This window comes from Lysobacter oryzae DSM 21044 (assembly GCF_059568595.1).
Genome location: NZ_JCANTQ010000008.1, coordinates 733,907 through 774,497, shown reverse-complemented (window position 1 = coordinate 774,497; position 40,591 = coordinate 733,907). Strand labels below are relative to the sequence as shown.

The 40,591-nt window shown below is 67.9% G+C and carries 47 protein-coding genes and 1 other RNA gene (1 of these 48 only partly in view); 35 read left to right on the top strand and 13 right to left on the bottom strand.

The features are described 5' to 3' along the window. Positions 1-117 precede the first annotated feature (117 nt). Together rfbA and BP05_RS03835 are read left to right on the top strand one after the other, a co-directional pair. Positions 118-1,005 (top strand): glucose-1-phosphate thymidylyltransferase RfbA, encoded by an 888-nt coding sequence (rfbA, locus tag BP05_RS03840; RefSeq protein ID WP_496360574.1) that lies wholly within the window; start codon positions 118-120, stop codon positions 1,003-1,005. Between the two features lie 190 nt (positions 1,006-1,195). Continuing rightward, on the top strand, positions 1,196-1,669 hold the full coding sequence (locus BP05_RS03835; RefSeq protein ID WP_496360572.1) for a hypothetical protein: 474 nt from the start codon (positions 1,196-1,198) through the stop codon (positions 1,667-1,669). A 142-nt stretch (positions 1,670-1,811) separates the two neighbouring features. Here the strand turns inward: BP05_RS03835 and BP05_RS03830 are convergent, their stop codons facing one another. Next, a complete protein-coding gene (locus BP05_RS03830) occupies positions 1,812-2,102 on the bottom strand; it encodes a hypothetical protein (RefSeq protein WP_496360570.1) in 291 nt (96 codons plus the stop codon). 907 nt (positions 2,103-3,009) lie between these two features. After that, positions 3,010-4,248, bottom strand: a complete 1,239-nt coding sequence (locus BP05_RS03825; protein WP_496360568.1) for a metal-dependent hydrolase family protein — start codon at positions 4,246-4,248, stop codon at positions 3,010-3,012. A 329-nt stretch (positions 4,249-4,577) separates the two neighbouring features. Between BP05_RS03825 and BP05_RS03820 the strand changes: the two genes are divergently transcribed. The 3 genes from BP05_RS03820 (at position 4,578) to BP05_RS03810 (ending at position 7,010) form a co-directional block, all read left to right on the top strand. After that, on the top strand, positions 4,578-5,390 hold the full coding sequence (locus tag BP05_RS03820; protein ID WP_496360566.1) for a phosphatase PAP2 family protein: 813 nt from the start codon (positions 4,578-4,580) through the stop codon (positions 5,388-5,390). A 484-nt stretch (positions 5,391-5,874) separates the two neighbouring features. After that, positions 5,875-6,453, top strand: coding sequence for a methyltransferase family protein (locus BP05_RS03815; RefSeq protein ID WP_496360564.1), 579 nt, complete (start codon positions 5,875-5,877; stop codon positions 6,451-6,453). Between the two features lie 155 nt (positions 6,454-6,608). Beyond that, on the top strand, positions 6,609-7,010 hold the full coding sequence (locus BP05_RS03810; protein WP_496360563.1) for an REP-associated tyrosine transposase: 402 nt from the start codon (positions 6,609-6,611) through the stop codon (positions 7,008-7,010). Between the two features lie 320 nt (positions 7,011-7,330). On the opposite strand, the gene BP05_RS03805 is transcribed toward BP05_RS03810, so the two are convergent. The 5 genes from BP05_RS03805 to BP05_RS03785 all read right to left on the bottom strand — a co-directional run bounded on the left by BP05_RS03805 (position 7,331) and on the right by BP05_RS03785 (position 10,021). After that, complete coding sequence (locus BP05_RS03805; RefSeq protein ID WP_496360562.1) at positions 7,331-7,723, bottom strand: hypothetical protein; 393 nt, start codon at positions 7,721-7,723, stop codon at positions 7,331-7,333. A 49-nt stretch (positions 7,724-7,772) separates the two neighbouring features. After that, the gene (locus BP05_RS03800; RefSeq protein WP_496360561.1) at positions 7,773-8,222 is read right to left on the bottom strand and encodes a protein tyrosine phosphatase family protein; all 450 of its coding nucleotides are present in this window, start codon (positions 8,220-8,222) and stop codon (positions 7,773-7,775) included. A 91-nt stretch (positions 8,223-8,313) separates the two neighbouring features. Continuing rightward, the gene (locus BP05_RS03795; RefSeq protein WP_496360559.1) at positions 8,314-8,730 is read right to left on the bottom strand and encodes a DUF6691 family protein; all 417 of its coding nucleotides are present in this window, start codon (positions 8,728-8,730) and stop codon (positions 8,314-8,316) included. Further along, positions 8,727-9,149, bottom strand: coding sequence for a YeeE/YedE family protein (locus BP05_RS03790; RefSeq protein ID WP_496360557.1), 423 nt, complete (start codon positions 9,147-9,149; stop codon positions 8,727-8,729). The genes BP05_RS03795 and BP05_RS03790 overlap by 4 nt, the downstream gene beginning before the upstream one ends. Beyond that, positions 9,149-10,021 (bottom strand): MBL fold metallo-hydrolase, encoded by an 873-nt coding sequence (locus tag BP05_RS03785; RefSeq protein ID WP_496360556.1) that lies wholly within the window; start codon positions 10,019-10,021, stop codon positions 9,149-9,151. Before BP05_RS03785 ends, BP05_RS03790 begins: the two co-directional genes overlap by 1 nt. A gap of 87 nt (positions 10,022-10,108) precedes the next feature. On the opposite strand from BP05_RS03785, the gene BP05_RS03780 reads away from it, so the two are divergent. From BP05_RS03780 to galU, 5 genes are all read left to right on the top strand, one after another. After that, a complete protein-coding gene (locus tag BP05_RS03780) occupies positions 10,109-10,456 on the top strand; it encodes a metalloregulator ArsR/SmtB family transcription factor (RefSeq protein ID WP_496360554.1) in 348 nt (115 codons plus the stop codon). Next, positions 10,453-11,238 carry a sulfite exporter TauE/SafE family protein gene (locus tag BP05_RS03775; RefSeq protein ID WP_496360552.1) on the top strand — a complete coding sequence of 262 codons (786 nt, stop codon included), beginning with the start codon at positions 10,453-10,455 and terminating at the stop codon, positions 11,236-11,238. The genes BP05_RS03780 and BP05_RS03775 overlap by 4 nt, the downstream gene beginning before the upstream one ends. A gap of 38 nt (positions 11,239-11,276) precedes the next feature. Then, positions 11,277-11,717, top strand: coding sequence for a protein tyrosine phosphatase family protein (locus tag BP05_RS03770; RefSeq protein ID WP_496360550.1), 441 nt, complete (start codon positions 11,277-11,279; stop codon positions 11,715-11,717). Between the two features lie 283 nt (positions 11,718-12,000). Beyond that, positions 12,001-12,429 (top strand): hypothetical protein, encoded by a 429-nt coding sequence (locus BP05_RS03765; protein WP_496360548.1) that lies wholly within the window; start codon positions 12,001-12,003, stop codon positions 12,427-12,429. Positions 12,430-12,619: 190 nt separating this feature from the next. Next, the gene (gene galU / locus BP05_RS03760; RefSeq protein ID WP_496360546.1) at positions 12,620-13,525 is read left to right on the top strand and encodes a UTP--glucose-1-phosphate uridylyltransferase GalU; all 906 of its coding nucleotides are present in this window, start codon (positions 12,620-12,622) and stop codon (positions 13,523-13,525) included. 51 nt (positions 13,526-13,576) lie between these two features. Here galU and BP05_RS03755 read toward each other — a convergent pair whose 3' ends face one another. Next, positions 13,577-13,714: a hypothetical protein gene (locus BP05_RS03755; RefSeq protein ID WP_496360544.1), complete on the bottom strand. Its 138-nt coding sequence runs from the start codon at positions 13,712-13,714 to the stop codon at positions 13,577-13,579. Positions 13,715-14,007: 293 nt separating this feature from the next. On the opposite strand from BP05_RS03755, the gene BP05_RS03750 reads away from it, so the two are divergent. Then, positions 14,008-15,414, top strand: a complete 1,407-nt coding sequence (locus BP05_RS03750; RefSeq protein ID WP_496360542.1) for a mannose-1-phosphate guanylyltransferase/mannose-6-phosphate isomerase — start codon at positions 14,008-14,010, stop codon at positions 15,412-15,414. A 59-nt stretch (positions 15,415-15,473) separates the two neighbouring features. Next, positions 15,474-15,893, top strand: a complete 420-nt coding sequence (locus tag BP05_RS03745; protein ID WP_496360541.1) for a VanZ family protein — start codon at positions 15,474-15,476, stop codon at positions 15,891-15,893. On the opposite strand, the gene BP05_RS03740 is transcribed toward BP05_RS03745, so the two are convergent. Continuing rightward, complete coding sequence (locus tag BP05_RS03740) at positions 15,815-17,404, bottom strand: MASE1 domain-containing protein (RefSeq protein ID WP_496360539.1); 1,590 nt, start codon at positions 17,402-17,404, stop codon at positions 15,815-15,817. The two genes, BP05_RS03745 and BP05_RS03740, sit on opposite strands and share 79 nt — an antisense overlap. Between BP05_RS03740 and BP05_RS03735 the strand changes: the two genes are divergently transcribed. The 6 genes from BP05_RS03735 (at position 17,403) to BP05_RS03710 (ending at position 23,016) form a co-directional block, all read left to right on the top strand. Further along, positions 17,403-18,038 (top strand): response regulator, encoded by a 636-nt coding sequence (locus tag BP05_RS03735; protein ID WP_496360537.1) that lies wholly within the window; start codon positions 17,403-17,405, stop codon positions 18,036-18,038. The genes BP05_RS03740 and BP05_RS03735 overlap by 2 nt on opposite strands. Positions 18,039-18,138: 100 nt before the next feature. Continuing rightward, a complete protein-coding gene (locus tag BP05_RS03730) occupies positions 18,139-19,935 on the top strand; it encodes a DUF885 domain-containing protein (RefSeq protein WP_496360535.1) in 1,797 nt (598 codons plus the stop codon). 182 nt (positions 19,936-20,117) lie between these two features. Next, positions 20,118-20,537 carry a 30S ribosomal protein S6 gene (gene rpsF / locus BP05_RS03725; RefSeq protein ID WP_496360533.1) on the top strand — a complete coding sequence of 140 codons (420 nt, stop codon included), beginning with the start codon at positions 20,118-20,120 and terminating at the stop codon, positions 20,535-20,537. An 11-nt stretch (positions 20,538-20,548) separates the two neighbouring features. After that, complete coding sequence (rpsR, locus tag BP05_RS03720) at positions 20,549-20,779, top strand: 30S ribosomal protein S18 (protein ID WP_031372470.1); 231 nt, start codon at positions 20,549-20,551, stop codon at positions 20,777-20,779. Positions 20,780-20,885: 106 nt separating this feature from the next. Beyond that, on the top strand, positions 20,886-21,338 hold the full coding sequence (rplI, locus tag BP05_RS03715; RefSeq protein ID WP_496360530.1) for a 50S ribosomal protein L9: 453 nt from the start codon (positions 20,886-20,888) through the stop codon (positions 21,336-21,338). Positions 21,339-21,603: 265 nt separating this feature from the next. Then, a complete protein-coding gene (locus BP05_RS03710; RefSeq protein ID WP_496360528.1) occupies positions 21,604-23,016 on the top strand; it encodes a replicative DNA helicase in 1,413 nt (470 codons plus the stop codon). Between the two features lie 44 nt (positions 23,017-23,060). Here BP05_RS03710 and BP05_RS03705 read toward each other — a convergent pair whose 3' ends face one another. Further along, positions 23,061-23,900, bottom strand: a complete 840-nt coding sequence (locus tag BP05_RS03705) for a hypothetical protein (RefSeq protein ID WP_496360526.1) — start codon at positions 23,898-23,900, stop codon at positions 23,061-23,063. A gap of 172 nt (positions 23,901-24,072) precedes the next feature. Between BP05_RS03705 and alr the strand changes: the two genes are divergently transcribed. The 5 genes from alr (at position 24,073) to BP05_RS03680 (ending at position 30,498) form a co-directional block, all read left to right on the top strand. Beyond that, entirely contained in the window at positions 24,073-25,197 is a 1,125-nt protein-coding gene (alr, locus tag BP05_RS03700) for an alanine racemase (RefSeq protein WP_496360524.1), read from the top strand. Positions 25,198-25,290: 93 nt separating this feature from the next. Next, entirely contained in the window at positions 25,291-26,808 is a 1,518-nt protein-coding gene (locus BP05_RS03695) for a WS/DGAT/MGAT family O-acyltransferase (RefSeq protein ID WP_496360522.1), read from the top strand. Positions 26,809-26,949: 141 nt separating this feature from the next. Next, positions 26,950-27,660 carry a YiaD family glycine zipper/OmpA-like lipoprotein gene (locus tag BP05_RS03690; protein WP_496360520.1) on the top strand — a complete coding sequence of 237 codons (711 nt, stop codon included), beginning with the start codon at positions 26,950-26,952 and terminating at the stop codon, positions 27,658-27,660. A gap of 156 nt (positions 27,661-27,816) precedes the next feature. Continuing rightward, positions 27,817-28,170, top strand: a transfer-messenger RNA (tmRNA) gene (ssrA, locus tag BP05_RS03685). A gap of 84 nt (positions 28,171-28,254) precedes the next feature. Further along, positions 28,255-30,498, top strand: a complete 2,244-nt coding sequence (locus BP05_RS03680; RefSeq protein ID WP_496360518.1) for a CHASE domain-containing protein — start codon at positions 28,255-28,257, stop codon at positions 30,496-30,498. Between the two features lie 25 nt (positions 30,499-30,523). Here the strand turns inward: BP05_RS03680 and smpB are convergent, their stop codons facing one another. Further along, a complete protein-coding gene (gene smpB, locus BP05_RS03675) occupies positions 30,524-31,051 on the bottom strand; it encodes an SsrA-binding protein SmpB (protein WP_496360516.1) in 528 nt (175 codons plus the stop codon). 49 nt (positions 31,052-31,100) lie between these two features. Here smpB and BP05_RS03670 point away from each other — a divergent pair, with 49 nt between their 5' ends. Both BP05_RS03670 and BP05_RS03665 read left to right on the top strand, forming a co-directional pair. Beyond that, complete coding sequence (locus BP05_RS03670; protein WP_496360514.1) at positions 31,101-31,550, top strand: type II toxin-antitoxin system RatA family toxin; 450 nt, start codon at positions 31,101-31,103, stop codon at positions 31,548-31,550. After that, a complete protein-coding gene (locus BP05_RS03665; protein ID WP_496360512.1) occupies positions 31,547-31,819 on the top strand; it encodes an RnfH family protein in 273 nt (90 codons plus the stop codon). Before BP05_RS03670 ends, BP05_RS03665 begins: the two co-directional genes overlap by 4 nt. A 60-nt stretch (positions 31,820-31,879) precedes the next feature. Here the strand turns inward: BP05_RS03665 and BP05_RS03660 are convergent, their stop codons facing one another. Next, positions 31,880-32,275 carry an outer membrane protein assembly factor BamE gene (locus BP05_RS03660; RefSeq protein ID WP_496360510.1) on the bottom strand — a complete coding sequence of 132 codons (396 nt, stop codon included), beginning with the start codon at positions 32,273-32,275 and terminating at the stop codon, positions 31,880-31,882. Positions 32,276-32,442: 167 nt separating this feature from the next. Between BP05_RS03660 and fur the strand changes: the two genes are divergently transcribed. From fur to BP05_RS03640, 4 genes are all read left to right on the top strand, one after another. Further along, entirely contained in the window at positions 32,443-32,844 is a 402-nt protein-coding gene (gene fur / locus BP05_RS03655) for a ferric iron uptake transcriptional regulator (RefSeq protein ID WP_496360508.1), read from the top strand. A 109-nt stretch (positions 32,845-32,953) separates the two neighbouring features. Then, positions 32,954-33,376 carry a SpoIIAA family protein gene (locus tag BP05_RS03650; RefSeq protein WP_496360506.1) on the top strand — a complete coding sequence of 141 codons (423 nt, stop codon included), beginning with the start codon at positions 32,954-32,956 and terminating at the stop codon, positions 33,374-33,376. A gap of 29 nt (positions 33,377-33,405) precedes the next feature. Continuing rightward, positions 33,406-33,747, top strand: coding sequence for a zinc ribbon domain-containing protein YjdM (locus BP05_RS03645; RefSeq protein ID WP_496360504.1), 342 nt, complete (start codon positions 33,406-33,408; stop codon positions 33,745-33,747). Positions 33,748-34,100: 353 nt separating this feature from the next. Then, the gene (locus tag BP05_RS03640) at positions 34,101-35,420 is read left to right on the top strand and encodes a DEAD/DEAH box helicase (protein ID WP_496360502.1); all 1,320 of its coding nucleotides are present in this window, start codon (positions 34,101-34,103) and stop codon (positions 35,418-35,420) included. A 195-nt stretch (positions 35,421-35,615) separates the two neighbouring features. Here the strand turns inward: BP05_RS03640 and BP05_RS03635 are convergent, their stop codons facing one another. Then, entirely contained in the window at positions 35,616-35,816 is a 201-nt protein-coding gene (locus BP05_RS03635) for a KGG domain-containing protein (protein ID WP_496360500.1), read from the bottom strand. 329 nt (positions 35,817-36,145) lie between these two features. Between BP05_RS03635 and BP05_RS03630 the strand changes: the two genes are divergently transcribed. The 6 genes from BP05_RS03630 to BP05_RS03605 form a co-directional block, all read left to right on the top strand. Continuing rightward, positions 36,146-36,568 (top strand): YciI family protein, encoded by a 423-nt coding sequence (locus BP05_RS03630; protein WP_496360498.1) that lies wholly within the window; start codon positions 36,146-36,148, stop codon positions 36,566-36,568. A gap of 11 nt (positions 36,569-36,579) precedes the next feature. After that, the gene (locus tag BP05_RS03625) at positions 36,580-36,993 is read left to right on the top strand and encodes a VOC family protein (RefSeq protein WP_496360496.1); all 414 of its coding nucleotides are present in this window, start codon (positions 36,580-36,582) and stop codon (positions 36,991-36,993) included. Between the two features lie 113 nt (positions 36,994-37,106). After that, positions 37,107-38,396 carry an RNA polymerase sigma factor gene (locus BP05_RS03620; protein WP_496360494.1) on the top strand — a complete coding sequence of 430 codons (1,290 nt, stop codon included), beginning with the start codon at positions 37,107-37,109 and terminating at the stop codon, positions 38,394-38,396. A gap of 36 nt (positions 38,397-38,432) precedes the next feature. Further along, on the top strand, positions 38,433-39,176 hold the full coding sequence (locus BP05_RS03615; RefSeq protein WP_496360492.1) for a sulfurtransferase: 744 nt from the start codon (positions 38,433-38,435) through the stop codon (positions 39,174-39,176). A gap of 103 nt (positions 39,177-39,279) precedes the next feature. After that, positions 39,280-40,119 (top strand): class I SAM-dependent methyltransferase, encoded by an 840-nt coding sequence (locus tag BP05_RS03610; protein ID WP_496360490.1) that lies wholly within the window; start codon positions 39,280-39,282, stop codon positions 40,117-40,119. A gap of 259 nt (positions 40,120-40,378) precedes the next feature. Beyond that, positions 40,379-40,591 carry the 5' portion of a helix-turn-helix transcriptional regulator gene (locus BP05_RS03605; protein ID WP_496360651.1) on the top strand. The gene runs 210 nt beyond the window's last position, so only the first 213 of its 423 coding nucleotides appear in the window; the start codon lies at positions 40,379-40,381; its stop codon lies beyond the right edge, outside the window.

The following is a 40,591-nucleotide window of genomic DNA, read 5'->3' as shown; positions in this document are numbered from 1 at the left end:
GACAACCAGCCGTGGGTGCAGCGCGTGCTGGACGGCAGCTATCGGCTCGAGCGCATCGGGGCCGCAGCCTGATTCCGTACCGGCACAACGAAGTGCGCATTTTCCGAAGTGGATTTCATGACCCAGCGTAAAGGCATCATCCTCGCCGGCGGCTCCGGCACGAGGCTCTACCCGATCACCCAGGCCATCAGCAAGCAGTTGCTGCCCGTCTTCGACAAGCCGATGATCTATTACCCGCTCAGCGTGCTCATGCTGGCGGGCATCCGCGAAGTGCTCATCATCAACACGCCGCACGAACAGGCGCTGTTCAAGAACCTGCTTGGCGATGGTTCGCAGTGGGGCATGAAGATCGAATACGCCGTGCAGCCCAGTCCCGACGGCCTGGCGCAGGCGTACCTGATCGGCCGCGAGTTCGTGGCCGGCCAGCCCAGCTGTCTGGTGCTGGGCGACAACATCTTCTACGGCCACGGCCTGACCGAGTTGCTGCGGCGGGCGGCGGCGCGCGACCGCGGCGCCACCGTGTTCGGCTACTGGGTCAAGGATCCGGAGCGCTACGGCGTCGCCGAATTCGACGCCAACGGCAAGGTGGTCGGCCTGGAGGAGAAGCCGGCGAAGCCGAAGTCGAGCTACGCCGTGACCGGCCTGTACTTCTATGACGGCCGTGCCAGCGATTACGCCGCGGCGCTCAAACCGTCCGCGCGCGGCGAACTCGAGATCACCGATCTCAACCGCTGCTACCTAGAGGACGGGTCGCTGCAACTGGAGCGGATGGGGCGCGGCTTTGCCTGGCTCGACACCGGCACGCACGAATCGCTGGTCGAGGCATCCATGTACGTGGAAACCATCGAGAAGCGGCAGGGCCTGCGCGTGTGCTGCCCCGAGGAGATCGCGTACTTCAACAAGTGGATCGACGCGGCGCAGCTGGGCGACCTGGCCAGGCCGCTGGCCAAGAACGGCTACGGCCAGTACCTGATGAGCGTGCTGGAACACGAACAAGTAGCTTGATAGGGGTACGCACCGACCCAGGCTGGGCTTCATCCCGGCGGGCCGATATGGCAAAGTCCCACCCGCTCCGATCGCCGCTGTCGCGATCGCATTACCGCCACACGGACGAGGCGGAGCACCCACTGCCGGCCCAACGGACGCAACGATGCCCGGGCCGGTTCCAACGGACTGACACACGGAGTGCAATGCAATGGCGCAAAACCTCATCAGCGTTTCCTGGACGGACGAGCAGCTCGCCCAGCTCGACACGGCGCTGGCCACCCTCGAAGGCGTGTACGCCAACCTGATCTCGCTCGAGTCGAGCGAGGTCCGCTCGCTGTTCAAGATGGGCGACAAGTCGGAGACGTTCTGCCGCGACACGCTCGACGTGCTGGCGCAGAACCACAAGATCGTGCCGGAGAGCCTCGGCCTGGCCGAGGCGCAGGCCGACCTGCGGGCGCTGGACGTGCTGCGTCCGCGCCTGCGCCGGCTGCAGCAGCTGGTCAAGCGCGGCGAGGACACCGAGGTCCTGCTCGGTAGCGACGTCTTCAGCGCCGCGCTGGAGGGCTACGCCCTGCTCAAGGTGAGCGGCAAGAACCACGGCCTGGAAGACCTGCGCAAGGGCCTGGGCTCGCGCTTCAAGGGCCGCCGCGCGGCGGCGGAGAAGGAGGCCGTGCCGGCCTGATCGGCCGCGGTCGATCGACATGGCAGCCCGGCGGTGCGTGCACGGCACGCCCGCCGGGCTTTTTGTTTGTGGGGGAGGGGAGGCGCCGCTTGAGTGATGGGCACTCGGCGCCGAGTGGAATTCACTCGCGATCGAGTGATTTCTACTCGCCGCCGGGTGATTGCCACTCGCGGTCGAGTGAATTCCAGACGCGGTCGAGTGAATTCCAGACGCGGTCGAGTGAATTCCAGACGCGGTCGAGTGGATTTCGGTGGACGTCGGGTGATTGCCAGTCGGCGGTGAGTGGATCCCACTCGTGGCCGAGTGATCTCCAGGCGGCGTCGAGTGAATGCCACTGCCGGTCGAGTGAATTCCAGTCGTGCGCGGGCGATTTCCACGCGTCGGCGAGTGATTTCCAGTCGGGACCGAGTGATTGCCGGTCGAGGCCGCCCACGCCCCGTAGGATGGGGTGAGCGTAGCGAACCCCATCGCGGGATCTTCGCCGTGGGCGATGGGCATCGCTTTGCTCAGCCCATCCTACGGATGTCGATGGTCTGGCTCGTAGGATGGGGTGAGCGTAGCGAACCCCATCGGGGGATCTTCGCCGCGGGCGATGGGCATCGCTTCGCTCAGCCCATCCTACGGGGGGCGATGGCGGGGGGATTACGTCCGCGGCGACCGAGAATTTTTCTTGCTTGCGCGGTGCCCAGGATCGTCAAGAATCGACGCGCCGCAGCAGACTGCTGCCTGGATCTTGCGCTCGCGCTGCCCTGACGTGGCTGCGGCCGCGTCGGCTGCCGTTCGCTGGGAGCACGCCGGATGGATGCTTGCGCCAGCGGGCACGCGGCGGGCGTGCAACGTGGCTCGGGCGCCGCGGCATGCGGTTGGTGGTGAGCGGAAATCGGAACGTGTCCTGCCCATGGCAGGCGCCGCGGTGCCGGGGCGGAGGTCGGGCGCGCTGGTCGCACCCCGGCCGCCGACGCCCCGGTTCCGGGGGCCGCGGGCGCGGCGCGGCGCTGGAGTGGCGTCGCGTCGCGCTTGCTGGCCACCAAGGTGCGCGGCATGCGCGGCAGAGCAAGGCGATTTGCCTTGGGCCCGTAGGATGGGGTGAGCGCAGCGAACCCCATCGCGTGATCCTCGCCGCGGTTGATGGGCATCGCTGCGCTCAGCCCATCCTACGGAGGTGATCGGCATTGCTGCGCCCAGCCCCACGTAGGATGGGGTGAGCGAAGCGAACCCCATCGCGGGATCTTCGTCGTGGTTCATGGGCATCGCTGCGCTCAGCCCATCCTACGGAGCTGCATGCGGACGTGCGACCCGGTACGAGCAAGTGGCGCGACGCGGAACCGCCGCGCCCATGGCTAAGGCGCCGGTTCGGCGCGCATGGCCTGCACGATGGCGCCTTCCTTCATGACGAAAACCACGCGCTCGAGCGCATGCAGGTCGTCCAGTGGATTGCCGGGCACCGCGATTACGTCGGCACGCTTGCCCGGCGCCAGTGAGCCAATCTCGCCTTCAAGACCCATCAGCGTCGCGTTGGAGATCGTGGCGGCGCGCAGCACTTCCTTGTTGGACAGGCCTGCCTCGCCCATCAACACCAGCTCGCCCGCATTCTTCCCGTGCGCGCCGCGTTCGCTGGCGTCCGATCCGGCGCCGATGCGGATGCCGAGCTCGCGGGCCAGGCGCAGGTTCGCGCACATTCCGTCGTAGGCCTTCTGCATGCGCTCGCGCCGGTCCGGTGCCGTGGTCTTCGTAAGCTCGTTGTGCCATGGGCTCAGGGTGGGCACGAGCCAGGTCTTGTGGGCGCCCATGCTCTTGAGCGCGGCACGGTCCGCGAAGAAGCCGTGTTCGATGCTGTCGACGCCGGCGTTGACGGCATTCTGGATGCCTTGCGGCGTGGTTGCGTGCGCGGCAACGCGGCGGTTAGCTTTCCTCGCGCTGTCGACGATCACGCGGAGCTCGTCGGGGTCGAGCGTTGGATACTCCCAATCGGCGTAGACCTTGATCAGGTCCGCGCCATGGCCGAGTTGTTCGCGCACCGCGCGGCGTGCTTCGTCGACGCCACTGATTGTCTGCGCGCCGCGCGGGAAATCGCGGTCGGACGCCACGTCGAACGGCGGGTACTGCCCGGTGGCGGCGATGCCGCGCGTGGCGACCTGCATGCGCGGGCCTTCGACCAGGCCGGCGGCAATGGCGTCGCGCAAATCCGCGTCGGCGAAACCGGAGCCCTCGTTCTCGACGTCGCGTACCGTCGTGAAGCCCGCCAGCAACGTCTTGCGGGCGTTCGCCGCGCCTTCCAGTGCGCGACGCGCCTGCGAGAGCTTGAGCAGCATTTCCGCGTAGCCATCCTCGGTCGTCGCCATCAGGTGCGTATGCGCATCGATGAGGCCGGGCATCAGCGTCACATCGCCGAGGTCGCGCAGTGCGAACCCCGCAGGCGTGGCATCGGCGATACCGACGATGCTGCTGCCTTCGACGAGCACGACGTGGCCGGGAAACAACACGCCGTGCTCGACGTCGAGGATGCGGGCCGCCTTCAGCGCGATGCGCGATGCCGGGGGCGCCGGATCGGCGGCGTGCGTGGCGGACAGTGTCAGCAAGCACAGGACTAACGAAAATGACCGCAAGCGCAGGCGTTGCATCCCAGGTCTCCATCACGGCAATGCTGAGGTAGACAACGCCAAACCCGATCGAGGCAGGACTTGGAACGGGCCTCCGGGGGGCAAGTTCACGGTGGTGACTGCCGAAAATGCGCGGCGTGCCCTGACCATTCCTTCGGGCGCCGTCCCGGCCCGGCTCCAGGCGGCGGGCCTGCGCGGCCGCCGCCGGATGGGCTGAGCGCGGCGCTGTCCAACGCCGCCGCCCACCCGAACGTCGCCAGCTGATCCCGCCTCCGCGCTTGTCACGGTGGCATCGGGCCGGACGCCGCATGCTCGGCTCTTCCGCCGCCGCATCCACGAGGCACCTGATGCACTACCTGCTCGAGGAAGGCGCGGAACTGTCCGCGGTGGTGCTGGGGCTGTTCGCGGCCCTGTCGGTGCTGAGCCGCTGGCACGATCACTGGGCGGCGGGGTTTCGCCGCCGCCGGCTGGGCCTGCTGCTGCTGATCGCGGCGGCCGTGGTGCTGGTCGAAGTCTCCGAGGAGGTGCTCGGCCACGAGAGCACCGCGATCGACCGCTCGATCCTGCTCGCGATCCATGCCGCGGTGCCGGCCGGCCTGGTGCCGCTGTTCAACCTCGCCACCCAGGGCGGTTCTTCGCGCTGGATCGTGCCGGGCGTGGCGATCGCTGTGATGGTGCTGCTGTGGCGGCGCCATCTCTTCGAGGCGCTGCAGTTGGCCACGACCACGGCGGTGGCAGGCCTGGTCATCTACGTGGCGAAGCTGGAGATCGGCCGCGCGCGCCCGGACCTGTGGAGCACGCAGTGGTTCTGGGGCTCGAGCTTTCCCAGCGGCCACACGCTGATCACCGCGGCCGTCGCCACCGCGGCCTGCCTGGCCGTCGCGCGGTTGCGTCCGCGGATCCGCACGCCCGCGGTGGTGTTGGCGACGATCTGGGTCGCGGTCGTCGCGCTGTCGCGCCTGGTGCTCGGCGTGCACTGGCCGACCGACGTGCTCGCGGCCGCGTGCGCCGGGTTGCTGGTCGCCACCGGCGTCAACGGCGCGCTCACCGCGATCGGCCACGGCGCCGGCTGGCTGCCCCGCGTGCAGATGGTCCCTGCATCGGATCGGCCGCCCGATTGAGGTGCAGGCGCAGGTGGGTTTGCGCATTCGTAGGATGGGCTGAGCGCAGCGATGCCCATCGCTTTGGCGAACGGAATGATGGGGTTCGCTGCGCTCACCCCATCCTACGGCGTGGTGGTTGGCGCATTCGTGGGATGGGCTGGGCGCGGCGCTGCCCATCGCGATTTGGCGAGCGGAATGATGGGGTTCCCCGCGTCGTGATGGTCGGCCATTCGTAGGATGGGCTGAGCGCAGCGATGCCCATCGCGCTTTGGCGAACGGAATGATGGGGTTCGCCGCGCTCACCCCATCCTACGTCGTGGTGGTCGGCCCATTCGTCGGATGGGCTGGGCGCGGCGGCGCTCGGGGTGTCGCCGATCTGCCTACCGCGGTCGCCCGACTCGCGAGCTTGACCGCATGGAGATGCCTGCCGGAACATCCGCTGCCTCGCGCCCCGTTTTGATCGCGGCGTCTGGTGACGGAACACAACGCCTGGAGAGCCCCGTTGATAGATCCCATCGACATCGGCTTCAAGCTCGCCTGGGGGATGTTTGCGTTCTTCTGGGTGTGGAGCGCACGCGACGCCAAGCCCTCGAGCCGCACCGAGCCGGCGCTGCGGCAGTTGCTGGTCTATTGGGCGCCCTTGCTGGTGGCGTTTGTCCTGCTTGGCCCGGGCGATTGGTTCGACGGCAGCTTCCTCAGGGAGCGATTCGTGCCGAAGGAGCCGTGGGTGAGGTGGCTGGGGCTCGCCGTGGCGGTCGCCGGCGTAATCCTGGCGTGCTGGTCGCGGAACGTCCTCGGCCGCAACTGGAGCAGCGTCGTGCAGCTCAAGCAGGAGCACGACCTCATCGAGTACGGTCCTTACCGTTACATCCGGCACCCGATCTACACCGGCCTGCTGTTGGCGTTTGCCGGCACGGCGCTGAAGGTCGGCGACTGGCGCGGCCTGGTGGCGGTTGGGATCGTGCTCGTGTCGTTCTGGCGCAAGCTCCGCCTGGAGGAGCGCTGGCTGACCGAGCAGTTCGGTCCCGCGTATGTCGCGTACATGCGACGCACCAAGGCGTTGTTGCCGGGGGTCGTGTAGGCCCGAGGGTCCGGCGGTTGATGGGGTTCGCTGCGCTCACCCCATCCTACGGCACGCCATTTCGCCCCACAGTGCGTAGGATGGGCTGAGCGCAGCGATGCCCATCGCTTCTGGGTTCGCACGATCCACCCATCGCCATTCGCCAGAGGTCAAGGATGACCGCATACCGACGCACCCGCGCCGCCGGCGCCAGCTGGTTTTTCACCGTCAATCTCGCCGATCGCTCTTCAGCCCTGCTGATCGAACGCATCGATGTACTGCGCGCAGCGCTGCGCTACGTCCGTGGCCGCCATCCCTTCGCCATCGATGCGATGGTGGTATTGCCGGAACATCTGCATGCGGTATGGACGCTGCCTCCGGGCGACGGCGATTTCTCCCTGCGCTGGCTTCTGCTCAAGGCATATTTCTCGCGACAGATTCCGCTTGGGGAATATCGTCGGCCCAGCCGCATCACGAGGGGGGAGCGCGGCCTTTGGCAGCGTCGCTATTGGGAGCACCTCATTCGCGACGAGGATGACCTGCGGCGCCACGTCGATTACGTGCACTTAATCCGCTGAAGCATGGACACGTGTCCAGCGTTCGCGATTGGCCATATTCGACGTTTCACCGATTCGTGGCGGAGGGTCGGCTCGCCGGCGATTGGGGTGGGTGTGCGGCAGCGGTTGGGCGCTTTGGCGAGCGGGGCTGATGGGGTTCGCTGCGCTCACCCCATCCTACGTCCGGAGGTCCGCGCATTCGTAGGATGGGCTGAGCGCAGCGATGCCCATCGCAGTGTCCGAGCAGGATGATGGGGTTCGCTGCGCTCACCCCATCCTACGTCTAGAGGTCCGCGCATTCGTAGGATGGGCTGAGCGCAGCGATGCCCATCGCGCGAGGTTCAAGCATGGCGCGGCTGCACCAGCATGGGCATCAGCGCCATCACGCCCAGCATCACCAGGTACACCGCGCCCGACACCGGATCGCGGCCGCTGATGTAGTCGCCCAGCGACTGCGCCTGCAGCACCAGCGCCAGCAGCACTTCGGCCGCCAGCAGCAGGGCCACGGCGATCACCCCGATGACGATCCGCTCCGCACGCGGCAGCGGCGCGAATTGTCGCACCACGAACCGCGCCGCGAGCACGATGGCCACCAGCATCACCGGCATTTCCAGCAGTTCGGCCCAGCGCTCGCCCAGGCGTGGCAGCACGAACAGCACCCGCAACATGCCGAAGGCGAAGCCGGCGAGGAACACCAGGGCGAAGTAGGTCGCGGCGGCGCGTAGCGTGCGCATGCGGTCGGTCCTCAATGCCGCGCGCCTTCGAGCGGCGCACGGCCCATGGTCAATGGCCTGTTTGCCTAAGCCCGAGTTCGATCCGCCGGCGGACCTCGCCTTCAAGGCCTTTCAGGCCCCACGTCTTGCCGATCGCGATGGCGTCCTCGGTCGAGCGTCCCTCCGCCCACGCCGCCCGCAGCGCCGCCATCGCACCGACGCGGTTGCCGCTCGCGCAGTGCACCAGCACGGGTCGCTGTGCATTCCGGAGCATCGCGTCGAACGCCTGCACGTTTTCATGCGTGAGGTCGTCCGGGCCGGCCAACGGCAGGTTTGAATACGCAAGCCCGGCTGATCGCACCGCAGCCGCCTCGTCGAAATCCGGCGTTTCTGCATCCGGCGTCAGGTCGATGATCTGGCGGATGCCCGCGTCGTGCACGGGTTCGATGTCGACGGGCTTGAGGCGGCCGGCCGACACGACGCCGGGCTCCGGCGACAGCGCGTTGGCGACCGCCGGCACTCGGGTTGCGACCGGTCCGGTCGCGCAACCGGCAGCCGAGAGCGCGATGGTGAGGGCGAGGGTGGAAACAAGTGGCTTCATGGCAGGGACCTCAGGCGCGGTTGACCAGACGATGGAGGAGGATGCCGGCGAGCATTGCGGGAATGAACCACAGCGCTTCAACGGAGACGATGCCCAGGCCCGCGAGCGCAGGACCGGGGCAGTAGCCGGCGATGCCCCAGCCAATGCCGAACAGCGCTGCGCCACCCAGCAGCCGCCGATCGATGTGCTTCAGGTTCGACAGTTGGAAGCTATGCGCGAGCACCGGGCTGCCGCGGCGCAGGACGAAGCGGAACAGCACGGTGGTCGTGGCGACCGCTCCGCCGAGCACGAACATCAGCGTGGGGTCGAAGGCGCCGAAGACATCGAGGAACCCCAGGACCCGGCGTGCATCGGTCATGCCCGCCATCGCCAGGCCCAGCCCGAACAGTGCGCCCGACACGAGCGCGGCAAGCGAGAACTTCTTCATGGCCAGTTCCACAGGTGGCGCAGGACGAACGTGGTGGCGATCGCGGTGGCCATGAAGGTCAGCACGGCCACCAGCGAGCGCATGGAAAGCCGGCCCAGGCCGCACACGCCGTGGCCGCTGGTGCAGCCGTTGCCCATGCGGGTACCGAAGCCGACCAGCAGGCCGGCGACGATCAGGCCGGCGCGCGGAAAGTCGGTGCGGGGCAGCGGTGCGCCCGGCACGATCGCCATGTACAGGCCGCCCGCAGCGATCAGGCCCGCGAGGAACGCCGCGCGCCATGACAGCTCACCGGGCTTCGGGAACACGACGCCGTTGAGGATGCCGCTGACGCCGGCGATCCGGCCGTTGAGCCAGAGCAGCAAGGTTGCCGACAGGCCGATCAGTACGCCGCCTGCCAGGGCGATCAGCCAGGCAGGCATCACTTGCCACCTCCGATCTGGTTCAGCGGCAGGCGCAGGTAGCGGGTGCCATTGGCATCCGGCGGCGGCAGTTCGCCCGCGCGGATGTTCACCTGCAGCGCAGGCAGGATCAGCTTCGGTGCCGCCAGGTTTGCATCCCGATCGGTGCGCATCCTGACGAACGCCTCCTCGTCGGCGCCTCTTCCGACATGGATGTTGCGTTGCCGCTGCTCCGTAAGCGAGCTCTGCGGATTCGGCTCGCGTTCGGGAGGAGGGTAGTCGTGGCACAGGAACAGGCGCGTGGCCTCGGGCAGGTCGAACAGCTTGCGGATCGAGTGATACAGCTTGCGCGCATCACCGCCGGGGAAGTCCGCGCGTGCAGTGCCCGTTTCCGGCGCGAACACCGTGTCGCCGACGAAGGCGGCATCGCCGATCACGTAGGTGAGGCTGTCGTCGGTGTGGCCCGGCGTCGCGAGGACGGGCGCTTGGAGCTCGCCGATGGCAAACGTGTCGCCATCGGCGAACAAGCGCTCGAACTGGCTGCCGTCGGTGGCGAACTGCGGCTCGAGGCCGAACAACGTCTTGAAACGCTGCTGGACCTGCGTGATGCCACGGCCGATCGCCACCTGCGCGCCCGTGGCGCGCTTGAGGTAGGCGGCGGCGGTCAGGTGGTCCGCATGGGCGTGCGTCTCGAGGATCCACTCCACCGTCAGGCGCTGGTCGCGCACGAATTGCAGCACCCGGTCGGCCGATCCGGTCGAGGTGCGGGCGCTGGCCGGGTCGTAGTCGAGCACCGGATCGATGATGGCGGCATGCCCGCCCTCGCGGTCGTACACGACGTAGGTAAAGGTGAACGTTGCCGGATCGTAAGAGCTCATCACCTGCGGATTCATGGAACTGCCCCTTGCGTCTAACTTTAGCTGTCGCTAAATTAGTGATGTAGAAAATCCTTGTCAAGCATTTCCTAAAGTACAAACCCAATGACCCGTTCATCAAAGAAGCCGGCCCGGACCCTGCCGTCGGCCGGGGAAATGGCAACCCATGCCGGCGCGGCGGCGGAGCTGTTGAAGGCGCTCGCCCACCCGGCGCGCCTGCTGGTGCTCTGCCAGCTGGTCGAAGGGGAGCGCTCGGTCGGCGAGCTCCAGCCAATCACCGGGCTGAGCATGTCCGCACTCTCCCAGCACCTGTCGGTGTTGCGGGAGATGGCGCTCGTCAACACGCGGCGCGAATCGCAGACGATCTTCTATTCCCTGGCCGAGGGTCCCGCTGCGAGCGTGCTCGATGCCCTGTACGCCGCCTACTGCGGCAGCCAGAAGGCCGGCCGATGACCACGCTGCAATTCCTGCTTGGCGCACTGGCGGGCAGCGCGGTCGGATTCACGCTCGGTCTCGTGGGCGGCGGCGGGTCGATCCTCGCGGTGCCGCTGATGGTTTACCTCGTGGGTGTGGACGATCCGCACGTGGCGATTGGAACGAGCGCGCTCGCCGTTGCCGCCAATGCGTTGATCGGCCTCACCAACCACGCCCGCAAGCGCAACGTGAAGTGGCGCTGTGCCGCAGCCTTCGCCACCGCCGGCGTGGTCGGCGCGTGGTTCGGCGCGATGCTCGGCAAGGCGGTGGACGGGCAGAAGCTGCTCGCGTTGTTCGCGCTGCTGATGCTGGCCGTCGCGGGCCTGATGTTCCGCTCGCGTGGGCGCGAAGGCGATCCGGCGGTGGTACTGAACCGCGGCAACGCGCCCAGGCTGCTGGGCTCGGGCGCGGCGACCGGCCTGCTGTCGGGTTTCTTCGGCATCGGCGGCGGCTTCCTCGTGGTGCCGGGGCTCATCGCATCGACCGGCATGCCGATCCTGTTCGCGGTCGGTTCGTCGCTGGTCGCCGTGACCGCCTTCGGCCTGACTACCGCGCTGAGTTACGCCGGTTCGAACCTGGTCGCCTGGCCACTGGCCGCGGTCTTCATCGGCGGCGGCGCGCTCGGGAGCCTGTTCGGCACGCGCCTGGCCACACGCCTGGCCGACCGTAAAGGCGCGCTCAACATGGTCCTGGCCGGGCTGATCGTCGTCGTCGCGCTGTACATGCTGTATCGCACCGCGGGCGAGCTTGGCTGGATCTGATGCATCGCCATCCCCTCGCAGGCATTCCGGAGATTCCCATGACCGCAGCCACGCGCTTCGCCGAAGATCATTACGCGAGCGGGCAGCCCACCCGCGCGCACCTTGCCGCGCTCGTGCGCGAGGGCGTGCGCACGGTGATCAACCTGCGCGCGCCGGACGAACCCACGGAGTACGACGAGGCTGCGGCGGCCGCCGAGCTTGGCTTGCGCTACGTTGCGCTGCCCATCGCGGGCGCCGCCGACCTGGACCGCGAACGTGTGCGCCAGTTCGGCGTCGTGCTCGACGCGGCGCGTCGCGAGGGCGGCGTGCTCATCCACTGCGCGAGCTCGAACCGGGTGGGCGCGATGGTCGCCCTGGATGAAGCCCTCAATCGTGGTGGATCGATCCAGGAGGCGCTCGCGCATGGTCGCGCCGCCGGCCTGGCTTCCCTCGAGCCGGCGGTCATCGCACTGGCGGAGCGTGAGCAGGCACGGCGATAGACGTGCCCGCGCCGCATCTGCCGGCCATTGCCGAGCGACCTGATCGGCCGGATCAGTGGCGCGCTGCATGCGGGCGCTGCGGGCAGCCGTCGCGCTTGCGCAATCGCTCCGCGGAATGATGGGTATCGCTACGCTCAACCCATCCTACGCATGCTGCATGCGGGCACTGCGGGCGGCCGTCGCGCTCGCCCGGTTCGGGCAGCACGCTTCCTGAAGCGTATGATCGTTCGCCACTCGTGGCCTGCACGAGCACCGCAACGCATGCTGGGTGAGGAGCGATCCCATGGCCGATGAACTTGCGGCAGCCAACGTCAATCGGTCGTACCAGCTCGCCGCGTCGAGCATCGCGATCTTCACGTTCCTGCTGTTCTTCCTGTATCCGAAGTTCGCCAGCGGCCAGGTCGATGCCATCTGGTTCCAGGCCGCGTTGATCGTGATGGGGGTGGCGACGTTCTCGTTCGCGTTCTCTTCGTTCTTCTACTACGGCGCCTCGCTCGGTGGCCGGATCGACGATGTCGAGCGCGCCCGGTATGCCCGCCGCGGCGATCGCTTCTGGCTGCTCGGCTGCGTGCTGCTGTTCCTGACGCCGAGCCTGATCCTCTTCACGATCCAGTTGTTTGCGGTCGCGGCGGCCTGGTTCTCGCTGTGGGTCGTGTACCTGGTCTTCGTGGCGCGCTTCTTCCCGCGCGTGCAGACCGCGAGCAAGCGCTGAGCCCGGGAATGCTCCGGATTCCTCGTGCGCATCGCACGGGCGACGCGGGTGGTTGCCCCGGTTACGCGTCCCGTCAACGCGAAGAATTCGCATGGCGCGGCGATGTGCAATCGTTAGGCTGCGCGTCTCCTCGTGCGCGCATCCGTGCGTGCGCGCAACTGCCATTCCCTCCGGCCGGAAAGAACCACGCATGACGCACCACCCCCGCATCCGCAAAGCCGTCTTCCCCGTCGCCGGCCTCGGCACGCGCTTCCTGCCCGCGACCAAGACGGTGCCCAAGGAGATGCTGCCGGTCGTGGACCGGCCGCTGATCCAGTACGCGGTGGACGAGGCGATCGAGGCGGGGTGCGACACGCTGGTGTTCGTCACCAACCGCTACAAGCACGCGGTCGCCGACTACTTCGACAAGGCCTACGAGCTGGAGCAGAAGCTGGAGAAGGCGGGCAAGGCGGAGCTGCTCGAGGTCGTGCGCGGTGTGCTGCCCTCGCACGTGCGCGCGATCTTCGTCACCCAGGCCGAGGCGCTGGGGCTGGGCCATGCGGTGCTGTGCGCGAAGGAAGTGGTCGGCGACGAGCCGTTCGCGGTGCTGCTGCCCGACGACCTGATCTGGAACCGCAACGGCGCCGGCGCGCTGGCGCAGATGGCGGACCTGGCGCAGGCGACCGGCGCCAGCGTGGTCGCGGTGGAGGACGTGCCGCGCGAGAAGACCCGCAGCTACGGCATCGTCGATGCGCCGCGCTTCGACGGCCGCTCCGGCCGCGTGCAGGCGATCGTGGAAAAGCCGGCGCCGGAAGCCGCGCCGAGCACGCTCGGCGTGGTCGGCCGCTACATCCTCGACGGCCGCATCTTCGGCCTGCTCGAAACCACCGCGCCGGGGCAGGGCGGCGAGATCCAGCTCACCGATGCGATCGCCGCGCTGCTGGCCGAGCGCGAGGTGCGCGCATACCACTTCAAGGGCACGCGCTTCGATTGCGGCAACCATCTCGGGCTGATCGAGGCGACCATCCGCTTCGCCCTCGACCACGAAACGCTGGGCGAGGGTGCGCGCCAGGCGATGCAGTCCGCGTTGCTGGAATTGGGGAGCGTGGAGCACTGAGGCCACGCTGGTTGGTCCCGGGCTCTCTTGCCCGAGTGAGGCCACGTAGGGTCAGACCGGTCTGGATGCGCGCGGATTCGCCGCGTCGCTGTCCGCCTGCGGCTGGTGCTCGTAACTCGCCCGGCACACGCCTGCGACCACCGCGCCGATGCAGGCGCCCAGGGACAGGCCGATCAGGAAGGTGAGCATGGCGGGCTCCGGGCGGCGGACGCTGGGATTCTCATTGGAGCACGTGAAAGGGGCGTGGGCGGCGGTCACGGTTCCCTTGTCTGGCCCTCGGTTGGCGCTCTGGGGTCCCGGGGCGGGGCGGCCCCCGCCTGATCGCCCGTCCCCGCGGTCCCCGCCCGCAACCGGGAAAAGTTCTCATGGCCGGATTCTCCGGTACGACTAGCCTGTTGCATCCCCCAATGCGTCCCGGGCGCGCCGCGCGGCTTCCGTCGCAAGCAGCGTGGTGCCACGGGGCGTCGATTCGAGATTGGCCGATGATTCCAGTGATTCTTTCCGGCGGCTCGGGCACGCGGCTGTGGCCGCTGTCGCGCGAGGCCTACCCCAAGCAGTTCCTCGCCCTCGCCGGCAAGGACACGATGCTGCAGGCGACATGGCGGCGGGTGGAGGCGATTGCGTCGGCGCCGCCGCTGGTGGTGGCCAATGCCGAGCACCGCTTCATGGTCGCCGAGCAGCTGCGCGAGGCCGGCTGCACGCCCGCGGCGATCCTGCTCGAGCCGGTGGCGCGCAACACCGCGCCGGCGATCGCGGTCGCGGCGCTTCAGGCGGTGGCCGAGGGCGCGGATCCGCTGCTGCTGGTGCTGCCGTCCGACCACGTCATCGCGGATGCGGCGGCGTTCCGCGCCGCCGTGCAGGCGGCGGAGCCGGCGGCGCGGGCAGGGCGGCTGGTGACCTTCGGGATCGTGCCGACCGGGCCGGAAACCGGGTACGGCTACATCCGCGCGGCGCAGGACGCCGACGCGGCAGGCGTGCGCGCGGTGGCGCAGTTCGTGGAGAAGCCGGACGCCGATTCCGCCGCGGCGTACGTCGCGTCGGGCGAATACGCCTGGAACAGCGGCATGTTCCTGTTCCGCGCCAGCGCCTACCTGGCGGAACTGCAGGCGCACCAGCCGGCGATGCTGGCCGCGTGCAGCGCCGCGCTCTACTCGGCGCGTCGCGACGAGGACTTCGTGCGCCTGGATCCGGCCGCGTTCGCGGCGTGCCCGGCGGATTCGATCGACTACGCGGTGATGGAGAAGACCGCGCACGCGGCGGTGCTGCCGATCGCGGTGGGCTGGAACGACGTCGGCAGCTGGTCGGCGTTGTGGGCGATCGCGGAGCAGGACGACGACGGCAACGCGCACCACGGCGACGTGGTCGCGCGCAATTGCCGCAACACCCTGGCCTGGGGCGATGGCCGCCTGGTCGCGCTGCTCGGCCTGCAGGACGTGGTGGTGGTCGACACCGCCGACGCGGTGCTGGTCGCGCACAAGGACCAGGTCCAGGACGTCAAGGCGATCGTCGCCGACCTCAAGCACGCCGGGCGGCCGCAGCCGACCTGGCACCGCCAGGTGTACCGGCCGTGGGGCCACTACGACTCGATCGACAACGGCGATCGCTTCCAGGTCAAGCGCATCACGGTGAAGCCGGGCGCCGCGCTGAGCCTGCAGATGCACCACCACCGCGCCGAACACTGGATCGTGGTCAGCGGCACCGGCCGCATCACCCGCGGCGAGGAAACGCTGATCCTGTCGGAGAACCAGAGCACGTACATTCCGCTGGGCGTGACCCACCGCCTGGAAAACCCGGGGCGGGTGCCGCTGGAGCTGATCGAGGTGCAGTCGGGCAGCTACCTGGGCGAGGACGACATCGTCCGCTTCGAGGACGTGTACGGGCGCGGTTGATGCGGGTGGCACGCGCGGGTCCACTGCGCAACGTGCGGCCGCGGGAGGATCGAAGACGCATGGATGAGAATCAAACGGCGCGCGCGCTGCTTGTGGTGGTGGTGATCGCGCTGATGGCGGCCGGGTTGAGCCCGCATCCGCTGCCGCAGGTGTTCGCGCAACAGGACAAGCTGCACCACCTGCTGGGATTCGCGGCGATGGCGTGGGCGTTCAAGCGCGCGTTTCCGCGCACCCGCGGCCTGCTGGTGTTGGGATTGGGGACGGGCGCGGCGTTGCTGATCGAGCTGGCGCAACTGTGGGTGCCTACACGCACGGCGTCGGTGCTGGACTTCGCCGCCGGCATCGCCGGCGTCGGGATCGGCTGGCTGGCGGCGCAGCGCTCGCGCCCGGTTGCCCGGGCTCAGGCCGATGCCGACGCCGCAGGCACCGCCAGCTGCAGCCAGTGGCGCGGCACGCCGGAGTCCAGCGAGAAGATGTAGGTCGCACCGATGGCGTTGGCGCGGTCGCGGATGCCCTGCAGGCCGAAGCCCAGGTTGCCGCGGGGAATCTTAAGCAGGCCGGCGTCGTCTTCCGCCGTCAGGGTGAGGAGCGGCGTCTCGGACGCGTCCGGCTGCACGCGCAGGCGCAGGCGCAGGTGCAGCCGGCCGCCACAGCCGTGGCGCACGCCGTTGGTGACGACCTCCTGGCAGATCCGGTAGATCGCGGTCGCGATGTTCATCGGCAGCGCGTCGACGTCGCCTTCGATCTCGCAGCGGTAATCGATGCGCTGGCCGCGGGTCATCTCGGCGAGCGGTCCGGCCGATAGCGCCCGAGCGAGGCCGAAACGGTCGAGCACCAGCGGGTGCAGGTGGCCGATCGCGACGCGCAGGTGGTCATGGGCGGTGTCGACCAGGCGCTCGATCCCGCGCAGCTGGTTGCGGACCTCGGTATCGCCGACGCCGCGTTCGACCAGGCGCAACTGGGTGGCGATGGCGGTCATGTCCTGGCCCAGTTCGTCGTGCAGTTCGCGACCCAGGCGGCGCCGGTCTTCCTCCTGCTGCGAGGTCAGCCGGTTCGCCGCATCGGACAGCGCCTGCGTGCGCTTGGACAGCATGTCCACCGCGCGCGCCAGGGCGCGTCCCTGGTCGGCGAGCGCTTCGCGGGTCGAACCGATCATCAACGCGGCCGACGCGGTGATCGCGATCAGCAGTTGCAGCTGCGCCGGCTGCCAGGACGTCACCGCCGAGTCGTGGGTCAGGAACGTGGTGATGCTCAGCAGCAGCGCGGCGAGGGCGGCGGGACGCCAGCCGTCGCGCGCGGCCAGCCACAGCAGCGGGATCAGCGCGCAGATCAGGGCGAAGCGCTCCCAGTCCGGCACCAGCAGCGACAGGGCGACGAGCGCCGCCGGCAGCACGACCAGTCCCTTGGCCAGCAGCGGGTGCTCGCGGGTCTGCGTGCTCAACATGCGATCGCGCGCCAGCAGCATGAGCGGCACGACCAGGACGATCCCGGCGAAACTGCCGAGCGCGAAAGTGAACCATTTAGTTCCGGGTTGCGCGGTGCCGCCATCGAGCCAGATGGCGAAGGTGAGCATCAGCGCATTGGCGGATGCGCCCACGGCGGCGAGCAGCAACAGGCGCGGAATCGACTGGGCGGACAGCGGCACGATGGTGCGCGGGCCGACGACATGCACGGCCAGGGCGTAGATGCCCCACGGCGCCAACGAGACCAGCAACTGCGCCGGCAGCCCATGGAACCAGCTGTCGCCGCCGAAGAAGCGCAGGCCGAGCAGCACGGCCCATTCCACCACCATCATCCAGGGCCACGAGCGCCGGTCGAGCAGCAGCAGCCATCCCACGCGCAGGCCGGCGGGAAGGTTCCAGTACGGCGTGGAGAAGTGGAACAGGGCGATCCATGCGAGCGGGTATGCAAGCAGCCACAGCAGCTCCCCTCGACGCTCGGCCCGTCGGCGGGTTTCAATGGAGGGCCTAGGCGGCCACTGGTCGGTCATGTTGCGAATTGTTCTGGTCGACGACCATCCCATTGTAAGGACCGGCTTCAAGCAACTGCTGGAATTGGAGCCAGGCTGGGAAGTGGTCGCAGCCGTCGGCGGGGCGCGCGAGCTGGCGGCGTGGATGCTGACCGCCAGTTGCGACGTGCTGGTGCTCGACCTGTCGCTGCCCGATGGCGATGGCCTGGTGATGATCCGGCACCTCGTGGCGCAGCGCCCCGACATGGCCATCGTGGTGCTGACCATGCACGACAACGACCTGTACGTGCAGGACGCGTTGTCGGCCGGCGCCCGCGCCTACGTCACCAAGCGCTCGGCCCCGGACGAGCTGATCGAGGCGATCCGCGCGGTGGCGCAGGGCGCGACCTACGTCGCCCACGACGTGCAGCGCCGCCAGGGCGTCGCCGACGATGAGGGCGTGGGCGGACTGCTGCCGGAGCTCACCGCGCGCGAGGCGCAGGTGTTCCTGTTGATCGCCCGCGGGCATTCGGTGTCGCGGGTGGCGGCGACCATCGGCATCAGCAACAAGACCGCATATGCGCACCGCAGCAGCATCTACGCCAAGCTCAAGCTCAATTCGGACTACGAATTGCGCGGGCTGGCGCGGCGACGCGGGCTGATCGGGATCACCTGAGCGCGGGTCGCGGCGGGCAGGGGGGAACCCGACCTTCGGCACGTCGTGGACAGCGTGAACGGCCGCTAGACTCGCCGGGTCTTTCGGGAGAACGCAACCCATGTTTCGCAGCCTGATCGCTTCGGCAACGCTGGTGCTGTTGACCGGCACCTGCTTCGCGCCCGTGTGCGCACAATCCGCGCCTGGGTCAGTGGCGGCGACGCCGCAAGCCGGCGCGGCGGCGGATCTGCACCGGTTGTTCGACGAGGAATGGGAGCGCGGGCTGCGCGAGAACCCGGTCAACGCCAGCTTCCAGGGCGATCCCCGTTACAACGACCGTTGGGCTGACGCGAGCCTCGCGGCGATCCAGGCGAGCGAGGCCGCCGATCGCGCGGCGCTGGCGCGCATCCGCGCTATCGACCGCAATGCGCTCGCGCCCGCGGACCAGCTCGACTACGACACCTTCCTGTGGCTGCAGGAAAAGGCCGTGGCGCGGCAGAAGTTCCGCACGTGGCTGCAGCCGATCAGCCACCAGGGCGGCGTGCAGACGCTGGACGGCGTGGCCGAGGTCCTGCCGTTCGCGACCACCAAGGATTACCGGGACTGGCTCAAGCGCATGGACGCCCTGCCGGTGCTGGTCGACCAGACCATCATCCTGATGCGCGAAGGCATCAAGGCCGGCAGCATGCCGCCGAAGGTGCTGATGCAGCGCGTGCCGCGGCAGATCGCCGCGCAGGTGGTGGCCGATCCGGTGCAAAGCCCGTTCTACCGGCCCTTCAACAAGTTCCCCGATAGCGTGCCGCAGGCCGAGCGCGCCGCCCTCCAGGCCGAAGCGCAGCGCGTCATCCGCGAGCGCGTCGTGCCGGCCTACAGGACGCTGCAGGCGTACTTCGAGAAGGAGTACCTGCCCAAGGCGCGCGATTCCATTGCCGCAACGCAACTGCCCAACGGCAAGGCCTACTACGACTATCTCGCCGGCTACTTCACCACGACCGACCTGACCGCCGAGCAGATCCATGCCATCGGCCTCAAGGAAGTCGCGCGCATCCGCGGGCAGATGGAGAAGGTCAAGACGGAGGTCGGCTTCCAGGGTTCGCTGGCGGAGTTCTTCACCTTCCTGCGCACCGATCCGCGCTTCTTCGAGAAGACCCCGCAGGCGCTGCTGACCCACTATCGCGACATCTCCAAGCGCATCGACCCGGAACTGGTGAAGGCGTTCCGGACCATCCCGCGCCTGCCGTACGGCGTGCGCGCGATCCCCGACACCATCGCGCCCGACACCACGACCGCGTACTACCAGGGCGGCGCCGCCGACGGCAGCCGCGCCGGCTTCTACTACGTCAATCTGTACAAGCCGGAAGTGCGGCCGACCTGGGAAATGATGCCGCTGTCGCTGCACGAGGCCGTGCCGGGACACCACTTCCAGTTCGCACGCTCCCTGGAACTGCCGGATGCACCAATGTTCCGCAGGACGGCGTACTTCGTCGCCTACAGCGAGGGCTGGGGCCTGTACGCGGAACAGCTGGGTTTCGACATGGGCCTGTACGACGATCCCTACGACCGCATGGGCCAGCTGGCCTACGAGATGTGGCGCGCGGTGCGGCTGGTGGTGGACACCGGCATGCATGCCAAGGGCTGGAGCCGGGAACGGGCCATCGCCTTCTTCAAGGACAACGCCCCCAAGACCGACCAGGACATCGTCAACGAGATCGACCGCTACATCGGTGATCCGGGCCAGGCCTTGGCCTACAAGGTCGGCCAGCTGAAGATCTCCGAGCTGCGGGCCCGGGCCAGGGCGAAGCTGGGGGAACGCTTCGACGTGCGGGAGTTCAACGACGAGGTCCTGGCGACCGGCTCGGTGCCGCTCCAGGCCCTGGAGCGCCATATCGACGCCTGGATCGCCCGGAAGGGCGGTTAGGCCGCCCGCAGCGGGTCGGGCCGCCGCCCCGGTTTGCGCCTAACCCATTGACCCTGCCATAATTTCCGGCTCCCGCGGCCCAGGCCCGCCGGGAGACCTTGCTCCACCGTGGCCATCCCGGCCGTCGGGGGGCTGTCCGGACCGCGCCATGCCGGCGCCCGGCATCCACAAGGAAACAATCCATGCGTCATTACGAAGTCGTGTTCCTGGTCCATCCGGACCAGAGCGAGCAGGTGCCCGCCATGATCGAGCGCTACAAGTCGCTGATCGAAACGGGTAACGGCAAGGTCCACCGTCTCGAAGACTGGGGCCGCCGCCAGCTGGCCTACCCGATCGAGAACCTGGTCAAGGCCCACTACGTCCTGCTCAACATCGAGTGCACCCAGAGCGTGCTGAACGAGCTGGTCGACGGTTTCCGCTTCAACGATGCGGTGCTGCGCCACCTGGTCATGAAGCGCGACGCGGCCGACACCGAGCAGTCCCTGATCATGAAGTTCAAGGACGAGAAGGGCGACAAGCCCGAGCGTCGTCGCCGTGACGATGAGAGCGACAGCGCGATCGGCAACGCCGATTCCGCCGCCGACGAAGCCGAAGCCGCCTAAGGAGCACTGACATGTCCAAGTTTTTCCGTCGCCGCAAGTTCTGCAAGTTCACGGCCGAGGGCGTCAAGGAGATCGACTACAAGGATCTCAACACCCTGCGCCAGTACCTCACCGAGACCGGCAAGATCGTGCCGAGCCGCGTGACCGGCACCAAGTCGAAGTACCAGCGCCAGCTGGCCACGGCCGTCAAGCGCGCCCGTTTCCTGGCCCTGATCCCGTACACCGACAACCACAACGCCTGATGCCGACGGCGCGGGGCTTCGGCTCCCGCGCCGCCGTCTCGTAGTCCATTCGGACAGCACCCGCTGCGGGGCGCCCGCGCCTCGCTAACGAATACGGAGCACCACCATGCAACTGATCCTCCTGCAGAACGTCACCAACCTCGGCAAGCTCGGCGACAAGGTCAACGTCAAGCCTGGCTACGGCCGTAACTACCTGGTGCCGCAGGGCAAGGCCACCCCGGCCACCGCTGCCAACCTGGCCGAGTTTGAAGCCAAGCGCGCCGAATACGAAGCCAAGGCCAAGGCCCAGCTCGACGGCGCCGAAGCCCGCAAGGCCGCGCTCGACGGCGTGGAAGTCTCCATCACCGCCAATGCCTCGACCGAAGGCAAGCTGTACGGCTCGATCAGCCCGCGCGATATCGCCGAAGCGCTGACCAAGCACGGCCACAAGGTCGAGAAGTCGGAAGTGGTGCTGGGCGAAGGCCCGCTGCGCCGCACCGGCGAGCACGAAGTCGTGGTGCACCTGCATGCCGACATCAACGCCACCGTCAAGGTCATCGTGGTCGGCGAAGTCGCCTAAGCACTGCACTGCAGTACCCGGAACGGGCGCCTTGGGCGCCCGTTTCTTTTTGCGGCCGCTCCGGAAGCCCGCCGCCCGTCGGCGCGCTCGCGCCCGCCAGCCGGTGTTGCGGGTGGCGGTCTCACTCCCTGCGATGCCCACCGGTTATCCACAGAGTTGTCTGCAACGCGTGGCGAGCAGGGCGACTAGGATGACCGGCCAGCACCATCCTCACTTACAAGAACCGGACCGCCATGACGGCCCGACCAGGGGAGTTACCGAACAGATGAGCGCACGCCAGGGTATGCGCCCCGATTCCGCGTTCCAGACCCGCCGCGACAAGAACATCGAGCAGTTGCGCGTCCCGCCGCAATCGATCGAAGCCGAGCAGGCCGTGCTCGGCGGCCTCATGCTCGCGCCGGACGCCTACGACCGCGTTGCCGACCGCATCACCGACGGCGACTTCTACCGCCGCGACCACCAGCTGATCTATCGCGCCATCCGCGAACTGGCCGAGAAGAACCGCCCGTACGACGCGGTGACCCTGGGCGAGTGGTTCGAGTCCATGGGCATGAGCGAACAGGTCGCCGGCGGCGCCTACCTGATCGAACTGGCCAGCACCACGCCTTCCGCCGCCAACATCGCCGCCTATGCCGACATCGTGCGCGACAAGGCCGTGCTGCGGCAGTTGATCGACGTCGGCACCGAGATCGTCAACGACGGCTTCCAGCCCGACGGCCGCGATACCAGCGAGATCCTGGAGCAGGCCGAGAAGCAGGTGCTGGCCATCGCCGAGGGCGCGGCGCGCGGCAAGCAGGACTTCACCGCGGTCAACAAGGCCTTGTCCGAGGCCTTCGACGTGCTGCAGACGCGCTACGCCAACGGCGGTGGCGTCACCGGCTTGCCGACCGGCTATACCGAATTCGATGAAATGACGGCGGGGCTGCAACCCACCGACCTGATCATCCTCGCGGCGCGCCCCTCCATGGGCAAGACCACGCTTGCGCTCAACATGGCCGAGTACGGCGCGCTGAAGACGCGCAAGGCCGTGGCGGTGTTCTCGATGGAAATGTCGGCTTCGCAGCTGGCCTTGCGCCTGATCTCCTCGGTGGGGCGCATCAACGCGACGCGCCTGCGCACGGGCCAGCTCGAGGACGAGGACTGGAGCCGCGTCACCAGCGCGATCCGCATGCTGCGCGACGTCAAGATCTTCATCGACGACACCCCGGCACTGTCACCGGTGGCGCTGGCCGCCAAGGCGCGCCGGCTCAAGCGCGAACACGACCTGGGACTGATCGTCATCGACTACCTGCAGCTGATGCAGGTGCCGGGCAACAGCGAGAACCGCGCGACCGAGATCTCCGAGATCTCGCGCTCGCTCAAGGCGCTGGCGAAGGAACTGAACGTGCCGGTCATCGCGCTTTCCCAGCTCAACCGCTCGCTGGAAACGCGTACCGACAAGCGCCCCGTGATGGCCGACCTGCGCGAATCGGGCGCCATCGAGCAGGACGCCGACGTCATCGTCTTCATCTACCGCGACGACTACTACAACAAGGAAAACTCGCCGGACAAGGGCCTGGCCGAAGTCATCATCGGCAAGCAGCGTAACGGCCCGACCGGGTCGGTGAAGCTGAAGTTCTTCGGCGAATACACCCGCTTCGACAACCTGGCGCACGATTCGGTGGGCAGCTTCGAATAACGCGGCCCGCCGCGATGACACCCACGGCCGTTGGGTGAGCTGGCCTATTGCGTCAGCTTGCCGAGCACCTTGACCGCGAAGCCCCCGCCCGGGACCAGGGTGGTCGCCGCCTCGGCGCCGAGTTCGAACAGCATCTCGCGCGTCATCACCTTCTCGAACCGCTCGCGGAACCACTCGCCGTTCTCGACCACGTCGCCGGTGAGGCCGTCGATTTCGATCACTCCGATCTTGCCCGAGGTCGACCACACGTACTCGAAGGCGAACACGGGACGGTAGTAGAGGTGCACCCGGTCGAAGCTCGCGACGTCGCGCAGGATTTCGTGGGCGTCGATGGCTTCGGTCGCCAGCCGCGACTGCGCCAGTTGCAGGGCCGCGGCGTAGGACATCTGCGGCGGCAGCGAGCCTTCGACATCCACCTGGTCGCGTGCCGAGGCCTTGTACTTCTGCACGTACGCCTGCAGGGCCTGGGGCTTCAGCGGTCGCTTCAGCCCGTCCTGGAACACCTCCGCCTCGATGCGGCGCTGGCAGTGCTCGCGCACCGGCACGTCGATGCGGGGTTTGGGTCCGGGCAACGGCTCGAAGCGACGGCCTTCGACCTCGACCGAGCGCGCGTGCTCGTTGACCACCGGAACGGCATAGGTGACGGTATTGATGTAGTCGACTTCGCGGTGCGCGAGGACATGCCAGAAGGGTTCGTACCGCAACTCCCACTTGGCCAGGTTGACCGTGTCGGACTTGGGGCGATTGAGCGGATTCAGCCGGGCCAGCGTGCCGAACGCATTGAGCTTGCTCTTCTCGGCCTGCTCCTGCGCGGCGCGCACGGGATAGACCTCTTCGAAGAACAGGATCGCGCTCGCCGAAGCGGGTGGGGCAAGGACGTCCACGGGGCACCTCGATCGGGAGCATCGGCGCGGGCGGCGCCGGCACCCTGTCTTCACGGGTAACCCGGACAAAGTCGGCCAGCGATTCGCCCCGCTGCGGCGGCGTCCTAGAATGGCGCCTTCGCGGCGAATGTCGCGGTTCTCAGAGAGCACTGTGCACGAGCCCGTAGGCATGATGCCCCCCGCCGTTGGCGAGCGCCCGACCCGCATCCGGGTGCATCTCGACCACCTGACGCACAACCTGCGCAGCATCCGGGCGCACGTGGGCGTCCCGGTCATGGCCATCGTGAAGGCGAACGCCTACGGCCACGGCCTGGTGCCGGTGTCGCTGCACCTGCAGGCGCAGGGCGTGGAGCAGCTGGGCGTGGCTTTCGTCGAGGAAGGGGTCGCCTTGCGCCAGGCGGGCGTGACCGTGCCGATCCTGGTGATGGGTGGGATCTTCGGGCCGCAGGTGAAGCAGTTCATCGCCCATGACCTCGAGATCACCGTGTCCTCGCTCGACAAGCTCCGCCAGGTCGAGGCCGCTGCGCAGGCGCTGGGCCGCAAGGCGGTGATCCACCTGAAGATCGACACCGGGATGGAGCGCATCGGCGTGCACAGCTACTCCGCGCGTCCCTTCGTCGAGGCGGCGGTAGCCTCGACGTGGTGCGTGCTCAAGGGCATCTATTCGCACCTGGCCTGCGCCGACGACCCGGCCTCGCCGATGACCCTGCAGCAGCTGGAGCGGTTCCTCGAAGCCTGCGCCTACATCGAGCGCATCGGCGCGCCCATGCCGGTCCGCCACCTCGCGAACTCCGGCGGCGTGCTGCACTTCCCGGCGACGTGGCTCGACATGGTCCGTCCCGGCATCCTGCTGTATGGCGTGCAGCCCGATCCGGCGTCGCAACGCAGCGTGGACGTGCGCCCGGTGATGTCGCTGGTTTCGCAGGTGGTCTATTTCAAGGTGGTGAAGGCGGGCAACCCCGTCAGCTATGGCGCGACCTGGTCGCCGGAACACGACACGCGCGTGGTGACCATTCCGATCGGTTATGGCGACGGATACCCGCGCTCCTTGTCTTCGCGTGGCAGCGTGTTGATCCGGGGCGCCCGTTATCCCATCGTCGGCCGCATCTGCATGGACCAGTTCATGGTGGACATCGGCCAGGACAGCGCCTGGAACGAGGACGAGGTCGTGCTGATCGGGACGCAGGATGGCAATCGGATTTCCGCCGAGGAACTCGCGCAGCAGGCGGGGACCATTCCCTACGAGATCCTGGTGGGCCTCAACGAACGCATTCCCCGCGAGTATCTCCACGCCTGAGTGGCCAAGGCGATCCGTGCCCGATCGGCGCGCACCGCGTTGACGCTGTTCGCGCCTGCGTGATTCACTCGCCCAAGGCGACAGGAGAACCGCATGGCGACACGAGCGCACACCGGCAGTGTCAAGGAACGTGCAAAGCGCATCCGCGCCGTCCGCCGCGAACCGATGGCGAAGGTGGACACCGCTTGGCTGCGCATGGAGCAGCCCACCAATCCGATGATGATCACCGGCGTGCTGATGTTCGCCGACGCCATGTCGGTGACCGAACTGCGCCGCGTCATCCGCCAGCGTTGGCTGGCCTACCGCCGCTTCCAGCAGAAGGCCGTCGATGCGGCGTCCGGAGCGTTCTGGCAGACCGACAACGACCTCGACCTCGACTGGCACGTGCAGCTGACCGCCTTGCCAGGGCGCGGCGGCAAGCGCGCGCTTGAGCGCCTAGTGAGCCAGTTGGCGTCGACGCCGCTGGACACCGGGCGACCGCTCTGGCAATTCCATCTGGTCGAACGCTACGAAGGCGGCTCGGCGCTGATCGCCCGCATCCACCACAGCTATGCCGACGGCATTGCGCTGGTGCAGGTCCTGCTGTCGCTGACCGACACCACGCGCGAGCCCGCCAAGGGCAGCAAGCTGCAGCACGCGTGGCTGAAGCAGGACGGCGCCGACGTTGCGCGCCGCATCGGCGCGGCCGAGCGTTACATGAAACTGGGCACGAAGGTCGTCGAGAAGGGCATGGAGATGTACCGCGACCCGAGCCTGGCGGCGGTGCTGGCCAAGGAAGGTGGCGAGATCGGGCGCGAACTGCTGCACGCGGTGACGTTGCCGGACGACCCGCCCTCGCTGCTGCGCGGAAAGCTCGGGGTCAGCAAGCGAGTCGCCTGGGCCGAGCCGCTCGACCTCGAGGAGGTCAAGGCGGTAGGCCGGGCCTGCGAATGCACCGTCAACGACGTGCTGATGGCGACTGCAGCCGGCGCGTTGCGCCACTACATGATCGAGCGCGGCGACCACGTCGATGGCCTGACGCTGCGTGCCACGGTGCCCGTCAACCTGCGTCCCCTGGAGCACGCGAAGAAGCTGGGCAACCATTTCGGACTCGTGTTCCTCGACCTGCCGGTGGGTGAGGACAATCCGGTCCGGCGCGTGGAGCGGATCGCCGAATGCATGACTGGCCTCAAGCACTCAAGGCAAGCCATTGTCTCGTTTGGGCTGCTTGCCGCGCTCGGCATGGCGCCGACGGCGGTGCAGGGATTGGCGCTGGATCTGTTCAGCCGCAAGGCCACGGTGGTTGCGACCAATGTGCCCGGTCCGCAGCAGACGCTCTACCTGGCGGGCTGCGCCTTGCGCGAGATGATGTTCTGGGTGCCGCAGACCGGTTCGATCGGGGTGGGTATCTCGATCCTCAGCTACAACGGCCAGGTGCATTTCGGCCTGATCTCGGATGCCAAGCTGATTCCGGACCCGGACCGGGTCATCCAGCGTTTTGGCAGCGAATTCGACAAGCTCCTCTACCTTTCCCTGATGAGCAACTGGGACGTGCGCCTGGATGCGCCTGGCGCCGATGCGCTGCTGCCCACGGAAACCCGCCGCCGCGAAATCGACTTCGCCGCAGGCTAGTCCGGATCCGCGCGCAGGCACCGGCGCCCGGCGCCGCCGCGTCATCACTCCTCAAGAACGCCCTGGCGATTAGCGTTCAGCCCTGTTCATGCGGCTGGTGCAATCGTTCGTACCGAGCATGACCCCCACCAGGAGGAAGGAATGAATATGCAACGCAACCTTATCGCTGCCGCGATGCTCACCACGCTGCTTGCCGCCTGCGCGACGACGGGCGGCGGCTATTACGGCAGCCAACCCGCCGCCGGACAACCGCAGCCGCAGGGCGAGCAGGCCGGCATGAGCAAGACCAAGAAGGGCGCGCTGATCGGTGCCGCGGTCGGCGCGGTCGCCGGACTGCTGAGCGGTGACGACGCGACCGAACGCCGCCAGCGCGCGTTGGTTGGGGCCGGCGTCGGCGGCCTGGCCGGCGGCGCTATCGGCAATTACCAGGACCGCCAGGAGCGCGCGTTGCGCGAGCGCATGGCCGGCACGGGTGTAGGCGTGGTACGCCAGGGCGACAACATCACCCTGAGCATGCCCGGCAACATCACCTTCGCGTTCAACGACGCCAGTCTGCAATCGCAGTTCTATCCGGTACTCGATGACGTGGCCCGCACGCTCGCCGAATACAACCAGACCGTGGTGGAAGTGGCGGGCCATACCGACAACGTGGGCAGCGATGCCTACAACCAGGAACTCTCGGTACGTCGCGCGAATTCGGTCGCGGCCTACCTGCAGAGCCATGGGGTGATCCAGCAGCGCCTGATCACGGTCGGCGCGGGCGAGTCGCGGCCGATCGCCAGCAACGACACCGACGAAGGCCGCGCGCAGAACCGCCGCGTGGAGATCACCCTGGTGCCGGTGCGCGGTTAACCGGGCATCCGCGGGGGCGACGAACGAACGGGGCGGGCAACCGCCCCGTTTTGTTATCCCCACGCTGGCTGAACTTGCGCCGCCCCGGCGTGCCGCCATGCTTGTGATCGACGCTTCGCCCCCTATACTGGCCGTGTCAGCAATTTGGCTGTCCCCGGGGGTGCACTGGCTTCGACGGGGGTCGCAAAGTCGCTTGGCGCATGCCGAGGGGGTAGCTTTCCTCGTAAATCCAGCTGCAAAACTCTAGTTGCCAACGACGACAACTACGCTCTCGCCGCCTAAGGCGTAAGCCCCGAAACTGCTTGTGTCCGTGCTCGCAGCGTAGGGTCATCATCACGGAATCGCCGGGAGTGGCTGCCTGTCAGCATCCGGTTAACCCAAAGCAGGCTGGTCCCCGGATGCGCTTCGCGCACCGTGCTGTCCGGGGACGAGATCCAACGGTGAGCTAAGCATGTAGTGCCGGGGATGGAGTGCCTTCGGACGGGGGTTCAATTCCCCCCACCTCCACCAGTTCGAACGAAGAAGCCCGCTCCGGCGGGCTTTTTCATGCGCGTTTGCGGGTGGTCCCCGCGCACGACTTGTATGCTTGGTCCCATGGGGACACCCGATTCAGCCGCTACGGATAAGCGCCGCGCACGCCTGGTGCCGAGGGGGGGATACCTGCTGGCCCTGCTGGTGCTGCTCGGAGCCCTGGTTCTGGTGACCATCGCCTGGTCCTACGCGCGCGAACGCGAATTGCGCGCTGCCGAAGCGCGTTTCGAAGCCAGCACCGCCGAGATCGTCGATCGCCTGTCCCAGCGACTGGTCTATTACGAATTGGTTGCCCGCGGCGGCACGGCGCTGTTCGCATCGATGGCCCGTCCGACCCCGCAGCAGTGGGCGGACTACGTCGACAGCATGAACCTGCATCCGCGGTTTCCAGCAGTCACTGGCCTGGGCTACGTCGCCTACGTGAGCAGCGGCCGGCTCGACGACCTGCAGATCGATTGGCGCGAATCCGGCTACGGCCAGCTGAACGTGCGGCCGCATGGCCTGCGGGCACGCTATGCGCCGATCCTTTACCTCGAGCCGCGCACGGCGGAGAACGTCGGGGCGATCGGTTTCGACCTGCTCAGCGAAGCCGCGAGCAGGGACGCACTGCAGGCGGCGCTGGAGCGGGGCGAAGCGTGCCTGAGCACGCCATCGGGCACGCGCGATGACCGGCTCATGATGTTCGTGCCCGTGTACCGCAATGGCGACCGGCCACGCACGCCTGCCGCGCGCGAGGCATCGCTGCAGGGTTGGGTATACCTGCCGTTCGATATGCGCCGCTATGTCGATGCCAGCCTGGGCGGCGAGTACGGCAAGGTCGGCCTGCGCATCTTCGACACGACGCACGGCGATCGCCTGCTGTTCGCCAGCCAAGGCGATGGGGCCGATTCGCTTTTCCATCATCGAGTCGCGATGGAGGACTACGGACGCCGGTGGCGCGTCGAGTTCGACTCGCCACCCGAGGGCATTGCGGCGCCGCGCCTGAAAGGACTGGAGGCCATGCTTGCGCTGGGTATCGTCGCCAGTCTGCTCCTGTACGGCATCGTGTGGACGCTCGCGCGGACCGAGGACAGGGCGACCGTGATTGCCCGGCGCATGACCGAGGAGTACCGCCGCAGCGAGCAGCGCTTCCGCAGCTCGATGCATTACTCGGCCATCGGCAAGGCCTTGTTGGACAGCGAGGGGCGCATCGTCGAAGCCAACCCTGCACTCGGGCGCATTGTCGGCCGGGAGGTGGCGGGGCTTGTGGGAAGGCCGTTCGATTCGCTTTTCGAGGAAGAGGAACCCTCGATGCGTCCCCGCGATGGCGGCGAAACGGATGCCGATGGAGTCCATCGGGAAACCCGGCACCTGCGCCGCGAAGGGGACCTGCCCCGCCAAGCCCAACTGACGTTTGCGCCACTCCATGGCAACCTGGACCAGGACATCGTCGGACTGGTGCAGGTCGAGGATGTGACCGATCGGGTGCGCGCGCAGGCGCGCGTCCAGGCGCTCAATCGCACGCTGGAAGCCCGCGTCGCGATGCGCACGCGCGAGCTCAGCCAGGCCAACCAGGAGTTGGAGGCCTTCGCCTACAGCGTGTCGCACGACCTGCGCGCACCATTGCGCTCGATCGACGGGTTCAGCCGCATATTGATCGAGCGCTACGAGAGCCAGCTGGACGAAAGCGGGCGCGATTACCTGCGACGCGTCCGCAAGGCCGCAATGCGCATGGGCGAACTGATCGACGCGATCCTGCAGGTGTCCCGCCTGGGGCGCGCGGAACTGCGGCGCGAATCGGTGGACCTAAGCCGCATGGCGCTGGAAGTGGTGGATGAGCTTCGCGCCGACGACCCGGGGCGGGAGCTCACCCTGCGGATCATGCCGGGGCTAATGGCGGTGGGCGATGCCGCGCTGCTGCGCAACCTGCTGGGCAACCTCCTAGGTAATGCATGGAAGTTTACGCGTGGCCGGGACGGCGCGATGATCGAATTCGGTGCAGTCGACCTGCCGGGCAACGAAACCGAGTTCTACGTCCGGGACAACGGTGCGGGTTTCCCGCAGGCGTATGTCGACAAGCTGTTCCGGCCATTCCAGCGCCTGCACTCACAGGAGGCGTTCACGGGGCATGGCATCGGCCTGGCGTCGGTGAAGCGCATAGTCGAGCGACACGGGGGGCGGATCCGCGCGGAGGGCATGGAAGGCGAGGGCGCGGTCTTCTACTTCACACTGCCGGAGGCCGGCGAACCAGGCGTCGAAGCGGGCGATCGGAATCCCGTCGTCGAACCCAGTGACGCGGGCGATCGGAACCCCGACGTCGCCGGCTAGCGCGGCGGCGCTGCCGGTCGCGGGATCACGCGTCCTTGTTGTGGCGCCGTAGCACGCGCTGCTTTTCCCGCGCCCAATCGCGTTCCTTGCTGGCCTCGCGCTTGTCGTGGGTCTGCTTGCCCTTGGCCAGCGCGACCTCGGCCTTGATCTTGTTGCCCTTCCAGTACAGCGCGGTGAGCACGACGGTGTAGCCCTCGCGCTGCACGCGGCCGATCAGCCGGTCGATTTCGCGCCGGTGCAGCAGCAGCTTGCGCGTGCGGCGGTCCTCGGTGACCACGTGGGTGGACGCCGAGATCAGCGGGGTAATCTGCGAGCCGTACAGGAACATCTCGCCGTCGCGGATCATCGCGTAGGCATCGGTGATGTTGGCGCGACCGGCCCGGATCGCCTTGAGCTCCCAGCCCTGCAGGACCAGACCGGCCTCGAAGCGCTCTTCCAGGTGGTATTCGTGGCGCGAGCGCTTGTTCAGCGCGATGGTCTTGACCGCATCGCCGCCGCCCTTGGCCGCCTTTCCTTTATCCTTCCCGGTCTTGTCGCTGGAATTCTTTGCCATCGCGCCATTGTCACATGCTGGCGAGGGCGGTGCGCACCACGGATATCCGATGCCCACGATCCGCCGTTCCGCCCTGGTCGAGCACTCCACCGCGCGCATGTTCGCGCTCGTCAACGACGTGGCCGCCTATCCGCGCCGGTTCGATTGGTGCGACGCGGCGCAGGTGCTCGAGGCCGACGACGAGCACATGGTCGCGCGGCTCGACCTTGGCCTGGGTGCGTTGCGCACGTGGTTCACCACGCACAACACGCTCAAGGCGCCGCATCACATCGACCTCAAGCTGGTGGACGGCCCCTTCCGCAAGCTCAGCGGGCGCTGGGAGTTCCATGCCCTGGACGAATCGGCCTGCAAGGTGACGCTGACCCTCGACTTCGAGCCTTCGGTGAAGTTGCTGGGGCCGGCGCTGGCGGTCGGGTTCCAGAGCCTGGCCGATCGCATGGTGGACGACTTCGTGCGTATCGCCGACAGGGCGGACGCGGACGCGGAAACGTCGCGATGAGGGTGGAGGTCCTGCGTGCGTGGCCGCGCCGCTTCGAGCAGGTGGAACTGGACCTGCCCGAGGCCGCGACCGTGCGCGACGCGGTGGCGGCGGCAGGCTGGACCGGCGACCCGGAGATCACCGGCTACGCGGTTTTCGGACTGCGGGTCGAGGGCGATTCGCCGCTGCGCGATGGCGACCGGGTGGAACTGCTCAGGCCGCTGCAGGCCGATCCGAAGGAAGCGCGCCGGCAACGCGTCGAGCGGCGGCGGCGGGCGCCGGGAAAGTAGGAGCCCGGAAACAAAAAAGCGGAGCTGGGCTCCGCTTTTCTTGGTTCCAGCGCCGGCCGGTCAGCGACGGCGCTTCTTGTCCTTTTCCTTGGCCAGGTTGCGGCCGAACTGCCGGGGCGCGGCCTTGGCGAGTTCCTCGTCCTGCTCGGGGAAATAGTCGCCTTCCCACCGCGCCAGGGTGTCGCCCTCGAAGTACAGGGTGAAGTTCTTGATGTCGGTATGGCCCAGGCGGCCCACGCGCTGGCTGGCGGTGTAATCCCAGCGATCGTGGTGGAACGGGTCCTCGATCGACGGCGTGCCCAGCAGCACCAGCACCTGCTGCTTGCTCATGCCGGCCTGGAGCTGGTCGACGTTGGTCTTTTCCAGCAGGTTGCCCTGGTAAATCGGCTGCTTGTAGAGGATGCCGCAGCCCGCGGTGGACAGGGCGACGATAAGGACCAGCAAGAGCTTGCGCATCGTGTTCTTCGCGACTGGCGGCAGTAGAAACAGGGGCCGATGATACACTGAAGCCGTCATTTCGCGGCTCGCCCGCGGACGCGTTCATCCGCCGTTGCAGGCCTCGGCTCGCGCCGCATCGGGGCCGCCGCCCACAGCCGGCAGACGGAAACAGCCCAGGGAATTCGATGGAATCCGACGACCTTCGCAATGCCGGCCTCAAGGTGACGCATCCGCGCCTGCGGATCCTGAGCCTGCTGGAGCTGGCCAAGCCGCGGCATATGACCGCCGAGGACATCTACCGGAACCTGCTCGAGCACGGCGAGGACATCGGCCTGGCCACGGTCTATCGCGTGCTCACCCAGTTCGAGGCCGCGGGCCTGGTGCTGAAGCACAACTTCGAAGCGGGCCAATCCGTGTACGAACTGGACCGGGGCCATCACCACGACCACATGGTCGACGTCGATACGGGCCGGATCACCGAGTTCGAGAGTCCGGAGATCGAGGAGCTGCAGCGCAAGATCGCCGCACAGCACGGTTACGAGATCGAAGAGCACTCGCTGGTGCTCTACGTGCGCAAGAAGCGCTGAAAGTGATGGGATGAGTTCCGGCGGAGTCGCATGACCCATGCCATCCGCGTGCACGGTGTGGCGCGATGCGGCACTGGCGCCGGAATCCACCCGGCGGGACGATGCCCCCATGGCCGAACACCGGACCCATCCCGACTATGCGCTGCAGCTCGTCGAGCACGGCGACGTGCTGGACGTGCACGTGAGCGGCGACGTCGACGCGCAGAACGTGCGCATCGCGTACTGGCAGGAGATCGCGGACATCGGCAAGGAGCGCGGAATCCGCAAATTACTGGTCACCGACCGCAAGAAGGGGCACCCCGCGACACCTGCGGAGCTGGCCGAACTGGCGGTGCTGTTCCAGCATGAAGCGCGCCACTTCGAGCGCGTGGCGGTGATCGAGCCCACGCCGGAGTTCCTGCCTGCCGTCGAGTACGCCGAGATCTTCGGCCAGGGTCTGGGCATCAACGTGCGCATCTTCAGCGAACGCCGCGAGGCCGAACGCTGGCTGCGGTATGGCTCGCCCGACGACGGAGCACTGCACGGGGCTTAGAATGCGCCCCTCGTTTCCGGATCCATCCCATGCCCGCCGCTCCCGCCTGCCCGCAATGCACCCTCGAGAACACCTACGCCGACGGCGGCAACTTCGTCTGCGCCGATTGCGGCTTCGAGTGGCCGCTGACGGTAGTCGCCGCGGAGGAAGGCGCCGTCTTGGTGCGCGACAGCAACGGCAACACGCTCGCCAATGGCGATACGGTGGTCGTCATCAAGGACCTGAAGGTCAAGGGATCGTCGATCCCGCTCAAGCAGGGCACGGTGATCCGCAACATCCGCCTGGTCGAGGACGACGCGGAACACATCGAAGGCAACTCGGACAAGATCAAGGGCTTGGTGCTGAAGACCTGTTTCCTGCGCAAGGCGTAGCGATTGGCACCGCGGCGCGGAGCGGCTGGGTCGCCGTTACCGCGCGTATCGAGGGCCCGGACCAGACTGAACGGGGAATCCGGCCGTGGCTGGTAGATGCCCGGCAACTCGCGTAGAGTGCGCCCGGTTCGCGCACGGCTGATCCGTTTTCCTAGGTAAGCCCGCCGCCCTTCGGCCTCCGAGCCGATCCCGCGGCCCCAGCTTGTTAGCTGGCAACCCCCGTACGCCTTTCGTCGCGCAGACACGGTCCGGAGCTTCCGGCACCGTCCAATCAGAACACTCGCAGCGCGGTCCCAAGGAAAGCTTCGAGTCTGCAGCCGATACGTTCGGTTGCGATCCACACGGAGCTACACATGTCCTTTGAATCGCTCGGGCTTGCGCCCGCGTTGTTGCGCGCGCTGTCCGAAAACAACTACACCACGCCGACCCCGATCCAGTACGAAGCGATCCCGCTCGCACTGGCCGGCCACGACGTGCTGGGCGGCGCCCAGACCGGCACCGGCAAGACCGCCGCGTTCGGCCTGCCGCTGCTGAACCGCCTGGCCAAGGCCACCCCGCCGAACGGCCCACGCAAGCCGCGCGCGCTGATCCTCACCCCGACCCGCGAACTCGCGGTGCAGGTGTGCGAGAGCCTGCGCAGCTATGCCAAGCACCTGCGCCTGAACATCACCGCCATCTACGGTGGTGCCGGCATGCAGCCGCAGGTCGACAACCTGCGTCGCGGCGTCGACGTGCTCGTGGCCTGCCCGGGCCGCCTGATCGACCACCTGGATCGCGGCACCGCGCGCCTGGACAACGTCGAGATGCTGGTCCTGGACGAAGCCGACCGCATGCTGGACATGGGCTTCCTGCCGGCGATCAAGCGCGTGCTCGGCAAGGTGCCGTCGCAGCGGCAGACGTTGCTGTTCTCGGCGACCTTCGAGGCGCAGATCAAGGCGCTGGCGCTGGAATTCATGCGCGATCCGCGCCAGGTGCAGATCGCGGCGCAGAACACGATCGCCGAAACCATCACCCATCGCGCGCATCCGGTCGACGCTTCGCGCAAGCGCGACCTGCTGACCCAGATCCTGGCCACGCGCCACACCGAGCAGGCGATGGTGTTTGGCAAGACCAAGCATGGCTGCAACCGCCTGGCGGAGCAGCTGGAAGCGGCAGGCCTCAAGGCCGTCGCGATCCACGGCAACAAGAGCCAGGCGCAGCGCACCAAGGCACTGATGCAGTTCAAGACCGGCAAGGCCCGCGTGCTGGTGGCGACCGACGTCGCCGCGCGCGGCCTCGACATCCCCAACCTGCCGCTGGTCATCAACTACGACCTGCCGATGGTCGCCGAGGATTACGTGCACCGCATCGGCCGCACCGGCCGCAACGGCGCCAGTGGTGAGGCGCTGTCGCTGGTCGCGCCCGAAGAGGGCGGCTTGCTGCGCCAGGTCCAGAACATGCTCAAGGCCTCGGTCGAACTGGTGATCGTGGACGGCTTCGCGCCGAGCCGCCCGATCCAGCTCAACGCGCCGCTGCCGAAGCACGGCGGCGGTGGCCAGCGTCCGTCGCGTGGCCATCGTCCGCATGGCAAGCCGGCTCCGCGCCATGCGCATGCCGGCCCCAAGCAGCACCGTAGCGGTGGCAATGGCGGCAACGCCCGCAGCAGCGCCCCACGTCGCGACAGCCGCGGTTGACGCAATACCCCGGGCCCGCACGCAGCAAGCGTGCGGGCCTGCGCGTGCGCGCACACCTCGTTCGGCGAAGTCCAGTAGCGCATACGCCGATCCGCCGTCGTCGGGACGGATCCGACACCGAGGTTCGTAGCCAGCCAATCACGGCAAAGGCGCCCGCAGGCGCCCTTGCGTGGTTGGACGACGCCTCCGAGGCGGCTAGCGAGTGACGCCCTGGCGGTGGCCGCCGCCCGAACTCACGCCGCCCTTGCGGCCGATTTCCGACATGTGCTGGCGATCGCGGCTTACCGCTTCGCCCCCTTTCTGGGCGATCTTGCGCTGCTTCTCCACGTCCATTCCGGCGAAGCCGCGGCCCTGGTTGCGGCCCTGGCCCGGGGCCTGGTTCTCGTTGATAGCCATCAGCTGCTCCTGGTGTTGTGGCGATGCGGGCTGCATCGACTGCGGTTCCACCAATGCCGGTGTCATCGGTGGATACGCGCAGGGTAGGCAGGCAGGCGTTAGACCAGCGGCCAGCGCCGGTAAAGCAGAAGTAATCCCTCGCCATCGCAAGGCGCGGGTCGAAGCCGTTTCCGCATTCATCGCCGCCCATAACTGCCCCGGGCTGGCGCGACGGCGCGAAATCATTAGCCGGCATGTCGATTCCGGGGCTCGTCGATCGTCGTTCCCGCAAGAGCGCAGGAAAAGGGCCGATCCGCCACCGGCGCTCCCACCCGAACGAGGAGAACGAAATGCGCGTCCTGGTCATCGTCAAGGCCACCAAGGAGTCCGAAGCCGGCATCCTGCCGAGCGAACAATTGCTTGCCGACATGGGCAAGTTCAACGAGGAACTGGTCAAGGCCGGGGTGATGCTGGCCGGCGAAGGCCTGCACCCGTCGTCGCGCGGCAAGCGCGTGGACTTTTCGGGCAACAAGCGGACCGTCCACGACGGCCCGTTCAGCGAGACCAAGGAACTGGTTGCCGGCTTCTGGATCTGGCAGGTCAGTTCCATCGAGGAGGCGGTCGAATGGGTCAAGCGGTGCCCGAACCCGCATGCGGGCCAGGATTCGACGATCGAGATCCGCCCCCTGTTCGAAGCCGAGGATTTCGGCGACGCGATGACGCCGGAACTGCTGGAGCAGGAAGCCCGCATGCGCGAACGGCTGCAGAACTGAGGAGACCGGCGATGCGGATCAATCCCTACCTGATATTCGACGGCAACTGCGAAGAGGCGTTCAACTTCTACGCCCGGGCCCTGCGCGCGAAGCTCGCCATGCTGCAGCGCTTCGGCGACACGCCGGGTTGCGAGGACATGCCGGCGGCGCATCGCGACAAGGTGATGCACGTCCGCCTGCAAGCCGGAGAGCAGGTGCTGATGGGCTCGGACAACCATCCCGACCATCCGTACGACGGCATCAAGGGCTGCTCGATCGCGCTGAGCGTCGAGGCGCCCGAGGAGGCCGAACGCATCTTCGGCGAGCTGGCGCAGGGCGGCGCCGTGGTGATGCCGATGCAGGAAACCTTTTGGGCCAGGCGCTTCGGAATGCTTACCGACCGCTTCGGCGTGCCGTGGATGATCAATGGGGGACTGCAGCCCTGAGCGCTTGCGTCACGCAGCGGCCTGCAGCGCGGCAACCGGCGGCAGCTTCGCCGCAGCGATCAGGCAGGATTCGCGCTTGCGCCGCCATCGCTGCGGTGGTTCCATCCGGGGCCATGGCGGACTCCCCCGAGCAATCCCGGCAGCAGATCCGTCGCACCATCGATGCGGTGTGGCGCATGGAATCGGCGAAGCTGATCGCCACCCTCGCGCGCATGCTGCACGACGTGGGACTGGCCGAGGAACTGGCGCAGGACGCGCTGGTGACGGCGCTGGAGCAATGGCCGCAGGGCGGGGTCCCGGACAATCCCGGCGCGTGGCTGATGACCACGGCCAAGCACCGGGCGATCGACCGCCTGCGCCGCCGCCAGTTGCAGCAGCGCAAGCACGAGGAACTCGGCTACGAGATCGAGCTGCACCAGCAGGCCAACGAGGACGACCTCCTCGATGCGCTCGACGACCCGATCGGCGACGACCTGCTGCGGCTGGTATTCACCGCCTGCCATCCGGTGCTGTCGCAGGACGCGCGCGTCGCGCTGACCCTGCGCCTGCTCGGCGGCCTGACCACCGACGAGATCGCGCGTGCCTTCGTCGTGCCGGAGCCGACGATCGCGCAGCGCATCGTCCGCGCCAAGCGCACCCTGGCCGAAGCCAACGTGCCGTACGAAGTGCCGCGCGGCGAGGAACTGGTCGAGCGCCTGGCGGCGGTGCTCTCGGTCGTCTACCTGGTCTTCAACGAAGGCTACTCCGCCACCGCCGGCGAGCACTGGCTTCGTCCGGCGCTGTGCGAGGACGCGCTGCGCCTGGGGCGGGTGCTAGCGGGACTGATGCCGCAACAGGCCGAAGTCCACGGCCTGGTGGCGCTGATGGAGATCCAGGCCTCGCGTGCCGGCGCGCGCATCGGGCCGACGGGCGAACCGATCCTGCTGCTCGACCAGGACCGCGCGCGCTGGGACCGGCTGCTGATCGGGCGCGGCCTGGCTGCGCTGGAACGCGCGGAAAAGCTGGGTCGCAACCGCGGCGCATACACCCTGCAGGCCGCCATCGCCGCCTGCCATGCGCGCGCGTTGCGGCCGGAAGACACCGACTGGGCCCGCATCGCCGGGCTCTATGCCGAACTGGCGCGGCTGACCGGGTCGCCGATCGTCGAACTCAACCGCGCGGTCGCGCTGAGCATGCTGTTCGGCCCCGCGGCAGGGCTGGAACTGGTCGATGCGCTCGCCGGCGAACCCACGCTGGCGAGGTACCACCTGCTGCCGAGCGTGCGCGGGGACCTGCTGTTCAAGCTGGGCCGCATGGACGAAGCGCGCGGCGAGTTCGAGCGCGCTGCCGACATGACCCGCAACGAGCGCGAGCGCCAATTGTTGCTGGGGCGCGCCGCGGCCTGCGTAGCCGGCGGCCCATAGCGGTCGCGCCGACCCGGCGGCCGGTAAAATGCGCGGGTGATCCTGAATATCGCCGCCTACCACTTCGTTCCCATCGACGATCCGTCCGCGCTCGCCGCCCAGGTGCGCACGCTCGCGGAGGCCGGCGACCTGCGCGGCACGGTGCTGGTAGCGGGCGAGGGCATCAACATCTTCCTGGCCGGGCCTGAGTCCGCGATCCACCTGTTCCTGGATGCATTGCGCGCCGATCCGCGCTTCGCCGGCATCGTGGTGAAGGAAAGCCGCAGTCGCGCGCAGCCCTTCGCACGGCTCAAGGTGAAACTGAAGAAGGAAATCATCGCCTTCCGTCGCGACAACGCCTCGCCGCTCGAGGCCGCCCGCGCGCCGGCCGTGGCGCCGGAAGATCTCGCCCGCTGGATCGCAAAAGGCGAAGACGACACCGGCCGCCGCCTGGTCCTGCTCGACACGCGCAACCGCGAGGAAGTGGGCTATGGCACCTTCAGCGGCGCCTTGACCTTGCCGATCGACAACTTCACCGACTTGCCGGAAGCATTGACGCCGCACCGCAGCGCGCTGGCCGACGCAGTGGTGGTCAGCTTCTGCACTGGCGGCATCCGCTGCGAGAAGGCCGCCCTGTGGATGCAGGCCGACGGCATGGACAACGTGCTGCAACTCGACGGTGGCATCCTCGGCTACTTCGAACGCGTCGGCGGTTTCGGCTACGACGGCCACTGCTTCGTGTTCGACGAGCGCGTGGCACTGGATCCCGAACTCAAGCCCCTGGTGGATCCGGCCGTCTGAGCCTGCGCATTCAACGGCGCGCCGCGTCCCGGCCAGCTTTCCAGGGATGCAGTCCGCAACCGATCGCCTGATCGATACCGGCCCTGCCCACGGAGAACCGCCCATGAGCAACGATCGCAATCCGCAAGCCGAACAGATGGGCGACGAGTCCATGGCGCGCAACCTGGCGCACCAGGCCGAAGCGATCTGGCCGCAGGAAGCGCCGCTGTTAGACCGCTACGCATTGGCCGGATCGCTGCGCATCCTCGACCTGGGCTGCGGCACGGGCGAGATCACCCGGCGCCTGGCGGCACGCTATCCGCAAGCCGCGCTGGTGGGGATCGACATTCTCGAAGGCAACCTCGCGCTAGCGCGGCGCGACAGCCAGGGTTACGGCGAACGCGTGGCGTACGAACAAGGCGATGCCTTCGCCCTGAAATATCCCGACGCCCATTTCGACCTGGTGGTGTGCCGGCACATGTCGCAGGCGGTGCCCGATTTCCCGCTGGTGCTGGCCGAGATCACCCGCGTGCTCAAGCCGGCCGGCTGGCTGCACCTGCTGTCGGAGGACTACGGCATGCTGCACATGCCGGTGGTCGAGCGCGCCGATGGATCCCGCTTCGATCCGGACCGCTTCTGGAACTTGAATGCGGTGGCCTACCTGCAGGGCATCGGCTGCGATGGCCGCATCGGGCGCCATTCGCCGGCGTTGCTGGCGCATGCAGGCTATACCGACGTCGCGCTGGACTACGTGACCGTCGATACCCTGCGCGTTCCGCGTGCGACCTTCGCCGGCATCATGGCCGCCTGGCGCGATGGCTACTCGGCGGTCCTCGCCGAAGCGTCGGGTCGCAGCATCGACGAGGTGAGCGGGGATTTCGACACGATCATCGCGTCGATCGAAACGCCGCCGAACTACGCGGTGTGGCACGTGCCGGTGGTGTCGGGGCGCAGGTCCGCGTAGGGTGCGACGGGGCCGCGATGGAGACGAGGCGATGGCGGGCAAGACACCAGCAAAGTCGAGCAAGGCCATCGGCTTGCATCGCGTGGGTGATCACGCCAGTCCGTCGGCCGTCAGCGGGCGCGCGCGCGACCCGGGACATCGCCCGTCGCCGCGGCCCACGGATCATCCCTCTGCAGCCGGCGGCGCAACCGGGCAAGGCCGTGTGGAGAGCGGACAGGATCCGGCGCTGCTACGCCGCCTGCTGCGCGCGAAGGACCGGATGGATGCCGCCTCGCACGAGGAATGGCCCGTACACCGATTGGCGCGCGTAAGTCGAGTTTCCGAGGCCCACTTCGCGCGCTCGTTCAAGGAAGCCTTCGGCATCCCGCCGCATCGCTACCTGCTGACGCGCCGGATCGAGCGCGCCAAGACGCTGTTGCGCGACACGGTGCTGTCCGTGACCGACATCGCTTTCCAGACCGGTTGGCAAAGC

Coding starts and splice junctions, on each gene's coding strand:
- rfbA (WP_496360574.1), top strand. CDS start 118: ATGACCCAGCGTAAAGGCATCATCCTCGCCGGCGGCTCCGGCACGAGG.
- BP05_RS03835 (WP_496360572.1), top strand. CDS start 1,196: ATGGCGCAAAACCTCATCAGCGTTTCCTGGACGGACGAGCAGCTCGCC.
- BP05_RS03820 (WP_496360566.1), top strand. CDS start 4,578: ATGCTCGGCTCTTCCGCCGCCGCATCCACGAGGCACCTGATGCACTAC.
- BP05_RS03810 (WP_496360563.1), top strand. CDS start 6,609: ATGACCGCATACCGACGCACCCGCGCCGCCGGCGCCAGCTGGTTTTTC.
- BP05_RS03805 (WP_496360562.1), bottom strand. CDS start 7,723: ATGCGCACGCTACGCGCCGCCGCGACCTACTTCGCCCTGGTGTTCCTC.
- BP05_RS03795 (WP_496360559.1), bottom strand. CDS start 8,730: ATGAAGAAGTTCTCGCTTGCCGCGCTCGTGTCGGGCGCACTGTTCGGG.
- BP05_RS03790 (WP_496360557.1), bottom strand. CDS start 9,149: ATGCCTGCCTGGCTGATCGCCCTGGCAGGCGGCGTACTGATCGGCCTG.
- BP05_RS03785 (WP_496360556.1), bottom strand. CDS start 10,021: ATGAATCCGCAGGTGATGAGCTCTTACGATCCGGCAACGTTCACCTTT.
- BP05_RS03780 (WP_496360554.1), top strand. CDS start 10,109: ATGACCCGTTCATCAAAGAAGCCGGCCCGGACCCTGCCGTCGGCCGGG.
- BP05_RS03775 (WP_496360552.1), top strand. CDS start 10,453: ATGACCACGCTGCAATTCCTGCTTGGCGCACTGGCGGGCAGCGCGGTC.
- BP05_RS03770 (WP_496360550.1), top strand. CDS start 11,277: ATGACCGCAGCCACGCGCTTCGCCGAAGATCATTACGCGAGCGGGCAG.
- BP05_RS03765 (WP_496360548.1), top strand. CDS start 12,001: ATGGCCGATGAACTTGCGGCAGCCAACGTCAATCGGTCGTACCAGCTC.
- galU (WP_496360546.1), top strand. CDS start 12,620: ATGACGCACCACCCCCGCATCCGCAAAGCCGTCTTCCCCGTCGCCGGC.
- BP05_RS03755 (WP_496360544.1), bottom strand. CDS start 13,714: ATGCTCACCTTCCTGATCGGCCTGTCCCTGGGCGCCTGCATCGGCGCG.
- BP05_RS03750 (WP_496360542.1), top strand. CDS start 14,008: ATGATTCCAGTGATTCTTTCCGGCGGCTCGGGCACGCGGCTGTGGCCG.
- BP05_RS03745 (WP_496360541.1), top strand. CDS start 15,474: ATGGATGAGAATCAAACGGCGCGCGCGCTGCTTGTGGTGGTGGTGATC.
- BP05_RS03735 (WP_496360537.1), top strand. CDS start 17,403: ATGTTGCGAATTGTTCTGGTCGACGACCATCCCATTGTAAGGACCGGC.
- BP05_RS03740 (WP_496360539.1), bottom strand. CDS start 17,404: ATGACCGACCAGTGGCCGCCTAGGCCCTCCATTGAAACCCGCCGACGG.
- BP05_RS03730 (WP_496360535.1), top strand. CDS start 18,139: ATGTTTCGCAGCCTGATCGCTTCGGCAACGCTGGTGCTGTTGACCGGC.
- rpsF (WP_496360533.1), top strand. CDS start 20,118: ATGCGTCATTACGAAGTCGTGTTCCTGGTCCATCCGGACCAGAGCGAG.
- rpsR (WP_031372470.1), top strand. CDS start 20,549: ATGTCCAAGTTTTTCCGTCGCCGCAAGTTCTGCAAGTTCACGGCCGAG.
- rplI (WP_496360530.1), top strand. CDS start 20,886: ATGCAACTGATCCTCCTGCAGAACGTCACCAACCTCGGCAAGCTCGGC.
- BP05_RS03710 (WP_496360528.1), top strand. CDS start 21,604: ATGAGCGCACGCCAGGGTATGCGCCCCGATTCCGCGTTCCAGACCCGC.
- alr (WP_496360524.1), top strand. CDS start 24,073: ATGCCCCCCGCCGTTGGCGAGCGCCCGACCCGCATCCGGGTGCATCTC.
- BP05_RS03695 (WP_496360522.1), top strand. CDS start 25,291: ATGGCGACACGAGCGCACACCGGCAGTGTCAAGGAACGTGCAAAGCGC.
- BP05_RS03690 (WP_496360520.1), top strand. CDS start 26,950: ATGAATATGCAACGCAACCTTATCGCTGCCGCGATGCTCACCACGCTG.
- BP05_RS03680 (WP_496360518.1), top strand. CDS start 28,255: ATGGGGACACCCGATTCAGCCGCTACGGATAAGCGCCGCGCACGCCTG.
- smpB (WP_496360516.1), bottom strand. CDS start 31,051: ATGGCAAAGAATTCCAGCGACAAGACCGGGAAGGATAAAGGAAAGGCG.
- BP05_RS03670 (WP_496360514.1), top strand. CDS start 31,101: ATGCCCACGATCCGCCGTTCCGCCCTGGTCGAGCACTCCACCGCGCGC.
- BP05_RS03665 (WP_496360512.1), top strand. CDS start 31,547: ATGAGGGTGGAGGTCCTGCGTGCGTGGCCGCGCCGCTTCGAGCAGGTG.
- BP05_RS03660 (WP_496360510.1), bottom strand. CDS start 32,275: ATGCGCAAGCTCTTGCTGGTCCTTATCGTCGCCCTGTCCACCGCGGGC.
- fur (WP_496360508.1), top strand. CDS start 32,443: ATGGAATCCGACGACCTTCGCAATGCCGGCCTCAAGGTGACGCATCCG.
- BP05_RS03650 (WP_496360506.1), top strand. CDS start 32,954: ATGGCCGAACACCGGACCCATCCCGACTATGCGCTGCAGCTCGTCGAG.
- BP05_RS03645 (WP_496360504.1), top strand. CDS start 33,406: ATGCCCGCCGCTCCCGCCTGCCCGCAATGCACCCTCGAGAACACCTAC.
- BP05_RS03640 (WP_496360502.1), top strand. CDS start 34,101: ATGTCCTTTGAATCGCTCGGGCTTGCGCCCGCGTTGTTGCGCGCGCTG.
- BP05_RS03635 (WP_496360500.1), bottom strand. CDS start 35,816: ATGGCTATCAACGAGAACCAGGCCCCGGGCCAGGGCCGCAACCAGGGC.
- BP05_RS03630 (WP_496360498.1), top strand. CDS start 36,146: ATGCGCGTCCTGGTCATCGTCAAGGCCACCAAGGAGTCCGAAGCCGGC.
- BP05_RS03625 (WP_496360496.1), top strand. CDS start 36,580: ATGCGGATCAATCCCTACCTGATATTCGACGGCAACTGCGAAGAGGCG.
- BP05_RS03620 (WP_496360494.1), top strand. CDS start 37,107: ATGGCGGACTCCCCCGAGCAATCCCGGCAGCAGATCCGTCGCACCATC.
- BP05_RS03610 (WP_496360490.1), top strand. CDS start 39,280: ATGAGCAACGATCGCAATCCGCAAGCCGAACAGATGGGCGACGAGTCC.